The sequence below is a fragment of the Microtetraspora glauca genome, assembly GCF_040656155.1.
Taxonomy (GTDB): Bacteria; Actinomycetota; Actinomycetes; order Streptosporangiales; family Streptosporangiaceae; genus Microtetraspora; species Microtetraspora glauca.
In genome coordinates, this window is record NZ_JBFALK010000013.1 from 1 (window position 1) to 55,690 (window position 55,690).

The 55,690-nt window shown below is 69.8% G+C and carries 55 protein-coding genes, 2 tRNA genes and 1 other RNA gene (1 of these 58 cut by a window edge); 29 read left to right on the plus strand and 29 right to left on the minus strand.

Annotated features, from left to right (window positions below; all coding sequences use genetic code 11):
• The 3 genes from AB0I59_RS22915 to AB0I59_RS22925 all read right to left on the minus strand — a co-directional run.
• A partial coding sequence (locus AB0I59_RS22915) for a hypothetical protein (RefSeq protein WP_358135837.1) occupies positions 1-204 on the minus strand: 204 nt, incomplete at its 3' end.
• Positions 205-800: 596 nt separating this feature from the next.
• Positions 801-2,024: a tryptophan--tRNA ligase gene (gene trpS, locus AB0I59_RS22920; RefSeq protein WP_358135839.1), complete on the minus strand. Its 1,224-nt coding sequence runs from the start codon at positions 2,022-2,024 to the stop codon at positions 801-803.
• Positions 2,025-2,270: 246 nt separating this feature from the next.
• Positions 2,271-2,774: a hypothetical protein gene (locus tag AB0I59_RS22925; protein ID WP_061256247.1), complete on the minus strand. Its 504-nt coding sequence runs from the start codon at positions 2,772-2,774 to the stop codon at positions 2,271-2,273.
• Between the two features lie 190 nt (positions 2,775-2,964).
• On the opposite strand from AB0I59_RS22925, the gene AB0I59_RS22930 reads away from it, so the two are divergent.
• The 10 genes from AB0I59_RS22930 (at position 2,965) to AB0I59_RS22975 (ending at position 13,445) form a co-directional block, all read left to right on the plus strand.
• Positions 2,965-4,368, plus strand: a complete 1,404-nt coding sequence (locus AB0I59_RS22930; RefSeq protein ID WP_358135843.1) for an LCP family protein — start codon at positions 2,965-2,967, stop codon at positions 4,366-4,368.
• Positions 4,369-4,456: 88 nt separating this feature from the next.
• Positions 4,457-5,836: an LCP family protein gene (locus AB0I59_RS22935; protein WP_358135846.1), complete on the plus strand. Its 1,380-nt coding sequence runs from the start codon at positions 4,457-4,459 to the stop codon at positions 5,834-5,836.
• A gap of 110 nt (positions 5,837-5,946) precedes the next feature.
• Positions 5,947-6,954 carry a sulfate ABC transporter substrate-binding protein gene (locus AB0I59_RS22940; protein ID WP_061256242.1) on the plus strand — a complete coding sequence of 336 codons (1,008 nt, stop codon included), beginning with the start codon at positions 5,947-5,949 and terminating at the stop codon, positions 6,952-6,954.
• A gap of 156 nt (positions 6,955-7,110) precedes the next feature.
• Complete coding sequence (gene cysT, locus AB0I59_RS22945) at positions 7,111-7,956, plus strand: sulfate ABC transporter permease subunit CysT (protein WP_061256240.1); 846 nt, start codon at positions 7,111-7,113, stop codon at positions 7,954-7,956.
• Positions 7,949-8,731, plus strand: a complete 783-nt coding sequence (locus tag AB0I59_RS22950; RefSeq protein ID WP_228648705.1) for a sulfate ABC transporter permease subunit — start codon at positions 7,949-7,951, stop codon at positions 8,729-8,731. Before cysT ends, AB0I59_RS22950 begins: the two co-directional genes overlap by 8 nt.
• Position 8,732: 1 nt before the next feature.
• Entirely contained in the window at positions 8,733-9,698 is a 966-nt protein-coding gene (locus AB0I59_RS22955) for a sulfate/molybdate ABC transporter ATP-binding protein (protein WP_061256237.1), read from the plus strand.
• A 12-nt stretch (positions 9,699-9,710) separates the two neighbouring features.
• Complete coding sequence (locus AB0I59_RS22960) at positions 9,711-10,103, plus strand: RrF2 family transcriptional regulator (RefSeq protein WP_061256235.1); 393 nt, start codon at positions 9,711-9,713, stop codon at positions 10,101-10,103.
• Positions 10,104-10,223: 120 nt separating this feature from the next.
• Positions 10,224-11,810: a serine/threonine-protein kinase gene (locus AB0I59_RS22965; protein WP_358135852.1), complete on the plus strand. Its 1,587-nt coding sequence runs from the start codon at positions 10,224-10,226 to the stop codon at positions 11,808-11,810.
• 225 nt (positions 11,811-12,035) lie between these two features.
• The gene (locus tag AB0I59_RS22970; RefSeq protein ID WP_358135855.1) at positions 12,036-13,007 is read left to right on the plus strand and encodes an ATP-binding protein; all 972 of its coding nucleotides are present in this window, start codon (positions 12,036-12,038) and stop codon (positions 13,005-13,007) included.
• A gap of 51 nt (positions 13,008-13,058) precedes the next feature.
• Positions 13,059-13,445 (plus strand): SCO5389 family protein, encoded by a 387-nt coding sequence (locus tag AB0I59_RS22975; protein ID WP_061256229.1) that lies wholly within the window; start codon positions 13,059-13,061, stop codon positions 13,443-13,445.
• Positions 13,446-13,503: 58 nt separating this feature from the next.
• Here AB0I59_RS22975 and rnhB read toward each other — a convergent pair whose 3' ends face one another.
• Positions 13,504-14,172 (minus strand): ribonuclease HII, encoded by a 669-nt coding sequence (gene rnhB, locus AB0I59_RS22980; protein WP_061256227.1) that lies wholly within the window; start codon positions 14,170-14,172, stop codon positions 13,504-13,506.
• 1 nt (position 14,173) lies between these two features.
• Positions 14,174-15,127 carry a LysR family transcriptional regulator gene (locus AB0I59_RS22985; protein WP_358135859.1) on the minus strand — a complete coding sequence of 318 codons (954 nt, stop codon included), beginning with the start codon at positions 15,125-15,127 and terminating at the stop codon, positions 14,174-14,176.
• Positions 15,128-15,273: 146 nt separating this feature from the next.
• On the opposite strand from AB0I59_RS22985, the gene AB0I59_RS22990 reads away from it, so the two are divergent.
• Together AB0I59_RS22990 and AB0I59_RS22995 are read left to right on the plus strand one after the other, a co-directional pair.
• Positions 15,274-16,566 (plus strand): pyridoxal phosphate-dependent aminotransferase, encoded by a 1,293-nt coding sequence (locus AB0I59_RS22990; protein ID WP_358135862.1) that lies wholly within the window; start codon positions 15,274-15,276, stop codon positions 16,564-16,566.
• Between the two features lie 159 nt (positions 16,567-16,725).
• On the plus strand, positions 16,726-17,370 hold the full coding sequence (locus AB0I59_RS22995; protein WP_061256312.1) for a GNAT family N-acetyltransferase: 645 nt from the start codon (positions 16,726-16,728) through the stop codon (positions 17,368-17,370).
• 78 nt (positions 17,371-17,448) lie between these two features.
• Here the strand turns inward: AB0I59_RS22995 and AB0I59_RS23000 are convergent, their stop codons facing one another.
• A complete protein-coding gene (locus AB0I59_RS23000) occupies positions 17,449-17,988 on the minus strand; it encodes a hypothetical protein (protein ID WP_061256223.1) in 540 nt (179 codons plus the stop codon).
• Positions 17,989-18,505: 517 nt separating this feature from the next.
• Here AB0I59_RS23000 and AB0I59_RS23005 point away from each other — a divergent pair.
• Entirely contained in the window at positions 18,506-21,541 is a 3,036-nt protein-coding gene (locus tag AB0I59_RS23005) for an AfsR/SARP family transcriptional regulator (protein WP_061256221.1), read from the plus strand.
• A 265-nt stretch (positions 21,542-21,806) separates the two neighbouring features.
• Here AB0I59_RS23005 and AB0I59_RS23010 read toward each other — a convergent pair whose 3' ends face one another.
• Positions 21,807-23,288: a DUF7059 domain-containing protein gene (locus AB0I59_RS23010; protein WP_358135867.1), complete on the minus strand. Its 1,482-nt coding sequence runs from the start codon at positions 23,286-23,288 to the stop codon at positions 21,807-21,809.
• Between the two features lie 95 nt (positions 23,289-23,383).
• Here AB0I59_RS23010 and AB0I59_RS23015 point away from each other — a divergent pair, with 95 nt between their 5' ends.
• Complete coding sequence (locus tag AB0I59_RS23015) at positions 23,384-23,701, plus strand: hypothetical protein (protein WP_061256217.1); 318 nt, start codon at positions 23,384-23,386, stop codon at positions 23,699-23,701.
• Here AB0I59_RS23015 and AB0I59_RS23020 read toward each other — a convergent pair.
• The gene (locus tag AB0I59_RS23020) at positions 23,688-24,278 is read right to left on the minus strand and encodes a TetR/AcrR family transcriptional regulator (RefSeq protein ID WP_061256215.1); all 591 of its coding nucleotides are present in this window, start codon (positions 24,276-24,278) and stop codon (positions 23,688-23,690) included. The genes AB0I59_RS23015 and AB0I59_RS23020 overlap by 14 nt on opposite strands.
• A gap of 158 nt (positions 24,279-24,436) precedes the next feature.
• Between AB0I59_RS23020 and AB0I59_RS23025 the strand changes: the two genes are divergently transcribed.
• The 3 genes from AB0I59_RS23025 to AB0I59_RS23035 all read left to right on the plus strand — a co-directional run bounded on the left by AB0I59_RS23025 (position 24,437) and on the right by AB0I59_RS23035 (position 27,071).
• Positions 24,437-24,898: a winged helix-turn-helix transcriptional regulator gene (locus AB0I59_RS23025; protein WP_061256310.1), complete on the plus strand. Its 462-nt coding sequence runs from the start codon at positions 24,437-24,439 to the stop codon at positions 24,896-24,898.
• Positions 24,899-24,986: 88 nt separating this feature from the next.
• Positions 24,987-25,793, plus strand: coding sequence for an SURF1 family cytochrome oxidase biogenesis protein (locus tag AB0I59_RS23030; protein ID WP_358135871.1), 807 nt, complete (start codon positions 24,987-24,989; stop codon positions 25,791-25,793).
• A gap of 81 nt (positions 25,794-25,874) precedes the next feature.
• A complete protein-coding gene (locus AB0I59_RS23035; RefSeq protein ID WP_061256211.1) occupies positions 25,875-27,071 on the plus strand; it encodes an amidohydrolase family protein in 1,197 nt (398 codons plus the stop codon).
• Here AB0I59_RS23035 and AB0I59_RS23040 read toward each other — a convergent pair.
• From AB0I59_RS23040 to AB0I59_RS23050, 3 genes are all read right to left on the minus strand, one after another.
• A complete protein-coding gene (locus AB0I59_RS23040) occupies positions 27,039-27,389 on the minus strand; it encodes a YkvA family protein (protein ID WP_358135874.1) in 351 nt (116 codons plus the stop codon). The two genes, AB0I59_RS23035 and AB0I59_RS23040, sit on opposite strands and share 33 nt — an antisense overlap.
• Positions 27,390-27,468: 79 nt before the next feature.
• Positions 27,469-28,410: an LLM class F420-dependent oxidoreductase gene (locus tag AB0I59_RS23045; protein WP_358135877.1), complete on the minus strand. Its 942-nt coding sequence runs from the start codon at positions 28,408-28,410 to the stop codon at positions 27,469-27,471.
• A gap of 87 nt (positions 28,411-28,497) precedes the next feature.
• Positions 28,498-29,145: a TetR/AcrR family transcriptional regulator gene (locus AB0I59_RS23050; protein WP_358135880.1), complete on the minus strand. Its 648-nt coding sequence runs from the start codon at positions 29,143-29,145 to the stop codon at positions 28,498-28,500.
• Between the two features lie 172 nt (positions 29,146-29,317).
• On the opposite strand from AB0I59_RS23050, the gene AB0I59_RS23055 reads away from it, so the two are divergent.
• Complete coding sequence (locus AB0I59_RS23055) at positions 29,318-30,007, plus strand: hypothetical protein (RefSeq protein WP_358135883.1); 690 nt, start codon at positions 29,318-29,320, stop codon at positions 30,005-30,007.
• On the opposite strand, the gene AB0I59_RS23060 is transcribed toward AB0I59_RS23055, so the two are convergent.
• From AB0I59_RS23060 to ffs, 8 genes are all read right to left on the minus strand, one after another.
• Positions 30,004-31,431: an amidase gene (locus AB0I59_RS23060; protein WP_358135886.1), complete on the minus strand. Its 1,428-nt coding sequence runs from the start codon at positions 31,429-31,431 to the stop codon at positions 30,004-30,006. The genes AB0I59_RS23055 and AB0I59_RS23060 overlap by 4 nt on opposite strands.
• Positions 31,432-31,703: 272 nt before the next feature.
• Positions 31,704-32,774 (minus strand): aspartate-semialdehyde dehydrogenase, encoded by a 1,071-nt coding sequence (locus AB0I59_RS23065; RefSeq protein ID WP_061256203.1) that lies wholly within the window; start codon positions 32,772-32,774, stop codon positions 31,704-31,706.
• Positions 32,771-34,045: an aspartate kinase gene (locus AB0I59_RS23070; protein ID WP_061256201.1), complete on the minus strand. Its 1,275-nt coding sequence runs from the start codon at positions 34,043-34,045 to the stop codon at positions 32,771-32,773. Before AB0I59_RS23070 ends, AB0I59_RS23065 begins: the two co-directional genes overlap by 4 nt.
• A gap of 136 nt (positions 34,046-34,181) precedes the next feature.
• Positions 34,182-34,712: a DUF5063 domain-containing protein gene (locus AB0I59_RS23075; RefSeq protein WP_061256198.1), complete on the minus strand. Its 531-nt coding sequence runs from the start codon at positions 34,710-34,712 to the stop codon at positions 34,182-34,184.
• Positions 34,705-35,304 carry a recombination mediator RecR gene (gene recR / locus AB0I59_RS23080; RefSeq protein WP_061256196.1) on the minus strand — a complete coding sequence of 200 codons (600 nt, stop codon included), beginning with the start codon at positions 35,302-35,304 and terminating at the stop codon, positions 34,705-34,707. Before recR ends, AB0I59_RS23075 begins: the two co-directional genes overlap by 8 nt.
• Before the next feature lie 6 nt (positions 35,305-35,310).
• Positions 35,311-35,658: a YbaB/EbfC family nucleoid-associated protein gene (locus AB0I59_RS23085; RefSeq protein WP_228641799.1), complete on the minus strand. Its 348-nt coding sequence runs from the start codon at positions 35,656-35,658 to the stop codon at positions 35,311-35,313.
• 126 nt (positions 35,659-35,784) lie between these two features.
• Positions 35,785-38,064, minus strand: a complete 2,280-nt coding sequence (locus AB0I59_RS23090; RefSeq protein ID WP_358135893.1) for a DNA polymerase III subunit gamma and tau — start codon at positions 38,062-38,064, stop codon at positions 35,785-35,787.
• Between the two features lie 42 nt (positions 38,065-38,106).
• Positions 38,107-38,202: signal recognition particle sRNA small type (gene ffs / locus AB0I59_RS23095), an RNA gene on the minus strand.
• Between the two features lie 84 nt (positions 38,203-38,286).
• Here ffs and AB0I59_RS23100 point away from each other — a divergent pair.
• The 3 genes from AB0I59_RS23100 (at position 38,287) to AB0I59_RS23110 (ending at position 39,944) form a co-directional block, all read left to right on the plus strand.
• Positions 38,287-38,372 (plus strand) — tRNA-Ser (locus AB0I59_RS23100).
• A 369-nt stretch (positions 38,373-38,741) separates the two neighbouring features.
• Positions 38,742-39,599, plus strand: coding sequence for a KPN_02809 family neutral zinc metallopeptidase (gene ypfJ / locus AB0I59_RS23105; RefSeq protein WP_061256193.1), 858 nt, complete (start codon positions 38,742-38,744; stop codon positions 39,597-39,599).
• A 48-nt stretch (positions 39,600-39,647) separates the two neighbouring features.
• Complete coding sequence (locus AB0I59_RS23110; RefSeq protein ID WP_061256192.1) at positions 39,648-39,944, plus strand: type II toxin-antitoxin system VapB family antitoxin; 297 nt, start codon at positions 39,648-39,650, stop codon at positions 39,942-39,944.
• A 397-nt stretch (positions 39,945-40,341) separates the two neighbouring features.
• On the opposite strand, the gene AB0I59_RS23115 is transcribed toward AB0I59_RS23110, so the two are convergent.
• The 5 genes from AB0I59_RS23115 to AB0I59_RS23135 all read right to left on the minus strand — a co-directional run bounded on the left by AB0I59_RS23115 (position 40,342) and on the right by AB0I59_RS23135 (position 42,973).
• Entirely contained in the window at positions 40,342-40,638 is a 297-nt protein-coding gene (locus tag AB0I59_RS23115) for a hypothetical protein (protein WP_358135896.1), read from the minus strand.
• Positions 40,639-41,393: 755 nt separating this feature from the next.
• Positions 41,394-41,481 (minus strand) — tRNA-Ser (locus tag AB0I59_RS23120).
• Positions 41,482-41,525: 44 nt separating this feature from the next.
• Entirely contained in the window at positions 41,526-41,960 is a 435-nt protein-coding gene (gene tadA / locus AB0I59_RS23125; protein WP_061256302.1) for a tRNA adenosine(34) deaminase TadA, read from the minus strand.
• A 29-nt stretch (positions 41,961-41,989) separates the two neighbouring features.
• Positions 41,990-42,469 carry a tRNA adenosine deaminase-associated protein gene (locus tag AB0I59_RS23130; protein WP_061256188.1) on the minus strand — a complete coding sequence of 160 codons (480 nt, stop codon included), beginning with the start codon at positions 42,467-42,469 and terminating at the stop codon, positions 41,990-41,992.
• A 15-nt stretch (positions 42,470-42,484) separates the two neighbouring features.
• Positions 42,485-42,973, minus strand: coding sequence for a tRNA adenosine deaminase-associated protein (locus AB0I59_RS23135; RefSeq protein WP_374462274.1), 489 nt, complete (start codon positions 42,971-42,973; stop codon positions 42,485-42,487).
• Between the two features lie 139 nt (positions 42,974-43,112).
• Between AB0I59_RS23135 and upp the strand changes: the two genes are divergently transcribed.
• From upp to AB0I59_RS23165, 6 genes are all read left to right on the plus strand, one after another.
• Positions 43,113-43,751 (plus strand): uracil phosphoribosyltransferase, encoded by a 639-nt coding sequence (gene upp, locus AB0I59_RS23140; RefSeq protein ID WP_061256184.1) that lies wholly within the window; start codon positions 43,113-43,115, stop codon positions 43,749-43,751.
• Positions 43,752-43,864: 113 nt separating this feature from the next.
• Positions 43,865-44,083, plus strand: a complete 219-nt coding sequence (locus AB0I59_RS23145; protein ID WP_061256182.1) for a hypothetical protein — start codon at positions 43,865-43,867, stop codon at positions 44,081-44,083.
• A gap of 73 nt (positions 44,084-44,156) precedes the next feature.
• Complete coding sequence (locus AB0I59_RS23150; protein WP_228641787.1) at positions 44,157-44,333, plus strand: hypothetical protein; 177 nt, start codon at positions 44,157-44,159, stop codon at positions 44,331-44,333.
• Positions 44,330-44,860 carry a PH domain-containing protein gene (locus tag AB0I59_RS23155; RefSeq protein WP_061256180.1) on the plus strand — a complete coding sequence of 177 codons (531 nt, stop codon included), beginning with the start codon at positions 44,330-44,332 and terminating at the stop codon, positions 44,858-44,860. Before AB0I59_RS23150 ends, AB0I59_RS23155 begins: the two co-directional genes overlap by 4 nt.
• Positions 44,861-44,981: 121 nt before the next feature.
• Complete coding sequence (locus AB0I59_RS23160; RefSeq protein ID WP_061256178.1) at positions 44,982-46,310, plus strand: helix-turn-helix domain-containing protein; 1,329 nt, start codon at positions 44,982-44,984, stop codon at positions 46,308-46,310.
• A 96-nt stretch (positions 46,311-46,406) separates the two neighbouring features.
• Positions 46,407-47,096: a FadR/GntR family transcriptional regulator gene (locus tag AB0I59_RS23165; RefSeq protein ID WP_061256176.1), complete on the plus strand. Its 690-nt coding sequence runs from the start codon at positions 46,407-46,409 to the stop codon at positions 47,094-47,096.
• A 37-nt stretch (positions 47,097-47,133) separates the two neighbouring features.
• On the opposite strand, the gene dnaN is transcribed toward AB0I59_RS23165, so the two are convergent.
• The 3 genes from dnaN to AB0I59_RS23180 all read right to left on the minus strand — a co-directional run bounded on the left by dnaN (position 47,134) and on the right by AB0I59_RS23180 (position 50,926).
• Entirely contained in the window at positions 47,134-48,246 is a 1,113-nt protein-coding gene (dnaN, locus tag AB0I59_RS23170; RefSeq protein WP_061256174.1) for a DNA polymerase III subunit beta, read from the minus strand.
• Positions 48,247-48,518: 272 nt separating this feature from the next.
• Complete coding sequence (locus AB0I59_RS23175) at positions 48,519-49,178, minus strand: response regulator (protein WP_358135904.1); 660 nt, start codon at positions 49,176-49,178, stop codon at positions 48,519-48,521.
• Between the two features lie 377 nt (positions 49,179-49,555).
• On the minus strand, positions 49,556-50,926 hold the full coding sequence (locus AB0I59_RS23180; protein ID WP_358135907.1) for a histidine kinase: 1,371 nt from the start codon (positions 50,924-50,926) through the stop codon (positions 49,556-49,558).
• Between the two features lie 370 nt (positions 50,927-51,296).
• On the opposite strand from AB0I59_RS23180, the gene AB0I59_RS23185 reads away from it, so the two are divergent.
• Complete coding sequence (locus AB0I59_RS23185; RefSeq protein WP_358135910.1) at positions 51,297-52,787, plus strand: alpha/beta hydrolase family protein; 1,491 nt, start codon at positions 51,297-51,299, stop codon at positions 52,785-52,787.
• 22 nt (positions 52,788-52,809) lie between these two features.
• On the opposite strand, the gene AB0I59_RS23190 is transcribed toward AB0I59_RS23185, so the two are convergent.
• Together AB0I59_RS23190 and AB0I59_RS23195 are read right to left on the minus strand one after the other, a co-directional pair.
• On the minus strand, positions 52,810-53,466 hold the full coding sequence (locus AB0I59_RS23190; RefSeq protein WP_061256165.1) for a response regulator: 657 nt from the start codon (positions 53,464-53,466) through the stop codon (positions 52,810-52,812).
• Positions 53,451-54,950, minus strand: coding sequence for a sensor histidine kinase (locus AB0I59_RS23195; RefSeq protein ID WP_061256163.1), 1,500 nt, complete (start codon positions 54,948-54,950; stop codon positions 53,451-53,453). Before AB0I59_RS23195 ends, AB0I59_RS23190 begins: the two co-directional genes overlap by 16 nt.
• Before the next feature lie 156 nt (positions 54,951-55,106).
• Here AB0I59_RS23195 and AB0I59_RS23200 point away from each other — a divergent pair, with 156 nt between their 5' ends.
• Positions 55,107-55,690, plus strand: partial view of an ABC transporter ATP-binding protein gene (locus AB0I59_RS23200; protein ID WP_358135914.1) — the 5' portion only. Its footprint extends 289 nt past the window's final position; 584 of the gene's 873 nt are visible here — the first part of the coding sequence; its start codon is at positions 55,107-55,109; its stop codon lies beyond the right edge, outside the window.

Consider the following 55,690-nt stretch of genomic DNA (forward strand, 5'->3'; position numbering starts at 1 on the left):
CGGCAGCCCACATGACTCCTCTGAGCCCTCCGCGTGACGTGACAGCAGCACGCCACCCGAAACAATCATCCGATTACGCCTCCCTTCCCTCTCTCGCCGCTTAGCGGCAAATATATCGCTCACACGTTCTATAAACAACCCTCGGTAGTCACACATGTACTCTTTGTGCGCAAACTGCTGAATGTCGTTTTCGAGGTTGGGCATCCCGGTAAAGATGGGCGGGGAGCGCCCGTATTCAGGGCCACCTCGTTCAGGGCCACCTCGCGCCCTTGCATTGCGTCCCTTCGCTGTCGTCTTCCTCCATAGGGGGCAACCAACTACGGGCGCCCGCCAGTACACAGGCGCCACGCGACGGCTTCCGTACCCCTGTGGTCGGCTCCGGACAGCCCCATTCGGCTTCCGTACACCGCAATCGGCTTCCGGCAGCACGCGGGCGGATGGGAGAACACAGGATCGATGGGGCGGGCCTCACTCGCCGTTGGCCTTGAATACGGCAGGCGACCTCGAAGACGGCGGGTGACCTGACGACCGCGTGACGACCTGACGACGGCCCGTGACCTGAAGAGCGCAGGGCCTCGAAGGTGGGCGAGGTGCCACGAGGGCAGGTACGGGAAATCTACAACTGGTGGTGACGAGGCCCTGAACGGGATACAGGACCTCGTCAGCCGTCGGTTCCCGCGATCTCCGGCGCCTACGGAGGTCTCACCGTCGAGTGGAGACCTGTGGCCCGTGAACCACTGCTGGCTCTTGGGCCACTCCTGAACCTTGAAGCGCTCCTGACCCTTGAACCACTCGGCACTTCAGTAGACGGTCTTCATGGCGGCCCGAACCTCTCCGAGCGTGGTCTCCGCGACCTCGTTGGCGATCCGGGTGCCGTCGTGCAGGACCTGCCGCACGAAGCCCAGGTCCTGGGCGTAGTCGGCGCGGCGCTCGCGGATGGGGGCCAGGTACTCGTTGACGGCCTCGGTGACGGTCGCCTTCAGGGCGGCGGCCCCTCTGCCGCCGATCTCCGCGGCCACGTCGTGGGGGTCGCGGTCGAGGCACAGCGCGGCCAGGAGGACGAGGCTGGACACCTCGGGCCGGGCTTCCGGGTCGTAGGTGATGTGCCGGTCGACGTCGGTCTTCGCCCCCCGGATCAGGCGGGCGGTCTCGTCGGCGCTCGCCGCCAGGCCGACCGCGTTGCCCCGGCTCTTGCTCATCTTGGTGCCGTCGGTGCCCAGCAGCAGCGGCGCGGCCGACAGCAGGGCGTCCGGCTCCGGGAAGACAGGGGCCGCGCCCGTGCCGTACCGGTCGTTGAAGCGACGGGCGATGGTCCGGGTGAGCTCCAGGTGGGGAAGCTGGTCCTGCCCCACCGGAACCACGTCGGCCTTGCAGAACAGGATGTCGGCCGCCTGGTGGGCGGGGTAGGTGAACATCAGGCCGCTGACCGCCGACTGCCGGGAGTGCGCGATCTCGTCCTTGACGGTCGGGTTGCGGTTCAGCTCCGACACCGAGACCAGGCTGAGGAACGGCAGCAGGAGCTGGTTGAGCGCGGGGACGGCGCTGTGCGCGAAGATCGTGGTCCGCGTGGGATCGATGCCCACGGCGAGATAGTCCAGGACCAGGTCCTCCACCCGCTCGTTCAGGCGGTCGGCGACATCCCTGTCTGTCAGGACCTGGTAGTCGGCGATGATCAGGAAGGTCTCCACCCCGAGGTTCTGCAGCCGTACCCGGTTGTGGAGGGTGCCGAAGTAGTGGCCCAGGTGCAGCCGCCCCGTCGGGCGGTCACCGGTGAGCACGCGGAACCGCCCGGGTTCCCGGCGGATCAGCTCCTCCAGCTCGGCGCTGCGCCGCTGGGCCGCGCTCACACCGGCTCTCGTCTCGGCGATCGTCCCGCCGTTCTCCCCGTTCTCCCCGTTCTCCCCGTTGTTCCCGCTGTCCTGGGGGCTCGTGCCGCCGGGCGGGGACAGTACGGGGGCGGGTGCGCCGGTCGCCGCGCTGAGCGCGGCGTCGGTGGTCGTCGATCTTTCGGTGACGGTCGTCATGAGGTCCTCCTGGCGTGTGGATGGTTCGCCATCCAGAGGAGGCCCCCTTGACCGGGGAGAGCATCGAAAAGGGCCGTCCATCCGAACGGCCCGGGGTCGTGCGCGAAAAGTGGCCGCTCCTACGAGGAGCGCCACCAGCTCAGACACGACGAACGATGCATGGGGGAAGCATACTTCCGCTTTCGCAGCGGGAACACCATGCCGCCTGCACAATGAGGATCCGGTACGGCGCCGCCGTACCGGATCTCAGAGGTTCTGGGCCGGGAGGGCCGACCAGTCGATGGCCAGGCGCTGCGGGTCCGCGGGATCAGCCCAGATCTGGACGACCCTGCCAGGAAGGACGGCACCCATCAGGAGGCGCGGCAGGATCTGGCGGTGGTTCACGGGGTACGGCCGGCCGCCCGTGGGCTGGACCTGGAGATCGAAGGCGACGACCACCTGGTCGTTCACCATCGTCCCGGTGTCCCGCATCGCGGTGATCAGGGCACGGCACGGAACCCCGGTGCCGATCAGTTCCTGGTTGCCCGTGCCCATGAAGTCCTTCATGCGCCCGAGTACGCCGGTGGACGGCCCCTGGCCTCCCGCGAGCCTGGCGACGAACGCCGTCACACCGATGATCAGTAGGAACAGACCGATGACGAAGATCGGTACGCCCCAGGACATGGTGGAGAGGGAGCTCATGCCGAACACGCCGCCGATGAGGAGGACGAGTCCCGCGGCGGCGGCGACGAGCAGCGCGTTTCGCGCCATATTTCACAACCTTTCGCCTGCTTCATACGTCACAGGGATAGGGACGCCCGCTTGACCACCGCTTGCAGCCTGGTTGCCAACATGGCGATACGCGGCGTTCAAGGTAGATCGCTACACTTTCCGCGATTTGCCGGTATCGGGCTCTCTGACGCGGGTGACAGCCCTCGTCCGATTCTCAGGAGTTAAGAACGTGGGTCTTGTCGACGTGCGTCCTGCGCTTCCCGTGGAGGAGCCGCCCGCGCCGCTCGCCCCGCCCAAGTGGCGGGCCTGGTTGTGGGCGACGCTGGCGGGCGTCCTCGGCGTGGTGGTCGGCGGCGTGACCTTCCTCGTCGGCGGATACGTCAAGCTCACCGGTAACGTCAAGCACGAGGTCGTGGCCAAGCAGGATCTGGGTCCCCGACCCGTCAAGATCAGCAAGGCGATGAACGTGCTGATCGTCGGCTCCGACCAGCGCGACGGGGCCAACGCCAAGTACGGCAAGTTCGAGGGCGAGCGGACCGACACGATCATCCTCGCCCACATCTCCCCGAAGCGGGACGGCGCGATGCTGATCAGCTTCCCGAGGGACTCGCTCGTCCAGCTCCCCTCCTGCCCCGCGAAGAACGGCCTCCCCGGGCAGCGGGCGCACGTCGGCATGATCAACGAGTCGTTCAACTCCGGCGGCGTCGCGTGCACCTGGCGCACGATCGAGGCGCTGACCGACATCCACATCGACCATTTCGTGAAGGTGGACTTCACCGGGTTCAAGTCGATGGTCAACGCGCTGGGCGGCGTACCCGTCTGCGTACCCGAGGCGATCGACGACAGGAAGGCGCGGCTGACCCTGGCCGCCGGTCGGCAGGTGCTCCAGGGCGAGCAGGCGCTCGGATACGTACGGGCCCGCTACAGCCTCGGCGACGGCTCGGACATCGGCCGCATCCAGCGGCAGCAGATGTTCCTCGCCTCGATGGCCAAGAAGGCGATGAGCGGCGAGACGCTGACCGATCCGAAGACGCTCTTCGGCTTCCTCGACGCGGTGACCAAGTCGATCACCACTGACCCCGACCTCACCGTGGGGGTCATGAAGGATCTCGCGGTGAGCGCCGAGGGCCTGACCGCCGGGCAGATCCGGTTCGTGACCACGCCGTGGCGCTATTCCGTCACCAATCCCGGCCGGGTGGAGTGGGTCCAGCCGCAGGCGGGCCGCCTGTTCAAGATGGTCGCCGCCGACCAGATCAGCAAGGGCGTCAAGAGCGGCGAGCAGAAGATCCCGAAGTCCCAGATCCACATCATCGTGGAGAACGGCAGCGGCAGGCAGGGCACCGGCGCCGCGGTGGCCGCCGAGCTGGAGCAGCGCGGCTACCACATCCAGAAGATCGTCACCGCGCGGAAGCAGTACACCAAGACGTTCATCAAGTACTCCCCCAACGGCGCGAGCCGGGCTCCACGGCTCTACCGCGAGCTGGTGACGTCGAAGACCTACCTCGTGCAGAACGCGCAGACCCAGACGCTGGTCCTCGTCCTCGGCGCCGACTGGCGCGGCCTGAAGCCGCCCAAGACCCTGGACGACGTCGAGGGCTTCGACGCGACCCAGGACAGCTGCACGGCAAGCTGACCGCGATTCCACGGGTTCCGTTACTAATCTGTTATGACGCCTGCTCGGCGGGCAGTAGCGACGGATACCCGGACGTGGAGTGCTGCGGATGCGGACCGACTGGCGGAACCTCGGACAGGCGCTGGGGCTGACCCTCGCCTCGGCCATGGTCTGGGGGATCGCCCATCTGGTGGCGGGCCGGACCAGGACGGGGCTCGCGCTCGCGGGCGCGTACACCGTGCTGCTCGCGACCGTGGCCATGGCCGTCACGGCGCTTCGCCCCGCCCTGCTCGAACTGGCCGTACGGCCGAACTGGCTGACCGGTCTGATCATGACGGCGCTGGCGATCGGGTTCTGCTGGTCCGCCGTCATCGTCTCCTCGTACCGGCTGGTCCGCCCGCCGGATCTGGACAAGGTGGAGCGCGGCATCGCGAGGGGCGTGATCTCGCTGCTGTGCGTACTCGTGATCGCCCCCATGGCGTACGCGGGCCGGCTGGCCTACGTGTCCAGGGACGTCCTGCTCACAGTGTTCAACGGCGGGGTGCCGCTGCGGCAGGACCCATGGGCGAGGAAGCCACGGCTGAACATCCTGCTGGTCGGCGCGGACGCGGCGAAGAACCGTCCAGGGGCGCGCACCGACAGCATGACCGTCGCGAGCGTGGACACCCGTACGGGGGACACCGTGCTGTTCGGGCTGCCCCGCAACCTGGAACACGTGCCGATGCCCGCGGGCCCGGCCAGGGACGCCTTCCCGTGGGGGTTCTCCGGCGACGGCGACGAGACGACGCCCGGGCTGCTCAACGAGGTGTACCAGTGGGCCGAGGACCATCCGGCGATCGTCCCGGGAACGCATCGGGACCGCGGAATGCGGCTGCTCAGGGACACCGTGGGCGGGATACTCGGCGTCCACATCGACTACTACGCCATGCTCGACATGAAGGGCTTCGCCCAGGTCATCAACGCGATGGGCGGCGTCACGGTCACCATCAGGCAGGACATCCCGTACGGGCTGGAGGGCGGCGTGCTGGAGGCGGGCCGGCGCCGGCTCGACGGCCAGCAGGCGCTCTGGTACGGCCGGTCGCGCACCGACAGCGACGACTATGTGCGGATGGGACGGCAGAAGTGCCTGCTCAACGCCGTAGCCAAGCAGGCCGATCCGATGGCCGTGCTGCGCGGCTTCGAACGGATCGCGGACGCGACCAAGCGGTACGTGACGACGGACGTGCCGCAGAGCATGCTGCCCGCGATGCTCGACCTCTCCGAGAAGATCAAGAGCGCGCACATCCGGAGCCTGCAGTTCGTGCCGCCGCTGGTCAACACGGCCGATCCCGACTGGGACCTCATCCGGCGCGAGGTCGGCAAGGCCCTGCGCCCCCAGCATCCACGGGACAAGCATCCACGTCCCCGGCATGCTCCCCGGTGGTCGCCTCACACGCCGAAGGGCACGTCGTCGCCGGGCACCGCGCAGTCGCTGGACACCATCTGCTGACCGGCCGCCCACCCTTGGCACAAAAACCTACCGGGCTTGACGGGAATATCACCTTGGGCTTCAATATCTGCTAAGCCGACTCATTTAGTAGGAAAAGCAGGGAGAAGCCCATGAGCGTTCGCAGGCTACGGGGGATCACGGCCGCCGTCATCGCGACCACCGCCCTGGTCACGGCCTGCGGGGGAGGCAGCGGTTCCGGGGGGGACGGCAAGGTCAAACTGGCGCTCGTCGCCTACTCCACCCCGCAGGCGGCCTTCACGGACATCATCGCCGCCTTCCAGAAGACGCCCGAGGGGAAGAACATCACCTTCACCCAGTCGTACGGAGCCTCCGGCGACCAGAGCCGGGCCGTGGCGTCCGGGCTGAAGGCCGACATCGTCGAGTTCTCCCTCGAGACCGACATCACCCGCCTGGTCAAGGCCGGGCTCGTGGCCGAGGACTGGAACAGCGGCCCCACCAAGGGCATCCTGACCAAGTCGATCGTGGTCATCGGCACCCGCAAGGGCAACCCGAAGAGCCTCAAGACCTGGGACGACCTGATCAAACCCGGCGTCGAGGTGATCACGCCCAACCCCTTCACCTCGGGCGCCGCCCGCTGGAACCTGCTCGCCGGATACGGCGCGAAGTCGGACAAGGGCGCGAACCAGGACGCCGGGCTCGCCTACCTCGACTCACTCCTGCACAACGTCCCGGTCCAGGACGACAGCGGCCGCAAGGCCCTGCAGACCTTCACCGGCGGCAAGGGCGACGCGCTGCTGACCTACGAGAACGAGGCGATCTTCGCCCAGCAGAACAAGCAGGAGCTGGAGTACGTCGTCCCGGACGCCACGCTCCTGATCGAGAACCCGGTCGCGGTCACCAAGAACTCCGCCCACCCCAAGGAGGCCGCGGCCTTCCTGAAGTACCTCTACTCGGTCGAGGCACAGACGATCTTCGCCAAGAACGGCTACCGCCCGGTGACCGACGGCGTGAACGGCTTCACCTGGCCGAACCCGCCGCAGCTCTTCACCATCGAGGACATCGGCGGCTGGGACAAGATCACCAGCGAGTTCTTCGACGCCAAGACCGGCAAGGTCGCCGAGATCGAGCGCAAGCTCGGCGTGGCGACCGAGAAGTGACCGGCCCGAGCAATGACCGGCCCGAGCAATGACCGGCCCGAGAAGCGACCGGCTCCGAACGATCTCCCCAGAACGATCTCCCCGAAATGACCGACCCGGAATGACCGACCCGGAATGACCGACCCGGAATGACCGACGCGGAGTGATCGGCTCAAAGTGACTGCGGAAACCGCCACCCGCCCCGCTCCCCCGCCGCGCGCGGGGGCGCGGCGGCGCGCACGCATCTCCGGGGGCACCGCCCTCGGCCTCGGCTCGGCCGTGCTGTACCTGAGCCTCATCGTGTTGATCCCGCTCGCCCTCGTGGTGTGGCGGTCCACCGACGAGGGGCTCGGCTACTTCTGGAGGGCGGTCACCACGCCCGACGCCTGGGCCGCGCTCACCCTGACGATCGGCGCCTCGGCGATCGTCGCGCTCATCAACCTCGTGCTGGGCACGATCATCGCCTGGGTGCTGGTCCGCGACCGCTTCCCCGGCAAAGCGATCGTGGACACGCTCATCGACCTGCCGTTCGCGCTGCCGACGATCGTCGCCGGCCTGGTCCTCCTCGCGCTGTACGGCCCGGAGAGCCCGCTGGGGGTGAACCTCGCCTACAGCAGGGCCGGAGTCGGCCTCGCGCTGCTCTTCGTCACGCTGCCCTTCGTCGTCCGTACGGTCCAGCCGGTGCTGATCGAGCTGGACAAGGACATGGAGCAGGCCGCGGCCTCCCTCGGCGCGAGCCCGTTCCAGACGTTCCGGCGGATCATCCTGCCCAACCTGGTGCCCGCGATGTTGTCCGGCACCGCCCTGGCGTTCACCCGGGCGATCTCGGAGTTCGGCTCGACCGTCCTGATCTCGGGCAACCTCCCGTTCAAGACCCAGGTCGCGGCGGTCAACATCTTCAGCCAGATCGAGGGGGACAACACGACGGGCGCCGCGGCGATCTCGACCGTCCTGCTGATCGTGGCCCTGGTCGCGCTGGTCTCGCTCGACCTCCTGCAACGATGGGGGAGCCGCCGTGGCTAAGTACGGCCTGCGTACGATCGCCGTCGCCTACCTGCTCTTCCTCCTGGTCCTCCCCGTCGGGTTGATCGTCTGGAGGACGTTCGGCGACGGCCTCGCCCCGTTCGTCGAGGCGCTGACCTCGCCCTCGGCGCTGCACGCGTTCCGCGTCACCCTCGAAGTCGCGCTGTGGGCGGTCGTCGCCAACACCGTCTTCGGCGTCGGCGCGGCCCTCCTGCTGGTACGGCACGAGTTCCCCGGGAAGCGGCTGCTCAGCGCGTTCATCGACCTGCCGATGGCCGTGTCCCCCGTCGTCGTCGGGCTCGCGCTCATCCTGCTGTACGGCAGGTTCTCCCCCGTGGGCGGCCAGTTGGAGAGCTGGGGCATCCAGATCATCTTCTCCACGCCGGGCATGGTGCTCGCCACGGTGTTCGTGGCGTTGCCGCTCGTGGTCCGCGCCGTCGTCCCCGTCCTCGAGGAACTCGGCGACGAGCAGGAGCAGGCCGCCCACACCCTCGGTGCGAGCCGCTTCCAGACGTTCCTCCGCATCACGCTCCCCGGCATCCGGTCGGCCCTGGCGTACGGCGTGGTGCTGTGTCTGGCCCGGTCCCTCGGCGAGTACGGCGCGGTCGCCGTCGTCTCCGGGCGCCTGGTCGACCAGACCCAGACGCTCACGCTGTTCGTCGAGGAACGCTTCCAGAACTTCGACCAGCCAGCCGCGTTCGCGGCGGCCACGGCGCTCGCCCTGCTCGCCGTCGTCACCCTGCTGCTCACCAGGCTCCTGCGCCCAAAGGACTGAAATGGCCATCGAAGTACGCGACGTGAACAAGTCCTTCGGGACCACCCCGGTGCTGCGCGATGTCTCCATCGACGTCGCCTCGGGGTCGCTGACCGCGCTGCTCGGACCGAGCGGCGGCGGGAAGTCGACCCTGCTCCGCGTCATCGCCGGGCTGGAGCACCCCGACACCGGCACCGTACTGATCTCCGGTGTGGACGCGACCCGGCTGTCGCCGCAGCGGCGCAACGTGGGGTTCGTGTTCCAGCACTACGCCGCCTTCAAGCACATGACGGTCTACCGCAACGTGGCCTTCGGCCTGGAGATCCGCAAGCGGCCCAAGGCCGAGATCCGCAAGCGGGTCATGGAGCTGCTCGAACTCGTCCATCTGGAGCAGATGGCCGACCGGTACCCGTCCCAGCTCTCCGGTGGCCAGCGCCAGCGGATGGCCCTGGCCCGCGCCCTGGCCGTGGAGCCGGAGGTGCTGCTGCTCGACGAGCCGTTCGGCGCCCTCGACGCCCAGGTGCGCAAGGAGCTGCGGACCTGGCTGCGCCGTCTGCACGACGAGGTCCACGTCACGACCGTGTTCGTCACCCACGACCAGGAGGAGGCGATCGAGGTCGCCGACACCATCGTGGTCCTCGCCGACGGCGCGGTGGAGCAGGTCGGCAGCCCGGCGGACGTCTACGACAATCCGGCCAACCCGTTCGTCATGCGCTTCCTCGGCCCGGTCACGGAGATCGGCGGCAACCTCGTCCGCCCGCACGACATCGAGATCACCGCCGACCCCCGGCCGGGCAGCAGCGAGGCGACGGTCGCCCGCGTCGTCCGGCTCGGCTTCGAGGTCAGGGTGGAGCTCCAGATCGGCGACCGAGACGCCTGGGTGCAGGTGACGCGCGGCGTGGCCGAACAGCTCGCGCTGAACCCCGGCGACACCGTCAACGTGCGGCCCAATCCGGGCTCGCGGTCGCTGGCCCTCACCGGGGCGTGACCCCTACGGCGCATGCGGCTTTCCGCCCGTACCCAGTACGCCCTGCGCGCCGCCGCCGAACTCGCGGCGGCGCCACCCGGTCCCGTGCCCGCGGAGCGGATCGCGACGGCGCAGGACATTCCCCGCAGGTTCCTCGACAACATCCTGCTGCAGCTCCGCAGGGCCGGTCTGATCAACAGCCAGCGCGGCCCCGACGGTGGCTACTGGCTGGCCAGGCCCGCCGACGAGATCTCCCTGGCCGACATCATCGTGGTCATCGAAGGAGTGTGGCCGCAGAGCGAGCGGTTCCCCGGGGTCGCCGGGCCGCTCGCGGGCGTCTGGACCGCCCTGCGCGAGCACGAGCGGACCACGCTCACCGAGATCACTTTGGCCCATATAGCGAGCGGGTCCCTTCCGCCCCTTTGAGGCATGCCTCCGGGATCGCCGGCCCGCCGACGGCCACCACGGCAAAGATCCACAGAACGCTCCCTAGTTGTGCAAGACTCCCGATCCAGTGATATTTGCCCTTGTGCAGAGGCAGGCAGGATGGGAACTCCGGGGCAGCTGATCGTCCGGCGCTACCGGCTGGTGCGTGCTCTCGGCCAGGGCACGACCGGCGTCGTCTGGGAGGGACACGACAGCCTGCTCGACCGGCCCGTCGCCGTCCGCGAGGTGCTGCTCCCCGCGGGACTGCGCGAGAGCCGCCGCCTGGAGATCCTCCGCCGGCTGGCGGCGGAGGCGCGGCAGGCCGAACGGCTCCACCACCCGAACATCGCCGCCGTGCACGACTTCGCGGAGGAGGACGGCACCCCGTACATCGTCATGGAGCTGGTCCGCTCCCGCTCGCTCGACGGCGTGGTGGCCGGCGACGGGCCGCTCCCCGTCCCGCGAGCCGCCACGATCACGCGCCAGGTCCTCGCCGCGCTCTCCTACGCGCACGCGGCCGGGGTACGGCACGGCGACGTGCGACCGGCGAACGTGCTCCTCGGCCACGACGGCCGGATCCTGCTCGCCGACTTCGGCGTGAGCGTGCTCGCGGGCGACCCCGCGTTCGCGCGGGAGGTTCCCGGCCGATCCCCGGCCCACGGAGATCCGGTCAGCGCCGTCCGCGGCGCGGCCGCGTTCCTCGCGCCCGAACGTGTGGACGGCGGCGCCCCCACGAACGGCCCCACCCAGGCCCCCACCCGGGCCTCCGACCTGTGGGCGCTCGGCGCGACGCTGCACACGGCGGTCACCCACCGGCCTCCTCGCGCCGCCGATCGGATGGTCGACCTGGCACCGGTGCCCGAAGCGCTGCGGCCCGTCGTGGGCGGCCTGCTGGCGAGGGATCCGAGAAAGCGGCTTACCCCGGAGGACGCCGACCGGATGCTCGCCGACCTCGAACCCGCCCCCGAGCCGCAGGCCCGGCCGCGGGGCGGGAGCCGTACGAGGCTGGTCGCGGGGGTGGCGGCGGCGGTCGTCGTCGCGGGAGCGGTGGGCGGTTGGGCCATGTCGCGGCCCGGCGTCGCGGAGGGCATGGAGCGGATCCCCCTCGCCGGAACCGGGGGTCCCGCCGTTCCGGCGGCCCGGACGCCGGGGGCGGAGCCCGCCGCGACACCGGCCATGTCACCGGCCGCCGTCACACCGTCGCCCGGCCCCGTACGCGCCGCGAGGCTGAAGCTGAAGTGGTACCGGCCGAGCCCGCCCGACCACGGGTGGCGGGCGGCCGTCCCCCGTGACTGGGTGCGGTTCACCTCCGTCGGGCGTGAGGCCGTGTACCAGTGGCTCGATCCGTCGTCGCGGGCGCGGTTCGACATCGAGATCACCCGGCAGAGCGGAACCGACGCCCTGGGCTCGCTGCGCGAGGCCGAGGCGATCTTCTATCCCGAGGTGAAGGGCTACCAGCGGCTCCGCCTCGCCTCCGTGTCCAGCGAGCACGGCACCGCGGCGGACTGGGAGTTCACCTTCCGGCCGCGCGCGTCCTCCCCCAGGAACCACCTGGAGAAGGGGGTGACCTACCACCAGTTCCGCCGGGTGCTCTCCACCGGGGCCACCACCAGCGTGCTGACCTGGACGACCGTGGCCGAGGACTGGGACACGCTGCGCCCCACGCTGTCCAGGATCGTCGCGCTCTTCACCCCGCCCACCGCCTGACGCTCCCGGCGCCGCCTAAAGCTCCGCGCCGCCTGACCCTCCCCGCCGCCTGACGCTCCGCGCCGCCTGACCCTCCCCGCCGGCCGGCCCGCGCGCCCACGCCGTCCGTTTCACCGTTCGCCGCGCCGCCTTACCTCCGCGGTTCTCCTTCGCCCGCGCCCCTCGCTGTGGCATCATCACGGTGCCCACAGAAAATGATTTTCATAACCATGTTAGGAGGGCAGCATGCGTGTGGCGTTCGTCGGCAAGGGCGGGAGCGGCAAGACCACCCTGTCGTCGCTCTTCGCCAGGTACGCGGCGCAGTGCGGGACGGTCGTCGCGATCGACGCCGACATCAACCAGCACCTCGGCCTCGCGCTCGGCGCGACAGGCACCCCACGCCCGCTCGGCGGGATGATCGGCGAGATCAAGGACTACCTCCGGGGCGACAACCCCCGGATCCGCGACGCCGCGTCGATGGTGAAGACGACACCGCCCGGCCGGGGCTCCCGGCTGATCCGTCCGGACGATCCGTTCTTCCCGTCGGAGCGGGTCGAGGGCATCTCGCTGATGGTCACCGGCCCGTTCGGTGAGGACGACCTCGGCGTGGCCTGCTACCACTCCAAGGTGGGCGCGGTGGAGCTCTACCTCAACCACCTGGTCGACGGCCAGGGCGAGTACGTCGTCGTCGACATGACCGCCGGGGCCGACTCCTTCGCCTCCGGCCTGTTCACCCGGTTCGACGTCACGTTCCTGGTGGCCGAGCCGACCAGGCAGGGCGTGAGCGTCTACCGGCAGTACCGCGACCACGCCGCCGACTTCGGCGTCGCCGTTTCCGTCGTCGGCAACAAGGTCCAGGATCCGCGCGACGTCGACTTCCTCCGCGAGCACGTGGGAGACGACCTGCTCACCTGGTTCGGGCACTCACCCGCCGTACGGGCGATGGAGCAGGGGCAGGCGTTCACGCTGGACGCCCTGGAGGCCGACAACCACGACGCGCTCGCCGTTCTGCTCAAGCGCGTCGACGCGCAACCCAAGGACTGGGAGAGGTTCGGCGCGCAGGCGGCCGAGTTCCACCTGCGCAACGCCAGGGCGTGGGCCGACCGCGCCACCGGCGAGGACCTCTCCACCCAGATCGACCCCGAGTTCGTGTACGGCCCCGCCTCCATAAAGGTGTCGCCTCGGCGCCACATGGAGGCGTGCCCGAGCCCGGCCTAACGTCACATCCGAGACCACAGGCCTTTCCATCCCTTACAAGAGGAGAGATCCATGTCGCTGACCGTTCCCACCGACCTGCTCGACCAGGCCCGCACCGGCGAGGTCGAGGACGCGGCGTTCGTCGCCTGTGTGCGCGACTCGCTGCCGTACGCCTGGTCGCTGATCAGCGGGCTGGTCGAGCAGCGCGACCGGTCCGGCGCCGACTTCGCCGACAACGAGGTGCCGCCGCCGGACGAGGCCGCACGCGGCCAGCTGCTGCGCTGCCTCGCCAGCGATGCGATGCGCGGCGCGCTCGAACGTCACTTCGGCGTACGGCTGGCCTTCCAGAACTGCCATCGCGTCGCGGTGTTCCATCCCGCGGCCACCGACGCGTTCGAGGAGTTCGTCACGCCCCGGGCGCAGATCCTCAACCAGAAGCCCGAACTCGTCGACTGCTGACCACGCGGGAGCCGGCATCGGCTCTGTAGGCGGGGATCCGCGCCTACAGAGCCGACGGTCAGCCGAAGAGGGAGAGCTGGCCCTCTCCGGCGAGCGCGTTGCGGTGCCGCTTGAGGTGGCGCCACCGAGGCAGGTCGTCCATGTACGACCAGGACAGGCGATGGTGGGGCGTGGGACCGAGTTCCGCCAGCGCCTCCTGGTGAACCGGCGAGGGGTACCCCGCGTTGTCCGCGAAGCCGTACTCCTCGAAGCCGAGCGTGGCCATGAACGCGTCCCGCCGCACCTTGGCGATCACGGAGGCGGCGGCCACGGAGACGCAGGTGAGGTCGGCCTTCGTCTGGCACCGCACCGCCCAGGGCGAGCCCAGATAGTCGTGCTTGCCGTCCAGGATCACCGCGCCGGGCCGCTCGGGCAGTTCCGAGAGCGCCCGGCGCGCGGCGCGGCACAGCGCCTCGGTCATCCCCAGCGTGTCGATCTCCTCGACCGACGCCTCGCCGTACCCGATCCCGGCGGCCCACGACTCGATCTCGGCGGCCAGGGCCGTACGGCGGGCGGGGCTCAGCAGCTTGGAGTCGGTGAGGCCGTCGGGGGGCGGGGACATGTCGGTCACCACGGCGCAGACCGCGACCGGGCCGGCCCAGGAACCGCGCCCCACCTCGTCGACGCCGGCGACCGTGCGCGCTCCGGAGGAGCACAGAAGCCGCTCCAGATCATATGAAGGACTCACGTCAGGACAAGCTACTGTCCCTGTCGCGTACCCCGCTCAGGTAGCCCAGATCGGCGGCAAGATAGCGGGCGGCGACGTGGAGCGCGCGCAGCGTCGCCGCGATCGACGGCCGCTGGACGCTCGACTCCCTCGCCACCGCGTACACCCGGCGTTCGATCGGCTCGCCGGGGAACTCCCGTACGGCGACGCCCCGGACCCCGGCCGCCAGCGCCAGGGCGGGCACCGCGGCGATGCCGATGCCCTTGGCCACCAGGCTGAGGATCGTGCCGAGCCCCTCGAACTCCCAGGCGATCGGTGGCAGGCCGCCCACGTCGGCGAGCAACCGGTCGACGGCGGTGCGAGACGGCTCGCCGTCGGGCGTGGCCATCCACGACTCCTCGCGCAGTGCCGCCAGATCGACCGGCACGGACTGGTCGGCCATCGGGTGGCGGCGCGGCACGACGAGCACCAGCGGATCGGTGAGCAGCGGGAACGCCTTCAGCGTGGCGTGCCCGTGCACCCTCCCCCACCAGTCGTCGACCAGGGCGATGTCCACCTCACCCGACTCGACCTCGCGCAGGCCCCGCCCGGAACGGCTCTGCCGCAGCCGCAGTGACAGCTGCCTGTGCCGGCGCAGCGACCGGGTGAGCGCCGGCGCGAAGGCCACCCCGGCGGTCGCGAAGGCGGTGACCACGACCCGCCCGGACGGCGTCGACGCGTGGGCGGAAAGGTCGGATTCCGCGGTCTCCACCATGGCGAGGATGCGCTCCGCGTGAGTGACCAGGCGCCGCCCGGCGTCGGTGAGTTCCGCGCTCCGGGAGGTCCGGTCGATCAGTACGGCGCCGGCCTCCCGCTCCAGCGCGGCGAGTTGCTGTGAGACCGCCGACGCGCTGTAGCCCAGGGACGACGCGGTCGCCGCGATGCTTCCCCGCCGGGCAAACTCACAAATCAAGATCAATCGTCGTAGATCGAGCATCGGTTTTTCTTACTCCTACCACCGAAAAGCCTCGCTTGTGGTGATGCCTATACCCATCCACCCTGGGAACGTTCCGTACACACCGGGCCAGTCCGGCGATTTCCGAAACGAGGCGAAATCGACGGAATCCCAGGGAGGCAACCCCAATGAATGTGACCCTGTCGGCCACGCTGGCGGCGAACGAGGACATCGAGCGAAGACGCCGCGCTGGACAGCGGGTGCTTCACCTCGCCTTCGGCGAGGCCGGCCTGCCCGTCCACCCCGAGCTTCGCCGCAGGATGTCGGAGGCCAGCGGAAACAACGGCTACGGCCAGGTGGCGGGATCCGCCGAGCTGCGCGAGGCCGTCGCCGGGTACTGGTCGCGACGCGGCCTGCCGACCGACGCCGACCTCGTGGTCTGCGGCCCCGGCAGCAAGGCGCTCCTCTTCGGGCTCATGCTCGCGCTGGGAGGGGACATCGTGCTGCCCATGCCGAGCTGGGTCAGCTACGCCGCCCAGGCGGAGATCATCGGCGTCCGGCCGATCATGGTCCCGGCACCCCCCGGCGAGGGAGGGGTGCCCGATCCCGATCTGGTCGCCTCGGCCGTCCTGCACGCGCGGGCGCAGGGCCGCACCGTGACGGCCCTGCTGGTCACGCTGCCCGACAACCCGACCGGCCGGCTGGCCCGGCCGGAGACCGTACGGCGGCTGGCCGAGCTGGCCAGGAACCTCGATCTGACGATCATCTCGGACGAGATCTACCGCGATCTCGTGCACGATCCGGTCGCCGAGTACACCAGCCCGGCCGAGATCGCGCCCGAGCGCACGATCATCACGAGCGGGCTGAGCAAGAGCCTGGCCGTCGGCGGATGGCGCATCGGCGTGGCCAGGCTGGTCGATCACGACCTGCGCGACCGGCTGCTCGCGGTGGCCAGCGAGATCTGGTCCAGCGCGGCGGCCCCGGTGCAACACGCGGCCGCGTACGCCTTCACGGAGCCGGACGAGCTCGTCCGGCGCGTCGCGGAGAGCAGGAGGTTGCACGGGATCGTGGCCCGGGCGGTCACCGACCGGTTCGTCAAGGCCGGGGCCTCGGTCGCCCAGCCGCAGGGCGGGTTCTACCTCTATCCGGAGATCCCGGGTTTCGAGTCGTCGGCCGACCTGACCGCGGCCCTGATCGAGGAGCACGGCATCGGGGTGCTCCCGGGCACCGCGTTCGGCGATCTGCCCGGCGCGCCGCGCGTGCGCGTCGCCACCAGCCTGCTGTACGGCGAGACCTCCGAGCAGCGAATCGCCGCTCTGCGGGCCGATGACCCGCTCGCTCTGCCGTGGATCGCGGAGTCGTTGGATCACCTGGAGAAGGGGCTCGCGGCCCTGACCGGAACCCGGCGGATCCGGGTGGATCACGCCGCCTTCGGCGCCCCGGCTAACGTCATCGTGGGGGTCTCCACGCCCGCCTGGTGATCGTTGTTGAATCTTTACCCTCGACGGCCGGTCAGCGGGGTCGCGTTCACTGCCCTGACCTGCGGTTATGTGGCTAGCCTGGGTGCTTTACCGGAGGCTTCGAAAGATGTCTCCTACCATTTGGCACCGGGAGCGTGCTCGAGCCCCCATCATGTGCTCATGCCCGCTTTTGTCACCCTGTTCGGGCGCTCCGTGCGCCTGGAACCGCTCAGCCTCGCGGTCGTCGACGACCTCGTCGCCGCGGCGAGTGAGGACCGTTCTACCTACGCCTTCACTCGCGTTCCCGAAGGACGGGAAGAGATGGTCTCCTATGTGGAGGCCGCCCTGGCTGAGCAGGCGGAGGGCCGCACACTGCCCTTCGCCATCCGGTGGCTGCACACCGACCGCGTGGTCGGTGCCACCCGTCTGATGAACCTGGAGTACTGGCAGGGCCCCATGCCCTGGCCACCAGGCGCCAAAGGCGTGGTGGGCGAGGTCCCGTCGGTGGCGGACATCGGTTACACCTGGCTGGCGGCGTCAGCCCAGGGCACCGGCGTCAACAGGGAGAGCAAGTTCCTGATGCTCTCCCTCGCCTTCGAGACCTGGCAGGTTCACCGGATCACTCTCAAGGCAGACGTACGCAACACACGATCCCGGGCCGCCATCGAGGCCCTCGGCGCGCACCTGGACGGTGTGCGACGAGCGGACAGCCGAGGCGCCGACAACACGGTCCGAGATACCGCGTACTACTCGATCCTCAGCCCTGAATGGCCGACGGTTCGAGAACGGCTCCGCGCGAGGCTCGGCCTCGTCGTAGCCGCCTGACCTTCAACCTGGACCTCCACACAGAACGACGTGGCCCGTCCTCCTGACCGGAGGACGGGCCACGCTCGCGTTTCCGACTCAGAACTCGTAGTTGTAGTCCTCGTCGTACGCGTTGTAGAGGTCGTTCCAGTAGCCACAGCGGGTCGGGTAGTTGCTGTACAGCCCGATCTGGCAGACCTGCGCCTGGACCTGCGCCACGTCGTAGCGCCAGAAGCTGAACTGCTTGTAGCTGCCGCCACCGCAGTACTTGTACGACTTGAAGGTCGAGGACCAGTCGTTCTCCTCGTCCTCCCAGGACTGGACACGGAACCGGATGTACGCGCACTTGCCACCCTGCGCGTACGTACGACGGTCGAGGTCCCACAGCTTGCCGGTGATCCGGACGCGGTTGGACTCGTCGTCGGTGTAGTTGACGTCGATGTAGCCCTTGGCCCTGGCCAGCCGGTTGCTGGACCAGTACGAGCCCCAGTAGCCGTCGTAGTCGAAGGAGTGGGGCGAGGCGGTGGTGGAGGCGCCCAGGGTGGAGGCGCCGGCCGCGGTCGAGAAGGCCGGGATGCCGACGGCGATGGTGGCGGCGGCAGCGGCGAGACCGAGGATGTTGCGGACGGAGCGACGCATTTCTGTTCTCCCGTTTTCGAGGACGATCCCCGGGCGGGATGCTTCCGGGGGTGCACCCCTGTGATAGGCCGCCTCGCCTGCAGGGCGCTTTCAGGGCCCTGACGGCCATTTGCACCCGGCTTGAAAAGGAAGAGGTCCTCCACCGGGCACCCCAGGCCCGGGGGAGGACTCCGCGATATCTCCAGAGCATGGCCGCCCCCGCAGGGGCCATGCTCTCTGCCTCACAGCTTCCCGGATCGGACTTGTCACCCGATCAACGGACAATCAACGCTTCGATTAACGAGTCCGACGCTCCCTATTGACCAGGTCGTGCCGCATCTATCATTTGATCGGGAAACTTCCTGACATGTCGGGCGAGGAGTGCGGGCGTTTTTCGGCGGAGAGATCACCTCCCTGTTATGGTTCCTTGGTTCGAACCGGTCAGGGCTTGGCCGTCGCCCACCTCATCCGAGGGAAGCGAGAAGCCGCTCTCTTCAGAGAGCGGAGGAGTCACTGAATATGCGTATCGGAGACGCACATGGCAGGTCGCGCCACCGCGGACGGGCTGCGCTTCGCGGTACTCGGACCTGTCCTCGCCTGGCGTGACGGGATCGAGCTCGACCTCGGCACCCCTCTGCAACGTTCCATCCTCGCCATGCTGCTGCTCAGGGAGGGCCGCCCGGTCACGCCGGACGAGATGATCGACGGCATCTGGGGCGCGGACGCCCCGCCCCGGGCGCTCGGCGCGCTGCGCACCTACGTGTCGCGGCTGCGCACGGTGCTGGAGCCGGACCGCTCACCGCGGACCCGCCCCGAGCTGCTCACCTCGGTGGGCCGCGGCTACGCGCTGGTCATCGGCACGAGCGGCCTGGACCTCGCCGACTTCGAGCGCGGCTGCGCGTCCGCCGAGGCCGCCCGCCAGGCGGGCCATACGCGGAACGCGGCCGAGACGCTGCGCGAGGCGCTCGCCCTCTGGTCGGGAGAGCCGCTGGCCGGCGCGGTCGGCCCGTACGCGGAGCGACAGCGGGACCGGCTGGCCGAGCGGCGGATGGGCGCGGTCGAGACCCTCATGGACCTGGACCTGGCGCTCGGGCGGCACGCCGACGCCGTCTCCGAGCTGGTCGCGCTCACCGCCGACCATCCCCTGCGCGAACGGCTGCGCGCCCAGCTCATGCTGGCGTACTACCGCTGCGGCCGGCAGGCCGACGCCCTGTCGGTGTTCACCGAGACCAGGCAGGCGCTGATCGACGAGCTCGGCATCGAACCCGGCGCCGACCTCGCCGCCCTGCACCGGCGCATCCTCGCGGCCGACCCCACGCTGTCCCTCACCGGTGACACGGGCGCGGGGACGACCGGAACCACAGGAACCACCGGTATCACCGGGACGACGGGAGTGACCGGGACGACAGCGGGAACGGCGCCGGGAACCGCGATGACGGACTCCGGACCCGCCGTCGACATGCCGAGGCCCGCCCAGCTCCCCGCCGCGGTGACCGACTTCACCGGGCGGAGGACGCTGGTCAACCGCCTGCTCGCGCTGCTCGCCGAGAGCGAGGGCGTGCCGGTCGCCGCCATGTCCGGCATCGGCGGCGTGGGCAAGACCGCGCTCGCCGTCCACGTCGCCCACCTCGCCCACGACCTGTTCCCCGACGGGCAGCTCTACGCCGACCTGCGCGGCTACGGCACGGAGCCGACACCTCCGGAGACGGCTCTGGTCGCGTTCCTGCGCGCGCTCGGCATCCCCGTCGACGTCATCCCGGACGGCCTGGCCGAGCGGTCCGCGCTGTTCCGCTCGCTGCTGGCCGACCGGCGCATGCTGGTGTTGCTGGACAACGCGCGCGACGCCGAGCAGGTCGAGCATCTGCTGCCGGGTTCGGCCGGATGCGCGGCGATCATCACCAGCCGCGGTAAGCTCGCCGACCTGCCGTCGGCCCGGCTCGTCGACCTCGACGTGATGGAGCCCGACGAGGCGCTGTCGCTGTTCTCCGCGGTCGCCGGCCGCGACCGGGTGCGGGCGGAGCGGGCCGCGGCCATGGACGTGGTCGCCGCCTGCGGCTTCCTCCCGCTGGCCGTACGCATCGTGGCGGCCAGGCTCGCCGCCCGGCCCTCCTGGACGGTCGCCTCGCTCGTCCCCCGGTTGGCCGACGAGCGCCGCCGCCTCGACGAGCTGAAGATCGGCAACCTCGCCGTCTCCGCGACCTTCGCCCTGGGGTACGGCCAGCTCGATCCCGAGCAGGCGCGGGCGTTCCGGTTGCTCTCGCTGCCCACGGGGTCGGACATCTCGACCCTCGCGGCGGCCGCCGTACTGGACATGCGCCCGGGTCCCGCGGAGGACCTGCTGGAGTCGCTGGTCGACGCGAGCCTGCTCGAAGCCCCCGCGCCGGGACGGTACCGCTTCCACGACCTGCTCAAGCTCTTCGCCCGCAGGCAGGCCGAGGACACCGAGGAACCCACGGAGCGGATGGCCGCCCTGCGCCGCCTTCTCGGCTTCTACCTCGCCTCGGCCAGGTCCGCCCACCGGCTGGCCTACGAGGGCAGCGCGATCGCCGACGCGCTCACGGACATCGGCACACCCGGCCACACCTTCTCCTCGGCCGACGAGTCGGTCGCCTGGCTCTCTGTGGAGGCCGAGGACCTGTTCGCCTCCATCGGGCAGGCCGCCGGCACCGCGAGCCTGCTGCTGCCCGCGGCCGACCTGCTGCTCGCGATGGAGCCGCTGCTGGAGTCCGGCACCAGCGGCCGGGAGTTCGAGCAGCGCACGGGGGCCGTCCTCGCGGCCGCCCAGCGGGCCGGAGACCGGCACAGCGAGACGCGCTGCCGCTACGTGCTCGGCCGCGTCCTGTTCGGGATGAACCGGCTGGACGCGGCGGAGGGGCAGTTCCAGCGGGCGCGGGAGCTCTCCCTGGAGACCGGTGACACCATCGTGCTCGGCGAGACGTACAACGCGCTCGCCGTCGTGGCCGGCCGCCTGCGCCGGCACACCGAGGCGCTCGAATGGTTCGGCCACGCGACCGACGTCTACCGCGAGGTCGGCAACCCCGCGGGCGAGGCCCTCGTACTGAGCTACTCCGCCCGCGACCATCTCGGCCTCGGGCGGGTCGACGAGGCCATCGCCGCGTCCGAGCGCGGCCTGGCCATCTTCACCGAGATCGGCAGCGGCGCCGGTGTGGCCAGGGCGCGCTACCACCTCGGTATCGTCCTGTCCTACGTCGGCAGGCTCAACGAGGCCGTCGTCCACCACGCCGAGTGCCTGAACTTCTTCCGGGCCAGCAACCAGCGGGTGTGGGAGCAGCGGGTCTGCTACCGGCTCGCCGCGACGTTCATCGCCGCCGGGCGTTTCGCCGAGGCGTCCCGCCACGCCGAGCAGGCGCTGACCGTGAGCCGCGAGATCACCCATCCGTACGGCGAGGCCCAGTCCCTGACCGCGCTCGGCAAGGCGTTGCGCGGCATGGGCGAGGGTCCGCGAGGCAGGGAGGCACTAGAGAAGGCCCTCGGGCTCTTCACCCGGCTCGGCTCTCCCGAGGCCGACGACGTCCGCGCCCTCCTCCTGGAACCCGACCGGATCGACGTGTAGGTCGACGCGCAGGTCGTCGTCCAGACGCGTCATGCGGACGTGATTAATCACACTCGATCACTTCCATCACCGGACCCGCGCGGAGGACATATGACCCGGCCGGCCGTCCGACCGCCACCCTGTGCATAGGGGGCCCGGTGTATTCCGGAGCACCTGGTGGCGGCTCGCCGCCTCGTGACGACGGCCGGCCGGGTGTGGCCCGGATCTCGAACCCCCCAGATCCGTGCCGACGTGCCAAGGGTGGCGACCCCGGTTCAACGTCCGATCAACGCGTGTTTGCAGCCGCCCGCGCGATCCTGAAGAAGCCCTCGGCGACCAGCGGGCGCAGTGCCGCCGGAGCACGGTCCAGCAGTTCCCGCTCGTCGTCCCCGGTGAGCTCGGCGATGGCGGCGAGCAGCGGGCGGAGCGGCAGCTCGCCGTCGCACACCCCGGCGAGCGCCGCCTCCACGGTGCCCACGCTCGCGGCACGGCACAGGCCGCCCGTCTGGCGCAGGACGATCCGGGACGGGTCGTCGGCGCCCGGAGGGCCGACCCGTTCCTCGACGACGCCGTCCGCGACCGCCAGGCAGGCGTTCAGCAACTCCTCGTCGCCGATCCGGTGCGCGGTCGTGACGGCGTCCAGCACGTCCGGGACGTACGCGCCGACCGGGAGCTCGACCCGCTGGGACAGCTCCTCCACCCGGACGACCGAGTCCATCGCGCCCGAGTTGTGGAGCGAGATCCAGCCGAACCCGACGCCGACGACGCCGAGCGACTCGAACCACGCCAGCCACTCGTCGTAGTGCTGCCGGTAGGCCGTCGTCCCCTGCTCGGCCGCGTCGCGCAGCCACAGCTCGACGTACTCCGCGGGGTCCTGCACATCACGTTGTACGGCCCAGCCGTCGCAGCCGGTGCCGGTGAGCCAGCCGCCCACCCGGTCCTGCCAGTCCTCGCCCTTGACGTGCAGCCAGTTGGCCAGGAACCGGCCATGGCCGTCGGGGTTGAGGTGGCGCGGCGCGCGACGCAGCATCTCGCGGCAGAAACCGTCGGCGGGGAACCCCGACTCGCGGTAGGTGAACCGGCCCTCCGGGGAGATCACGAACGGCGGGTTGGAGACGACCAGGTCGAACCGCTCGCCCTCGACCGGCTCGAACATGGAGCCCGTACGCGCGTCGACGTCCCGGACGCCGGACAGCCGCCAGCTCAGGTCGGCCAGCTCGATCGCCCTCGGGTTCACGTCCGTGGCGACGATCCGCGCGGCCCGGCCGGCCAGGTGCAGGACCTGGACGCCACAGCCGGTGCCGAGGTCGAGCGCGCTCTCCACGGGCGGGGTCCAGGCGAGCTGGGCGAGGTTCGCCGACGCCCCGCCCGCGCCGACGACGTGGTCCCTGCGGAGCGCGGGGTCGCCGGGCCGTACCTTCCGGTCGGAGACCACCCAGGCGGGGGTCTCGCCGCCGATGTCCCAGGGCTGGAGGTGGACGGTCGCCTGGACGGCGTCCCCCACCCTGACGGCCAGCCCGGCCTCGATCAGGTCGGCGAGCGGCAGGTCGGCGGCGGCCGTGCTCACCGGCACGCCGAGCCACCACAGGCGGATCAGCGTGCCGAGCGGATCGTTGTCGCGGGTCGCCCGGAGCGCGGGAACGAGCTCCTCGCGCGCCAGCGCGGCGGCGGCCACGCCGCCCAGCCGCTCTCGAACGCCGTCGATGGTGTAGCCGGACTCGGCGAAGCGGTCGCGAAGCCGGTGGACCAGATCGGATGGCACGTGCACGAGAGGAAATCTATCCCTGTAAGTCCAATGCAAGTCGCCTTCAAGCAGCCACGCGTATCTGTTAGGGCAGTCCGCCGTCCACGAGGAACCCTACGATGATGCTTCCCTGCCTGGCCTGTGAGTCGCGTTTCGTCCCCGACGACTACTTCGGAGCCTGCCACGACTACAACCGGGGCAGGGATCTGGTCGCGTGGACCTGCCCGCGTTGCGGGAACACGGACGAGATCAGAGTGCTGCCCGGAGAGCTCGGCTTCGGATATCGCCGCCGGGGCCGCTATGACGTCATGGACCGGATCCGGGTGCCCGGGATGAGCCGCCGCAGGCACGACCTGAGGCTCGACATCTCGCTGGACAAGCGGGTGTGGCGGGTCCCCACCCGCGTCCTGTCCATGAGAACCGTCACCCCTGTCTGAGGCTGTTCCACGCGGCCTCGCACAGGCCCTTGATCTCCTCGTCGGTGGGCTGGTGCGCGCCGGCGAACCACAGGCGGCACATCTCCTGGGCGGGGCCGAGCCAGAGCACGTAGCACATGGTCGCGGGCACCGGCTGCAGCAGCCGGGCCTTCATGTGCGGCTTCCACCAGTCGGAGACCTGCCGGAAGAACGCGCGCCTGGCCTCGGAGACCTCCGGGCCGCCCGGCTCCTCACGCCGCGGCGGGCGCTCACTGATCAGCAGCCGCGCCCGCTCCGGATGCTCCCCGCACCACGCCATGTGCAGAGCCACGATGGCCTCGATGCCTCCACGGGCCTCCTCGTGGCGGACGAGCTCGGCGACGAACGCGTCCTGGTACATCTGCAGCGTCTCGGCGTACAGGACGCCGAAAACGTGTTCCTTGCTGGCGAAGTGGTGATAGAAACTACCCACGCTGACGCCGCTCTCCTCGCGGAGGCTGGCGAGCGTCGTGGCGGAGACACCGTCCTGACTGAAGCGGCGTAGGGCGCCTTCGATGATCCGGCTTCTGCCGTCACGCCCGTTCTTTCCGGTTCTCACCCCTCAATGGTGGACTAACAGAACCTTGTTCTGCAAATGCGAGATCCGTTCCCACCTCGATCGATCCGGATCTTGCATGCCTCGGGGTCTCGGCCACCGGCTGAGTATGCCATCTAGACTGAGATGGGATGCGAGGGGAATGACCTACGATGCGTGACATGCGGCCCTCCCGGGTGGACAACTGCTCCATCGAGCGGACCCTCGCCGTGGTCGGCGAGAAATGGACCTTCCTCGTGCTCCGTGAAGCGTTCATGGGGGTCCGCCGGTTCGGCGACCTCCAGGCCGCGACCGGCGCGCCCAGGCAGGTGCTCAGCGCGCGGCTGACCCGCCTGGTCGAGGAGGGCATGCTGCGCAAGGCGCCCTACCAGGAGCCGGGACAGCGCCAACGCGACGAGTACCGGCTGACGGCGAAGGGGATGGACCTCTATCCGATCCTGGTCGCGCTGATGCACTGGGGCGACCAGTACCTCGCCGACGCGGGCGGGCCGCCCGTCCTGCTGACCCACCGCGACTGCGGCGCCCCCGTGACGCTGCGCCTGCGCTGTGACGACGACCACGAGGTCCCCGACCCGCGTTCCGTCACCCCGATCCCCGGCCCCGGCGCCCGCACGGTCGTCTGAACGGACCAGCAGAACGGCCCGGCAGAACGGCACCCACCGGTAGGGACCGATAGCGGGACCACTCGGTGCCGTGCCTACGCTGGATGGCGTGTACCGGTTCCTGCTGACCCGCCGCTGGCTGGCCTTCCACCTGCTGGTGCTGCTCCTCATCCCCGCGTTCTTCTTCCTGGGGAAGTGGCAGTTCGGGCGGTTCGAAGAGCGGTCGGCGTCCAGCGAGCGCACCACCGCCAACCTGAACAGCGCGCCCGTGCCTCTCGACCGGCTGGACACCGTCGGCGGAACCGTGTCATCCGACGTGAAGTTCCGGCCGGTGACCGTGACCGGGAAGTACGACGCGTCCCACGAGCTGCTCGTACGGCGGCGCCCGCAGAACAGCCGGGTCGGCTTCTACGTGGTCACCCCGCTGGTCACGCCCCAGGGCGCGGTCCTGGTCAACCGGGGCTGGGTGCCCGCGGGCGCCACGGCGGAGACCCGGCCGGAGGTGCCCCCGCCGCCGTCAGGCGAGGTGACCGTCACCGGACGGCTCAAGCCCTCCGAGACCGAGGACACGACCGGCATCAGGAACCGGTCCGCCGGACTTCCCGCCGGCCAGGTCCTGCTCGTCAACACGACCGACATCGGCGCCACCCTGCCGTACCGGCTGTACGGGGGATTCGTGGAGCTGACCGGGCAGCGGCCGACCGCCGATCGCGCGCCCGAACCGGTACCCGCGCCCGACCTGGGCGGCGGCGGAGGGCTCAACCTGGCGTACTCCGTGCAATGGTGGTTGTTCATCGGCGTGGCGGTCGGCGGCTGGTTCCTGCTCATCCGCCGCGAGGCCCGCGATCTGTCGGCCGCGGACGCGGAGGGCGACGGGGCCGGGAAGGATCAGCAAGAGGTTCGCGCCCAGTCGTGAAGCGCCTGGTGAACGAACGGATACCAACCGGAGACCTCGCAGCTTGTTAGGTGTTATTCCTTGGCTCTACGGTTTACTCCTGTGACTACGCCGCTGCATCCCGACCCAGAGCCGAGGCGGCGGGACTATGTGATCATCTCCGCCGACGATCATCTGATCGAGCCGCCGGATCTCTTCGAGGATCGCCTCCCCGAAAAGTACAAGGACCTGGCGCCCAAGATCGTGGAGACGGACGCGGGCCACCAGGTCTGGCGGTACGGCGGGGCGACCTACCCCTGCGCGGGGCTCGACGTGGGCGCCGGCCTGCCGAAGGAGCAGTGGACGCTCGACCCGGTCCGCTTCGAGGACATGCGGCCAGGCTGCCACGACATCGAGGCCCGCATCGAGGACATGGACCGAGCCGGGATCTGGGCCGCCCTCTGCTTCCCCGGCATGCTGGCCAGCCAGTCCGGCATGCTCTTCGCCAAGACGCGCGACCAGGAGCTCGGCCTGGCGCTGGTCAAGGCGTGGAACGACTGGCACGTCGACGTGTGGGCCGGCACCTACCCCGAGCGGATGATCGCGCTACAGCTCCCCTGGCTGCTCGACCCGGACGTGGCCGCCAAGGAGATCAGGGCCAACGCCGCCCGAGGCTTCAAGGCCGTGGTGTTCCCCGAGTTCCCCACCCGGCTGCGGCTGCCGTCGATCCACAGCGGCCACTGGGACCCGTTCTTCGCCGCCTGCGAGGAGACCGGCACCGTCGTCTGCCTGCACACCGGCGCGTCCTCCTGGGCCCCTGTCCCCTCGCCGGACACCCCCATCGAGGCGATCACCACGCTGATCCCGGCGAGCGCGATGTTCGCGTGCGCCGACTGGCTGTGGTCGGGCGTCCCGCTGCGCTTCCCCTCGCTGCGGATCCTGATCGTCGAGGGCGGCGTCGGCTGGCTGCCGATGCTGGCCGAGCGTGCCGACTACGCGCTGGACCACCCGGTCGCCGGTGAGGCGAGCTGGGAGGGCGGGCTCAAGCCGAGCGAGGTGCTGCGGCGCAACTTCTTCTTCGGCACACTCGACGACAGCGCGCTCGGCGGGGTCCGGCTCGCGGTCGGCATGGAGCACGTCCTGCTGGAGAGCGGTTACCCGCGGGCCGAGTCCTCCTGGCCCGACACCCAGCGGGCGGTCACGCGCAACCTCGGCACCCTGCCTCCGGCCGACATCGCCCGGGTCGCGTACGGCAACGCCGCGCGGCTGTTCGGGCACCCGCTGCCGTCACGGGCGTGGCTTCTGATGGAGGAGCTCTAGGTCCTCACGCTCCCACTCGACGTACCGGCCGCTCGCGCCGAGCAGCGAGGACATCAGCCAGACGAAGACGCCGAAGTCGTCGACGATGCCGATCCCGAGCAGGAAGTCGGGGATGGCGTCGACGGGCGAGATGATGTAGGCGAGGCCGGCCGCGAACATCGCGAGCTGGCCTTTGCCGAGGTGCGGATAGTCGCCCTTGACCGCTCCGCGGAGCATTCTCGGCATCGCCTTGAGCCGGGTGAACAGGCCGGGCGAACCCGGCTTGGACACCTCCCGGTAGGCTCGCCAGGTCGCCGCCGCACGTCCTGCCTTCGCCATGAGGCCACCTCCAGCGGGCATTGTGCCCTTTTTGTCGTCTCATTAACGTTCGGCGGCCCTCCGGCGGTTCCAGCGCCCGTTAGGCGTGCGGAGCCAGCTCCCGTACGGCCTGGGCGATGGGCACGTCGCCCCCGGGCAGCGGGGACAGGACGGGCGTGGTGAGCCCGTTCGCGACGTACTCGCGGATCCGCGCCCGGCAGGTCGCGGCGTCACCGTGCACGATCAGGTCGTCCACCACCTCGTCGGGGATGGCCTTCACCGCCCCCGTACGATCTCCCGCGGCCCATGCCTCCTGCATGGGCCGCAGCACCTCACCGCGCCCCAGCCACTCGTGGAAGGCCGCGTAGACGGGCACGGTCAGATAGGCCGCCAGCATCCGCCTGCCGAGCTCCCTGGCCCTGGCCGCGTCCTCGGTGACGACGACGAAGAGCCGGGCGATGAGCTCGGTCTCGGAGGCGAGCTCCGCGCGTACGCTGTGCACGTCCTGAGGCGACAACCAGTTGGTGATCGCGCCGTCGGCCTCGTCTCGGGCCAGGTGGAGCATCCGCGGGCGGAGCGCGGCCAGCACGATCTTCGGCGGGGTCTTCGGAGCGTGCTCCAGCCGGAACCCCTTGATCTCGAAGGTCTCGTACCGCTCGGTGACCTTCTCGCCCGCGAGCGCCCGGCGCAGGAACCGGAGGGTGTCCCGGGTCCGCGCGTACGGCTTGGCGAACACCCCCGCGTTCCAGCGCTCGACGATGACGGGCGACGAGGAGCCGATGCCGAGCACGAACCGTCCCGGCGCCAGGTCCGCCAGCGTCGCGGCCGACATGGCGAGCAGGCCAGGACCACGGGTGGAGACCGGCACGATGGCGCTGCCGAGGCGCAGGGACGGCGCCCATTCTGCGGCCATGGCCAGCGGCGTGAAGCCGTCGGCGCCGTTGACCTCGGCGGACCAGGCGTCGGTGTATCCCAGCGACGGGAGTTCGGCGACGAGTTCTCTGGACGCGGCGAGCGTCCGGTCATGGAACGGGATCGTCATGCCCCAGCGGTCCACGGGCACCCCTCTCGACAGAACTTCATTCTGGAGAGACGTTACCAACCAACCGGACGGTATGTCCCGCTTTTCTCAGCCGCGCAGTTCCCGTACGACGTCGATGAAATCCCGCGCCACACCGCGCAGGCCGGGCAGGTTCGACAGGGCGACCAGCCGGTCGACCAGCGGGACGACCCGGTCGATCAGCCGGTAGGTCCGCTCACAGCCCGGCGAGGTGTCGTGCACCCAGAACAGCACCACGCCCATCGACAGCAGCCAGAGCAGCTCGGGCAGCTCGGCGCGCAGCTCGGAGTCCATCCGGTCGGCGGAGCCCTCGACCACCTCGCGGTAGATGGCGATCGACGACTCGCGCGCGGGCGCGGACTCCGCGCTGAAGGGGCTGAGCGGGTTGCTCGGCTCCGCCGCGTGCTTGAAGAACTTGGCCGCGAACTCGTGGTACGGCTCGGACACCCGGACCCAGGCCCGCAGCGCGCCGCCCAGCCTGCCCGCGAAGGACCTCTCGACCGCCAGCAGCTCCCGGCACGCGGCCTCGTGCTCGTCCTGGGCCCGGTCGTAGTACGCCTGGATCAGTTGTTCCTTGGACGAGAAGTAGTAGTAGGCGTTCCCCACCGAGACACCGGCCTCCGCGGCGATCGCCCGCATCGTCGTCGCCTCGAACCCCCGTTCCTTGAACAACCGAAGGGCGGTCGCGACGATGCGCTCCCGTGTCTTCTCGGCCACGGTGGTCACTGTACGACCCTGGCACCCGCTGGGTCATATACGCGCCAGATGATCCATAGGAGGCGGCAAATTCCCAGCCGTCCGCGAATGGGCGATCATCCGACGTGGGCATTGATCATCCTGGCGCGCTCCCCCGCCACTCCAATCGAGGACTGAGCATCGGGGAAGATCCATGGCCTTACGTCCCTCGTGGTGGGGACTCGCGGGAACGATCATGATCGTCCTGCTGTCCCAGCCAGCGACCGCAATGAAACCGACGGCCGTCGCGAACGCGCAGCGGATCTCGTACGCCGCCGTCCTTCCCGTACGGCTGCCGCCGGCGCGCACGCTCGCGTCCGCGCCCAGCGGGAAAGCGATGTCGGCGATGAGCGCGACCGCCCGGCTCGCACACGTGGGGGCCATGCGTCAGTTCCGCGGGGCCGGACTGCGCTGGAAGTCCTCCGGCGGCTGCACCGACCGTACCCAGCCGACCTGCACGTCCCTGGAAGGCCTCCGGTACGGCACGCTCGTCCAGGCGATCGAACTGAAACGGGCCAGCGACTGCAGGATCGTCATCACCGGCGGTACCGAGGTCGGCCACAGCAAGGGCCGCTTCAGCCACGAGAACGGCTTCAAGCTCGACATCGCCCACAACCCGTGCATCGACGCGTACGTGACCCGGACGTTCGGCTACTGGACGACCAGAGGAGACGGAGCGCGGATGTACCGCCCGAAGGCCACCGAGAGCGCCGCAGGAAGCACCGGGGAAAACACCGCGGGAGACACCGCGGGAGCCACCGCTGAGGCCGCCCTCGGGGACGCCGTCGGGGGCGCGGCCGTCTACGCGGACGAGGACAACCACTGGGACATCCTCTTCCGCTAGCGGCGCTCCTGGATCGCGGAGTGCTCGAAGGGCCGGACGGCCTCGATCTGGGCGGCGATCCGGACCAGCAGGTCCTCGCGTCCCGCCGCGGCGACGAACTGGACGCCGACCGGCAACCCCTCCGCCGTACGGTGCAAGGGAAGCGACAGCGCCGGCTGGCCGGTCGCGTTGAACGGCGAGGTGAAGGCCGCGCCCTGCCCGGACCGGTCCAGGGCCGTGTGCAGGTCGTCGTCCGAGATCCAGCCGATCGGGAACGGCGTGACGCCCATCGTGGGCGTCACCAGCAGGTCGAAGCCCGAGGTCCACCACGCGGCCATCCGCCGGCGGTACCCGTCGAGCCACCGCAGCGCGGCCAGATAGTCGGTCGCGCTGATGCCCCGGGCGGCGGTCACCATGAGCCGGTTGCGGGGTTCGAGCTCCTCGACGTCCACGGGCCTGCCCCGCCACGCGCCGAGGACGTCCAGCTCCGCGGCCACGTTCGTGCCGATGAGCGCGCCGAAGTTCATGCCGAAGTCGTGCTCACCCAGGGCCTCGGGGTGATCCTGGACGACCTCGTGGCCGAGCGCCTCCAGCAGGGCCGCGGTCGCCGTCACGGCGGCGGTCAGCTCGGGATCCTCGGGGACGTCGCCCCGGGGGTGGACGGTGAGGAAGCCGACACGCAGCCGTCCGGGGTCCGCGCCGACCTCCTCGGCCAGCGGGCGCGCCAGCGCGGGGGCGTCGTACCGGTCGCCGGGCATCATCCCGGCGATCAGGTCGAGCAGCGCGGCGCTGTCCCGCACGCTCCTGGTGAGCATTCCCTGCACTGAGAGGCCGCCCCACGACTCCGCGAGGTCGGGGCCGTGGCTGCTGCGGCCGCGTGCGGGCTTGAGGCCGACCAGGCCGCACATGCTCGCGGGGATCCGGATCGAGCCGCCACCGTCGCTCGCGGTGGCCACCGGGACCATGCCCGCCGCCACGGCCGCGGCGGAGCCGCCGCTGGACCCTCCGGTGGAGTACGCCGGATCGTAGGGGTTGCGGGTCGGTCCGAAGGCCGCGGGCTCCGTCGTGATCGTCGTGGCGAGCTCCGGCGTGCTGGTCCGGCCGAGGATCACGAACCCGGCCCGGCGCAGCTTCGCGACACTGTAGGAGTCGTCTCTGGCCACCACGCCGTCGAGCACCTTGGAGCCCGCGCCGTACGGGTCGCCGCCCGAGGCCCAGCCGATGTCCTTGAGCAGGATCGGCACCCCGCGGAACGGGGCGTCCGCCGGGATCGCGTCGATCTCCTCGAGCGCCCGCTCGAATCGCCGGTGGACCACCGCGTTGAGCTCGCCGTCCACGGCCTCGATCCGGGCGATCGCCGCCTCGGCCGGCTCGCGGGGCGAGACCTGCCCGTTCCGTACGGCTTCCGCCTGCCCGACCGCGTCCAACGTCAGCAACTCGTCCACTGGCGCCCTTTCCGAGGGGATGAACCCGGCCGTCCCGGCAGGCGCGGCCGTAGGGGAAACCCTGCCTCCGGGCGGCACGGACGGGGGGAGGGCGTCCCGGTGAGCGGGAAAGCCCCGGATATCACCCGGCCCGGCACAGGAGCTCCTGTGCCGGGCCGGGAACGGCCAGCCGGCGCGGTCGCCGGATCAGCCGGTGAGTTCGGCTCTCGCGAACTCGGTTCTCATGAGTTCGGTTCTCGCGAACTCTTCTCGCGAACTCGGTTCTCGCGGACTCAGCCGGTGAACTCGGCCGCGATCAGTTCGGCGATCTCGGCGGCGTTCAGCGCCGCCCCCTTGCGCAGGTTGTCGCCGCAGACGAACAGGTCCAGCGTGTTGGGGAAGTCAAGCGCCTGCCGGATCCGGCCGACATAGGTCGGGTCGGTGCCGACGACGTCCACCGGGGTGGGCCAGACGCCGTTCTCCGGGTCGTCCATCAGGACGACCGTCGGCGCGGCGGCCAGGACGCGGTGCGCGTCAGCCACGGTGATCTCGCGCTCGAAGGTCGCGTGCACGGCCAGCGAGTGCGTGGTGACCACGGGGACGCGGACGCAGGTGGCCGACACCTTGAGGTCCGGGATGCCGAGGATCTTGCGGGACTCGTTGCGGAGCTTGATCTCCTCCGACGCCCAGCCGCCGTCCTTCAGCGACCCGGCCCACGGCACGACGTTGAACGCGATGGGCGCGGGGAACGGGGACTCCGCGTCGCCCAGCTTGTTCTGCAGGGTCTTGCGCACGTCACCGGCGGTCTGCCCGGCGGTGCGGTCGCCCGCCAGCGCCTCGACCTCGTCGTACAGGCGGGCGGGGCCGGCCACACCGGCTCCGGAGACCGCCTGGTAGGACGCCACGACCAGCTCGCGCAGGCCGTACTCACTGTGCAGGGCGCCCATGGCGGCCATCATCGACAGGGTCGTGCAGTTCGGGGTGGAGACGATCCCGAGCGGCCGGTTCCGCGCGTCGGCGGGGTTGACCTCGGGCACCACCAGCGGCACCTCGGGGTTCATCCGGAACGTGCCCGACTTGTCGATCGCGATCGCGCCGCGCTCGGCCGCCACCGGCACCCACTCGGCCGACACCTCGTCGGGCACGTCGAAGATGGCGATGTCGACACCGTCGAACACCTCGGGGGTCAGGGCCTGGACGACGATGTCCTCCCCGCGAACCGGCAGGATCTTGCCGGCCGACCGGGCGGACGCGACGAGACGGATCTCGCCGTAGATGTCCTCCCGGCCCGAGATGATGTCCCGCATCACGGTGCCCACGGCACCGGTCGCGCCCACGAGCGCGAGGGTGGGCTTACGACTCATCGACCGGTACCTCCGTAAACGACTGCCTCGACCTCGTCGGCGTCCAGATCGAACGCCGAGTGCGCGGCGTTGACGGCCGCGTCCACCTCGTTCTGTCCCACGATCACCGAGATCCGGATCTCGGACGTCGAGATCATCTCGATGTTGACCCCGGCGTCGGCCAGGGCGCTGAAGAACTTCGCCGTGACGCCGGGGTGCGACCGCATCCCCGCGCCGATCAGCGAGACCTTGCCGATCTGGTCGTCGAACAGCAGCGACTCGAACACCACCTGGCTCTGGATCTTCTTGAGCGCGGTGAGCGCGGTCTGCGCGTCATTCGTCGGAAGCGTGAAGGAGATGTCCGTACGCCCCGTCGCGGCGGCCGACACGTTCTGCACGATCATGTCGATGTTGACCTCGGCGTCGGCCAGCGTTTTGAAGATGGCGGCAGCCTCTCCGATCTTGTCGGGCACCCCGACAACGGTGATCTTGGCCTCGCTCCGGTCGTGCGCGACGCCGGAGATGATCGGCTGCTCCATCTCGGTTCCTTCGGTCTTGGGGCCTGAGTAGACCCACGTGCCTTCCTTGGCGCTGAACGAGCTTCTGACATGGATCGGGACGTTGAACCTGCGCGCGTACTCCACGCAGCGCAGGTGCAGGATCTTGGCGCCGCAGGCAGCCATCTCCAGCGTCTCCTCGTAGGAGAGCCGCGGGATCTGCCGGGCCGTAGGGACGATGCGCGGGTCCGCCGTGAAGATGCCGTCCACGTCTGTGTAGATCTCACAGACGTCGGCCTCGAGCGCGGCGGCGAGGGCGACCGCCGTGGTGTCGGAACCACCGCGGCCGAGCGTCGTTATGTCCTTGGTGTCCTGCGAGACCCCCTGGAACCCGGCCACGATCGCGATCCGGCCGAGGTCGAGCGCCTCCCGAATACGGCCGGGCGTCACGTCGATGATGCGCGCCCTGCCGTGCGTGGAGTCGGTGATCACCCCGGCCTGGGAGCCGGTGAAGCTCCGCGCCTCGTGACCCAGGTTGGCGATCGCCATCGCCAGCAGGGCCATCGAGATGCGCTCGCCAGAGGTCAGCAGCATGTCCAGCTCGCGGGCCGGAGGCAGCGGCGACACCTGCTTGGCCAGGTCCAGCAGCTCGTCGGTGGTGTCACCCATGGCGGAAACGATCACGACGACGTCGTTGCCGGCTTTTTTCGTCGCGACGATCCGCTGGGCGACCCGCTTGATGCAGGACGCGTCGGCGACGGACGAACCACCGTACTTTTGGACAACGAGCGCCACTGGAACTCTCCGAACGAATCAGGACGTGGAGCTCACAGTCTACTGGCGGGTCTCACCAGCCCGATGGAACATGCTCACCATGTGGATGATCATCGTGTGGACCGCTGTGCGGGTCGCTCTGTGAACGCTGCGACGTTCAGACGACGGTGCTCTCCTCGACCACGTCGAGCCGGGTGTGCGCGACCAGCGCGTGCAGCGCGCGAAGCGCCGCGCCCGCGTGGTTGCCCCACGTGTTGAAGTAGGAGTACTGCCACCACCACAGCGCCTCGAGTGGGCGCCCGGCGCGGTAGTGCCGCAGCCCGTGCACCAGGTCGGCCGCCACCGCGGCCAGGTCGTCCGACAGCCGGTACGGCGTGACCACCGTGTCCTTGTACGGGTCGAACACCTCGGCGTAGTCGTCCACCGGGCCGAGCCGGGCGGCGAGAGCCGTACGAAGAGGATCGACGTCGGGGTCCTCGCTCAACGCCGGCTCGAAGTTGCCCTGCAGGATCACGTCCTGCATCGCGCCGAGCTGGGTGCCGGCCAGGCTGACCTGCGCCACCTCGACGAGCAGCAGCGGGAGGATGGCGTCGCCGCCCTCACCGCTCGCCAGCCGGGTCAGGCCGTCGAGATAGTTCTGCGCGTGCCCCGCGATCCGTTCCGCCAAGGCGCCCCACTCATCAGACATCCAGCAGCCTCCGTCCTTCGAAAGCGCGGCCCAAGGTGACCTCGTCGGCGTACTCGAGATCACCGCCCACCGGCAGACCGCTGGCCAGTCGTGTCACTTTCAGCCCCATGGGCTTGACGAGCCTGGCCAGGTAGGTGGCCGTGGCCTCGCCCTCGAGGTTCGGGTCGGTCGCCAGGATCAGCTCGGTGACCTGGCCGTCGGCCAGGCGAGTCATCAACTCGCGGATCCGCAGGTCGTCGGGACCGACGCCGTCGATCGGGCTGATGGCACCGCCGAGCACGTGGTAACGACCGCGGAACTCGCGGGTCTTCTCGATCGCGACGACGTCCTTCGACTCTTCGACGACGCAAATCACATGCGGGTCGCGGCGCTGGTCGCGGCAGATCCGGCACTCCTCCTCGGCCGCGACGTTGCCGCAGACACGGCAGAACCGGACCCGCTCCTTGACCTCCAGAAGCGCGTGCGCCAGCCGCTTCACGTCCGCCGGATCCGCCGCCAGCAGGTGGAAGGCGATGCGCTGCGCGCTCTTGGGACCGACACCGGGCAGCAGCCCCAGCTCGTCGATCAGATTCTGGACGACCCCTTCGTACATGATCTTCTAGAACCCGGGCAGCTGGCCGAGCCCGCCTCCGAGTCCCTGTGCCAGCGGGCCGAGCTTCTCCTGCTGCAGCTCGGCCGCGGCCCGGACCGCGTCGCGTACGGCGGCCAGGACCAGGTCGGCGATCGTCTCCACCGTCTCCTCCGGGTCGCCCGCGTCGACGGCCTTGGGACTGATCTTCAGTTCGAGCAGCTCACCGCTGCCGTTGACCGTCGCGACCACGAGCCCGCCACCCGCGGTCCCCTCGACCTCGGCGTCGCTGAGCTCCTGCTGGGCCGTGACGAGCTGCTGCTGCATCAGCTGGGCCTGCTCCAGCAACTGCTGCAGGTTGACATCTCCAGGGTTCACGTTCGTGCGCTCCTCGGCATCCAGCGACTTGTCGTCGCGACGAGCCTACGGCGTTTGCCGCGGATCTGATACCGGAGCATGTGCGTGTTCCGGGTAAACGCACCCCAGCATGGCGGCGTGCGCCTCTCAGGAGTGGTCGATTTCCTCAATGACACGGCCACCGAGTTCGCGCTGGATGAGCGCCATGCCTCTGAGCTCGTCACCGTCGGCGTCCGCGTCGCCCCGTGGATCGACGTCGTCCGACTCCTGGCCCGGCTTCGCCCGGCTGGGAACCGACTCGGGCCACGCCTGGCGCGGGCCCGCCTGAGCGGCCGCCCTGGCAGCCGACCGGGCCGCCGCCAGGCCCGGGCCGGTGGCCGTGGCCCGGGGAGCCCCCGATCCACCTGATCCACCTGGTCCGCCCGTCGGGCCGTCGAAGTCGTCCGAGGGTGCGTCCGGCCACGACTCGTCCGTGGTCGGAGCCGCGCCTCCGGCGTCGCCCGCGTCGCCCGCGTCGCCGGTTCTGGCTGCGCCCGCTGGACTGGCCGCACTGGCTGGACTGCCGGTGTTGCCGGCGATACCGGTGGCGCCCGCGTCGCTGGTGCCCGCCGCGTTCCACGCGCCCTCTCCCGGACCCGCCGAAGGCGTACGCGCCGGGGTGTCGGCCGGACCGGAACCGGAGGGCCGGGACGGAGCCCGCGAGCCGGTGTCGGCGGGGCCCGGCGCGCCCGAGGGGCCGCCGGAGCCACGCGGGGCCGCACCACCGGCCGGGCCGGTACCGCCGACGACCACGTCGACCCGCCAGGTGCCGCCCATGACGTCGCCGAGCGCGGCGGCGACCACCTCGTCGCGTTTGCCCTTGAGGAATCCCTGCACGTCACCGGGCTTCTCGAATCCCACGGTCACGAGGTTGCCGTCGACGCCGAGAAGGCGGCCCTGGGCGTTGAGGATCATCCAGGCGACCCGCTGCCTGTTCTTGATCGCGTCGAGCACCCTGGGCCAGGACTGCTGGACCGGGCCGCCCACCGCCGCCGGAGCGGCGGAGGGGGCCTCCTCCTGCGAGGGCGCGCTCGGCGCGCCTGGCCGTGCCGCGGCCGGCCAGTCGTCCTGGGGCTCGGGCGCGGAGGCCGTACCGCCGGGAGTTCCGGACGCCACAGGGGCCGGAGCCGCGGGAGCGACCGGAGCGGCGGCCGCAGGAGCCGCGGGAGCGGCTGCGGGCGGTGCGTACGCCGGGGCCGGTGCTCCCGGCACCGGAGCGGCCTGCTGGAACACACCGCCGCGTTCGAGGCGCTCGAGCCGCGCGAGCAGGGCGGCCTCGCCCTGCGCCGCGGCGGGCAGCAGCACCCGGGCACACATCAGCTCGAGGAGCAACCGCGGCGAGGTCGCGCCGCGCATCTCGGTCAGCCCCGTGTTGAAGACCTCGGCGGCGCGGGTCAGTTCGGCGGGGCCCATGGAGGACGCCTGCACCTGCAGGCGCTCCAACTCGTCGGCGGGCCGGTCGAGCAGGCCGTTGCCCGCCGCCTCCGGCACGTTGGCGAGGATCACGAGGTCACGGAAGCGCTCCAGCAGGTCCATCGCGAACCGCCGGGGATCGTGGCCGCCCTCGATGACCCGGTTGACGGTCTGGAACACCGCCGCGCCGTCCCGCTTGGCGAACGCCTCGATCACCTCGTCGAGCAGGTCGCCGTCGGTGTAGCCGAGCAGGGACACCGCGCGCTGGTAGGTGATGCCGGCGTCGTCGGCGCCGGCCAGGAGCTGGTCGAGGATCGACAGCGAGTCACGGGCCGACCCGGCGCCCGCCCGCACCACGAGCGGCAGCGCCGCCGGTTCGTACGGCACGGACTCGGAGCCGAGGATCTCCTCCATGAGCTGGCGCAGCGTCGCCGGCGGCATCAGCCGGAAGGGATAGTGGTGGGTCCGGGACTTGATCGTCCCGATGACCTTCTCCGGTTCGGTCGTGGCGAAGACGAACTTGAGGTGTGGCGGCGGCTCCTCGACGAGCTTGAGCAGCGCGTTGAACCCCTCGCGGGTCACCATGTGCGCCTCGTCGATGATGTAGATCTTGTAGCGCGCCGAGACCGGGGCGAAGAAGGCTCGCTCCCTCAGGTCACGGGCGTCGTCCACACCACCGTGGGACGCGGCGTCGATCTCGATGACGTCGAGGTGGCCGGGACCCGTCGGAGCCAGGGCCACGCAGGACTCGCACTCACCGCAGGGGTCGGGCGTCGGGCCCTTCTCGCAGTTCAGGGAGCGGGCGAGGATGCGGGCGCTGGAGGTCTTGCCACAACCGCGGGGACCGCTGAAAAGGTAGGCGTGGTTGATCCGCCCGCTCCGCAACGCCTGGCGCAGCGGCTCAGTGACGTGCTCCTGCCCCTTGACCTCGGCGAACGTCCCGGGCCTGTACTTGCGGTACAGCGCAAGACTCATGCCGTCTCCTCGGGGGGTCGACCCGGCCGGCGGTTTCCCAAACTCAGAGACCCCCCGCACACCCGCCAGAGCCCGCTTATCCTTGCTGCCTTCCGGCCCTGGGGAGGTTCACAGGATGACGCCGCGCGAGGGGTCCGCAGACAGTCTAACCACTCCCAGGGGATGCCGACGCCCGGAAAACTGTGGTCACCACATGTCGGAAAGTCCGCTAAGCTTTTCGGCGGAGGATTCGCCTAGTTGGCCTAGGGCGCACGCTTGGAAAGCGTGTTGGGGGCAACCCCTCACGAGTTCGAATCTCGTATCCTCCGCGCTTGGTTGAGCAGCAAGAACACGAAGGGCCCGGACCGATACAGCCGGGCCCTTCGTGCTGTCCGGACCAGTTTCGGGTCTCGCTTCGCTCGCCATGACCTTCAATCGCCGCGACCTTCGCTCCCCGCACGCCTGGCGGCTCACGTGACGCGTCTCGGATCAGGAGCTGCTCGTACCGCACCCCAAGAAGCCTGCGGGTGATGACGGCGAGGCCCGGGAAGCCCACCCGCCGGCGAATTCCGCGATGATCGCCAGTCCGCCGAGGACAACCGACAAGTAGTAATGATCTCGTACATGCGGGGCATCACGGCTGTGGCTAACATCGGCATGCGCATGAGGACCACGCGCACACTGGGGAGCGTCGCGGAATGGATTTCGATGACCGGGCCGAACTCGACGCGTCACAGGTGGACGATGTCGGCTCGAGCGGCATGTCACGCGGTGGCGGGCTCGCGATCGGCGGCGGAGCGGTGGGCATCGTCGTGCTCGTCCTCGCCCTGGTCTTCGGCGTCGACCCGTCAAAGCTCCTGAGCGACGACAGCCCACCCGCGCAGACCGGGCGGTCCGGCGATCTGTCCGCCCAGTGCAAGACCGGCGCGGATGCCGACCAGTCCGAGAAGTGCCGGGTCGTCGGAGTCGTCAACAGCCTCCAGAAGTACTGGAAGGGCCAGGTCGACGGTTACCAGCAGGCCAAGACGACGTTGTTCAACGGCGCCATCCGGACCGGCTGCGGCGCCGCCGACTCCTCGGTCGGGCCCTTCTACTGCTCCGCCGACCGGCGGGTCTACCTCGACCTCGGCTTCTTCGACGAGCTGCACAGCCAGTTCGGCGCCGAGGGCGGCCCGTTCGCCCAGGCGTACGTGATCGCCCACGAGTACGGCCACCATGTGCAGAACCTTCTCGGCGACATCGCAAAAGGCACCGGCCAGGGAGCATCGAGCGGGTCCGTACGGCTTGAGCTCCAGGCCGACTGCTACGCCGGTGTCTGGGCGAAGAACGCCGTGAGCACCGGCTTCTACGCCAAGCCCTTCGACGACACCGACATCCGGCAGGCGCTCGACGCCGCCGCCGCCGTCGGGGACGACCGCATCCAGGAGAAGGCGCGGGGTCGAGTCAGCCCGGAGAACTTCACGCACGGCACGTCCGCCCAACGAATGAAATGGTTCAAGAAGGGCTACAGCACCGGCGATCCGCGCCGCTGCGACACCTTCTCCGGAGCCGTCTGACGAGATCCCGGAGGTCGAGGCGCGGCTTTCTCTCCTAGACTACGTACCGTGATCTTTAAGTTGGTCGGCGACGGACGCCCTTACCCCGAGCACGGCCTGTCGAATCGCGAATGGGCCCAGATCCCTCCGCGTCAGGTCAGGCTGGACACGCTGATCACCACGAAGGCGGTTCTGGATCTACACTCGCTCCTCGCCAAGGACTCCACGTTCTACGGCGACCTGTTCCCCCACGTGGTCCAGTGGAACGGCGACCTCTACCTTGAGGACGGCCTGCACCGGGCACTGCGCGCCGCGCTCCACCAGCGTTCCGTGCTGCACGCCCGGGTGCTCGAACTCGCACACTGACCGGCGGCCGCCGGAACCGGCACCCGCGAATACCGAACACGAAACAACCCGAAACAGCGCGATAAAGAGAGCCGCCGACCTGCTGCTGGGCTGGAAGTCCCAGCCGACCTACACCGCGGCGAGGAGTGCCGGGATCCGGCGCGTCCAGTAGGCCGCGCCCTCGAGGAGCCCCCCCTGCTCACCCTTCACAGGTGGGCAGAGGCGGTTCCGTCGTGCTTGGAAGCGCGTACCCGGCAGCAACCGCACGCCTCAGGGGTGTGGACGGTATGGCACTGACGGGTACCCCTGCGTATCTCTTCAGATGCCCTGACGCGCGCCCGCGCGTAGCGTGGGCTTGGGATCTGCCGGTCCTGGCAAGAGCACCCCGCCTTCGGGCGGGGGTGCCTTCGCGTTGTGCTCAGCGGCTACACGAGATGGTGATCGTGGCCACGTAGACGATCCCGTCGAAGTCGAGGGTCGAGCTGACCCCCTGGCATTGGATGCTGGTGAACCCTGCGGCGGCGGCCTGCGCGTAGGCGTCGGCCCGGGCCATCGTGATCGCTGGGGGCGGCTTGAGGCCGGCCCCGTTCCCCTCGAACTCCTGGGTCTCTTGGGCGCCGGCGATGGACTGGACGGCGGCCGAGGCCGGGGCGGTGGCACCGGCCAGTGCCACGATGGCCAGGACCACCCCGATCATGACTCTTCTGAGTGACATGTGCTGTCCCCTTTTTGGAGGTGTCTCTCAAAAGAGGCGTTCCATGGCGTTCCTGGCGTTCCATGGCGTTCCATGAGGGGCGGGATCTTCGTCGTATCTGGCTACTCGCCGAGCGCGATTTCCTCTGCCCGCCGCTGTGCGCGGCGGAGCGCGTCCAGTCTCAGGGATAGGGCGGCCTCCGTGCGCGTCCCGCACCTGGCAGGCGCGGAGGCCGCCCGCCCCGCCTGGTCGATGACGGCCAACCAGACCAAGCGGGGAGCCTTTCTATGTGCTCTCGTCGTCGCCGTCCGCAGATGGGGCGGCACCGTCGCCCGTGTCGGGCGGGATGCTCGCCGCGGCCGCCGGCCCGCCGGCTCGCTTTGGCCGAGTTCTGACCCGCTACGTCGTATTCGTCCCCGTCGTCCCGGAGCCGGGTCGGGTGTCTCGGCCTCCTGGGCGACGCGGTCGCCCGTGCCCATGCCGTGGCAGCCCTTCGGGGTAGCCCTCGGGTCGTCGGTCGCCGTGTGCCTCGACGAGGCCCTTGCAGATCCTGGCCGTACGCCGGTCGTAGCAGGTTTCGCCGTCGCGGGCCCCAGCGCGGGTGCCGCCTTCGCGCCAGGCGACGCGCCAGCTCTTGATACCCGCCTTGCTGATCCGTTCCTCGATGGATGCCATCGGCGTCCCGTCGGCGGAGGGGATGTCACCGCTGTGCCCCTATGGGGGTAAAAGCAAAAGAGCCGCTGACCTGTACACGCAGGTCAGCGGCTCTTTCTTGCTGGCGGTGGCGGTGGGATTTGAACCCACGGTAGGTTGCCCTACACACGCTTTCGAGGCGTGCGCCCTCGGCCACTAGGCGACGCCACCGCGGATCAGCTTACCGGACAAACACCCATGCCCGCGCATCGGTTTCAGAGCCGGCGCTCGGCGAAGAAGTCCGTCAGCACGGCGGCACACTCCGCGGCCAGGATCCCGCGCACGACCTCGGGCCGGTGGTTGAGCCGACGATCCCGCACGACGTCCCAGAGCGAACCCACGGCCCCCGCCTTGTCGTCGTCCGCGCCGTACACGATGCGATCGACACGGGACAGTACGGCGGCGCCCGCGCACATCGTGCAGGGTTCGAGGGTGACGACCAGCGTGCACCCGCTGAGCCGCCACTCGCCGCGCGCCGCGGCGGCGGAGCGAAGCGCCAGGATCTCCGCGTGGGCGGTGGGATCCCCGGCGGCCTCCCGGTCGTTGCCCGCCTCTGCCAGGATCGCGCCGTCGGCGTCCAGCACGATGGCGCCGACGGGGACATCGCCCCGCTCCCCAGCGCGTACGGCCTGCGCGAGCGCGAGCCGCATGGCCGCCTCGAACTCCGAGGACGGTCCGGTCACCGCAAGCGGTCGAGCTCGTCGGCGAAGGCCAGTCGCTCGGCGATCACGGAGAGGACGTCGGCGGGCAGGCCCTCTTCCATGCTCAGCTCGAGAAGCTCGTCGGAGCTCACCCCGAGGTCCGCGAGCAGCTCGAAGTCGCCGGCGGGCCGCACACCGAGATCGGAGGCCTCCTTGTCGACCGCGACACCGGCGAGCTCGGTGAAGATCTCGCCGAGCGGATCGGTCAGTCCGGCCTGCGCATCGGAGAGGAACACCCGCAGGTCCAGGTCGTTCTCATAGCGGACGATGGCGAACCACTCGTCCTCGACCTCGACACAGAGCAGAACGAGTTCGTCGCCTTCGAGGGCGAGCGCCTCCTGCACGGCGTCGCCCAGGTCGTCGGCGATCTCGGCGGCGCCGAGATCGACCTCGGCACCGGTCCAGCCGCCGTCGACCTTCACGAAGGCGGCGGAGAAGAGGTTGGATCTCGAGGGCATGGCCGGGCTCCGAGGTCAGCCGATGGCGGCGTCGACGGCACGTTCAAACGGCTGGGAGAAGCCCAGCCGCGCGGCGATGCTGGACAGCACCTCATCGGGAAGCAGGTCGAGGTCTCCGGAGAGCGCGCCGAGCTCCATCTCGTCGAGCCCCAGGTCGGCGAAGATCGACAGATCGCCGGCGGGTAGCACGCTGTCCAGCTCTTCCTCTTCTGGGACGGGGACATCGAGGTATTCAAGGACCTGCTGCGCGAGCGGCCAGTCCCAGGAAGCAGTGATATCTGACAGGAAAACGCTCACACGCTCACCAAAGACACGTAGCGCCACGAAGAAGTCATCCCCCACGGCGACAAGGCCAATCGTGGTGCCCATACTCGGCGTCTGGCGAAGCGCATGGATCAGCCCGTGCAGATCAGAGGTCAGTCCCACCGGCAGCATCTCGGCTTCCCAGCGGTCATCCTCGCGATAGACCACGATGGCGAAGTCCAGCGCGTCCTCGTCTGTCATCGTCATCCCCACCGATGCGGTCCCAACGTCAGGCAATCGTCCCAGAATCCGGTCCCCACCGTACGGCTTCCGCGCCAAATTGTGATCAAAACCGGCGGTGACGTTCGTCCCTATTGCGAAGGACGGTACCTTCTGTGGCATGGAAAGCCTCGTCGTTGACCATCCCCTCGTCGCCCACAAGCTGACCACGCTGCGTGACGTCCGTACGGACTCGCCGACGTTCCGCCGCCTGGCCGACGAACTGGTGACGCTCCTCGCGTACGAGGCGACCCGAGACGTCCGCATCACGGACGTGACCGTGCAGACCCCCCTCGCCCCCGCCCACGGCGTGCGGCTGGCGCGCCCGGCTCCCCTCGTCGTGCCGATCCTGCGGGCCGGCCTGGGCATGCTCGACGGCATGATGCGCCTGCTCCCCACGGCCGAGGTCGGCTTCCTCGGCATGATCCGCGACGAGTCCACGCTCCAGGCGCAGACCTACGCCACCCGCCTTCCCGAGGACCTCTCCGGCCGTCAGTGCTACGTGCTCGACCCGATGCTGGCCACGGGCGGCACGCTCGGCGCGGCGATCCAGTTCCTCTTCGACCGCGGCGCCGAGGACGTCACCGCGCTCTGCCTGCTCGCGGCGCCCGAAGGGGTGGCGTACCTGGACGAGATGTTCCAGGGCTCGGGCAAGCCGATCCGCGTGGTGACGGCGGGCATGGACGAGCGCCTCAACGAGAACGGGTACATCGTCCCGGGCCTCGGCGACGCCGGAGACCGCCTCTACGGCGTCGTCTGATTTTTCGCAGACTTTCCCGCGTCTAGTTACGTCATGTACCCGGTTGGGTACGTAGAGTAATGACGACGTGTCTTTGCGTTCCCGTTCGCCGGGACCGCTCATCAGGGGGAGTCATGAGTCAGCTTCCGCATGGCGGACGCTACGAGCTGGTCGAGGCCGCGCTCAGGGACGAGTTCGCGGGGGTTCACCCGGCCGCCACCGTGACGCGGTGTATCGAGGTCGCCCATCACGGGGCCGTCGAGGTCACCGGCCACGCATATCCCGCACTGGTGGAGCGGATCGCGCGCAAGCACCTTCAGGTTCTCGCCGTGGCCGCCGAAGGGCGCGGATAGACCGTCGACACAGAAGCCGGTTCTTCCGGTTTTACCGCTTTACCGAAGTAGGCGCCTGGGTAATCTATTGGTCATGGGAGTGGTGACGGCGGTGCAGGGCAAGAAGATTCTCAAGTGGAGCGCGATCGGGCTGGTGGCCTTCTACCTGTTGTCGAGGCCGACTGACGCAGCGCAAACCGTACAGGGAGCTGTGAACGGCGTCGTGAAGGCGGCAGACTCGATGGCACAGTTCTTCGCTCGGCTGACATGAGACTAGTGACCCACGGGGACTCCGCCCCGTCGTCGGTCAACCGTTACCTCCTCCCCCACGAACACCAGGTCATCATGGTGCGGCGCCACCCCGCCGTGCTCCTCAGGCCGGTCGCCGAGATCTTCGGCGGCCTCATCCTGGCGGGTCTGCTCAGCAAATGGCTGAGCGACGCCGGAGGCGGCGAGGCGCTCGTCATCGTCTGGTGGGCCTGGCTGTTGCTCCTCATCCGCTTCGTCTGGAAGGTCGCGGAGTGGTCGGTCGACTACTTCGTGGTCACGTCCCAGCGCATGCTCCTCACCACGGGCCTGATCACTCGCAAGGTCGCGATGATGCCACTGGCGAAAGTCACCGACATGAGCTTCCAGCGCTCACTGCTGGGCCGGATGCTCGGTTACGGAGAATTCGTCATGGAGTCGGCCGGCCAGGATCAGGCCCTCCGGTCGGTTCCCTACATCCCCTACCCGGAGACCTTGTATCTCGAGGTCTGTCAGATGATCTTCCCGAGCAAGGACGACGGGGACGACTGATGAGTCGTGAAGCTGTGATCGAACCTTCACCGCGGCGATTCCTGACCGAGGGTTACACGATTCGCTAGCTTCATGCCATTATGACGTGACCATTGACCATTTTCCCGCCCTGAGAGATCAGATGCCGAGTCAGGGAACCATCGGTGACCGCGTCCGCGGACTGCGGTTGAGCAGGCGCATGTCTCAGGCCCAGCTGGCCGGACCCGACCTTTCCGACAGTTATGTGTCGCTCATCGAGTCCGGAAAGCGGACGCCGACGCCAGTCGTGGCGCGGCTGCTCGCCGAACGGCTCGGGTGCACCACCGAGTTCCTCCTGCACGGGATCGAACCACGGCAACGCATCGACACCGAGCTGGGGCTTCGCCACGCCCAGCTCGAGCTCTTCCACGGCGATCCGGCAATTGCGGCCGACCGTTTCGGCGACATTGTCAAGGCAGCCGGCGAGGAGAACGCCATGCTCGCCGCGCACGCCCAGCTCGGTCTGGCGCGCGCGCTGGAGGCCCAGGGCCTCACCGGATCCGCGGTGGAGGCATACGAGCGGCTGCGCCGGGAGGCGACCGCGCACCCTGAGCGCCTCGCCGATCTCCCCATCACCGTGGCGCTGTGCCGCTGCTACCAGAGGGCGGGCGACATGCTGCGCGCTCAGGATCTGGGCGCGCTGGCGCTGTCGCAGGTGGAACCACTCGGCATCAACCAGGGCGATCTGGCGATGGAGCTCGCCGACGCGCTCGCCGAGACGGAGACCGGCCTTCCCTATGTCGAGCGCGTCCTGGCCGCGCATGAGACCCACGAGTGCGCCGACCGCAGCGACGAGGTGATGGCTCTCTGGCAGGCCAGCGTCACCGCCTCCGAGGGTGAGGACTCGGCCCTCGCCGTACAGCTCGCGGAGGACGCGATCGCGACCGGAAGGTCCGGACGGCTGGCGCTCCGCTTCGCCCGTATCGCGATGAACTGGGCGAGGGCCACCACGGCGGGCCCAGTGGACGCCGATTTGGACCGAGCCAACGAGTTCGCCACGTCCGCGACGACGATCTTCGCCGGTTTCCCCGGCCGGGTGCTGGAGCACGCACGCAGCCTTATCGTGTTGTCCCATGTGCGCTTCCGCTCGGGTGACACGGAGACGGCGTCGGATTTCGCGGCCCGCGCGCTCAACCTTCTGAGCGGGGTACGGGGGACGGTGCCGGCCACGGCCCATCTGGTGCTGGCCGAGATCGCATTGGCACGCTCCCAGGACGCCCTTCCTGCCCTCCGGCAGGCTCAGGAGTTGCTGGAGTCCGTGAGTGCGGGCATCGACCGGGAGACCGCTCGCGCCTGGCGCCAGCTGGGCGACCTCTGGGGCCAGGCCGGTTCTGGCGACGAGCAGGCCAGGGCGTATCGTAGAGCCCTTGAAGCCGTCGGAGTCCGCGCCAACATGCCCGGATCAACCGCATCGGCGGCACTCGTTCGATAAGTCTCCCCTGAGCTCGCGACTCGTTCGGGGGCTCTGGAATAATTAGGGTCGACCGGTCATTGACTCATGGGATGACTGTCCCCCGAGGAGGCGGATGTGAGCCTGCGTACTGCGCAACGGGCATCACTGGTCGACCAGGTGATCGATCAGCTCAAGGAGCAGATCACCTCTGGGGCCTGGCAGATGAACGCCAAGATCCCCACCGAGACCGTACTGGCGGAGCACCTCGGCGTCGGACGGAACACGGTGCGCGAGGCGGTCAGAGCCCTTACCCATGCCGGGCTGCTCGAGTGCCGTCAGGGCGACGGCACCTACGTCCGGGCCACGAGCGAGCTGTCCGGCGCCATGGCCCGGCGGCTGCGTGCCGCCGAGCAGCTGGAGATCCTGGAAGTGCGGCGGGCGTTCGAGGTGGAGGCCGCCCGCCTCGCGGCGACCAGGCGCACGGCCGCGGACATCGAGGCGATCGAGAAGGCCCTCGCCAAGCGTGAGGAGACCTGGGCCGGCGGGCACGTCGACGCGTTCGTGGAGGCCGACCTGGCCTTCCACATCGCGGTCGTCCAGGCGACGCACAACCAGGTGCTGATGGACCTGTACGGCGACTTCGCGGCGGCGCTGCGCGCCAGCATCGCGGCGGCGGGCGGCTCGCTCAAGCAGAACTACATCCCTCACGACGCCATCGTCCGCGCGATCGCGGCCGGAGACGCCGCGGCGGCCGAGCGGGCGGGTCACGCCTGTATCGAGCACATCCTGATCGCGCTCACCGACTCACAGGACCTCGCGGGCTGACGCCCGGACCTCGCGGGATGCCCCCGGGCCGGGGGCATCAGCCCTGACGCAGCGACATCACCAGGTAGCGGAAGTCGGGATCGTCGCCCTCGTTGGAGATGAGCGCCGGCCGGGTGGGCGAGTCCATGCTGATGCGGGCGTGCTCCGTCTCCACCCCGGCCAGGCCGTCGAGCAGGAAGTGCGGCTGGAACGCGATCTGGATGTCGTCTCCCGTGAACTGGGCGTCCACGACCTCCGCACCACGGCCGATGTCACCCCCACCCGCCTGGATGAGGCACCTGCCGTCGGCCGAACCTCCCTCGCCCGCGGAGAAGGAGAGCCGGATCGCCGTGTTCCGCTCGGCCACCAGGGCCACCCGCTTGATCGCCTCGATGAAGGGCGCGACCCGCACCTCCGCGTGCATGGTCCAGTCGCTGGTGAGCCGGGAGCGGTAGTCGATGAACTGCTCGTCGAGCAGCCGGACCGTGGTCGTGCGCCCCTGACTCTCGAACCCCGCGACGCTGTCGCCCAGACCGATGGACACCTCGCCGCCCCGCAGCGAGCGGGCGACGTCGACCAGCACCCTGGCGGGCACCACCGCGGCGTGTTGTTCTCCGTCCCGGGCGGGATGCCAGAGGAAGTCGCGCCCCGCGATGCGATAGCGGTCGGTGGCGGCCATGGACACCGTGACACCGTCGACGTCGATGCGGATGCCGGTGAGCATGGGGAGCGTCTCGTCCCGGCTCGACGCGGCGGCGACCTGGCCGATCGCGGTGGCGAACACACCCCCGCCGACCGCCCCGATCTTCGGCGGCATCACGGGCAGAGACGGGAAATCCTCGGCAGGCATGGTGATCAGGCCGAACTCGGCGCTGCCACAGGTCAGCAGGGCCTCGGCGCCGTCGAGGGCGATCTGCACGGGCTCGTTGGGCAGGCTCCTGGTGATCTCCGCGAGCACCTTGCCCGGGATCAGCGCTCGGCCGGGCTCGGCCACGTCGGCCTCGATCACCGCTTGGGCCGAGACCTCATAGTCGAACGCGGAGATCCGCAGGCCGTCCCCCGCCTCCAGCAGCAGACCCGAGAGCACCGGCACGGCCGGGCGCCCGGGCAGGACACGGGCCGCCCACGCCACCGCGTCGGCGAGGACATCACGGTTCACCTGAAACTTCACGGGACCTCCTGTGCACGCCGTACCTGCCTGGTAAAGGTACCGGGCGGCACCGACAGAACGCCTCCCACTGATGCTTTCCGGTGATGCTTTCCAGCAAGGGCGGATCCTGCGGATCTCCGCCGCGGCGTCGGCACCGGCTGGGCGATCACGCCAGGCCGGGCGACCGTGGCAAGCCGGGCCACCGTGGCAAGCCGAGCCGATCTCCTCATCGTCTTCCAGATGCTCGGCGCGAAGCTGCCGCCGAAACCTATGGCAGGCGGGGCGATACGCCCCTAGCGGTTTCCCGGCTGCAGAAGGCCGGACTCGTACGCGACGACGACGGCCTGGACCCGGTCGCGCAGACCCAGTTTCGTGAGCACGTTGCTGACGTGTGTCTTGACCGTGTGCTCGCTGACCACCAGTTCGGCGGCGATCTCGGCGTTGGAGAGGCCGCGCCCGAGGAGGAGCAGCGTCTCCCGCTCACGCTCGGTGAGAACGTCGAGTCCCACCGGTGACACCGCGGGACGTCTCCTGCTGCGCACCATGTCGTCGATCAGCCTGCGGGTCACCGCCGGGGCCAGAAGGGAATCGCCCGCCGCCACCACGCGTACCGCGTGCACGAGGTCGTCCCTGCGGACGTCCTTGAGGAGGAAGCCGCTCGCCCCCGCGTGCAGGGCGTCGTAGACATAGTCGTCCTGGTCGAAGGTGGTCAGCATGAGGACCTTCGTGCCGGTCTCGCCGCAGACCACGCGGGCGGCCTCGATGCCGTCCATGCGGGGCATGCGGATGTCGAGCAGCAGTACATCGGGCCGGTGACGGCGGACCGCCTCGATCGCCTCGGCTCCGTCACCCGCCTCCGCGACCACGGACATGTCTGGTTGGGAGTCGAGGATCATGGCGAAGCCGCTGCGAACCAGTTCCTGGTCGTCGGCCACCACAAGGTTGATGGTCACGTGGTCACCTTGCCAGAATCCCACCCAAACCGGGCAACACGGGAACTACCCGGACGGGCTCCCTCCTGCCCGTTCATTCCGCCCATCTGCCCGACCGCCTGCTTCCTCTGGCCCGTTCCTTCCGCCATCTGCTCTCTCCTGCCCACTTCCTCCTCCCCTCTGCTTCTTCTTTGTGTGCTCCTGCCGCGCTCACTTCTTACGTGTTACGTGTCTGCTTCTTCTGAGCGCCCGTTTCCTCCGTGGCCGCTACCTCCGCCCGCCTCTTCCGTGACCGTTTGCTCCGCCCGCCTGCCGCCGCTTCCGTGGGCACTTCCCCAGGCTGGTTTCAGGGCTGCGGGCTCCTGCGTGGCGCCTACTCGAGCTTCTACGCGGGAGTCTTACGCGCTTGCGAGGGGAAGCCGTACGGACACCTGGAAGCCGCGTTCGCGGCCGGGTGGGGTACCGAAAGTGGCGATGCCGCCGCAGGCCGCAGCCCGCTCCCTGATCCCGATCAGCCCGTTACCACCGGAGAATCCCGGCCCGCGCAGATCAGTGCCCCGCTGAACGTCGGACCCGCCCGAGAGGTCGGTGCCGCGCGGGTCGGTGCCGCGCGGATCCGTGCCCCGCTGGACGCCGAATTCACCCGAGAGGTCGGTGTCGCGTTGATCTGCGCGGCGCAGGTCAGTGCCGCGTAGACGCGTGCGGCGTAGGAAGTCGGCGCCGCGCGACTCGGGGCTGCCCGGCCCGCCGCGGCCACGCTCGCGGGTGCTCGGAGCGGCGCCTCTACCGTCGTCGGTGACGGTGATGACCAGGGCGTCCTCCGACCAGTCGAGCCTGACCTCCGCCTCGGTGGCGGCGGCGTGCTTGACCATGTTGGTGAGGCATTCCTGGACGATCCGATAGGCGGCGATCTCCGCGTCCGGAGACAGGGCGAGCGGCTCCCCCGCGGTCGTCAGCGACACCCGTGGCCCCGTCTCGCCAACTCTGCCGACCAGCTCGGGAATCCGGTCGAGCGTCGGCTGGGGGTCCCTGGGTCCCTCGGTCTCCTTCAACAGGCCGAGCATCCGGCGGAGCTGCGCCATCGCCTCCCTGCCCGCCGCGCCGATCGCGTCGAAGGCGGCCTCCGCCCGGTCCGGATTGGTCCGTACGGCGACCGGGCCGGCCTCGGCCTGTACGACCATGATGCTGACCGCGTGGGCGAGGATGTCGTGCATGTCCCGGGCGATCCTGGCCCGCTCACGTTCGGCGGCGCGCTCCGCCTCGATCTCGCGCTCGCGTTCCAGCTGGGCGGCCCGGTCCTCCAAGACTTTCGTGTACGTCTGGTGCACGGCTACCGCCCGGCCGAGGGCGTAGGCGGCGGCCCATGTCAGCAGGCCGCGGACCAGGGTGGGGACCGAGCCGACCGTGACGGCCACACCCGGCACCATGGCCAGGATGATCAACAGGCGCTGCCAGCGCGGCGCGAGTTGGGCGACCGTGTACGTGGCGACGAGCTGGCCGTACCAGAGAGGCTGCGCGGGGATGTCCGGATCGTTGAGCGAGTACGCGGCGGTCGCCATGAGGATCGCCAGAAGCACGGCGAAGGGGTATCTACGGCGCACGATCAGCGGCAGCGCGGTGCCTACTACCGGGAGGTACTCGAGGACCGTCCACGGCTCCGGGCCGGCCATCCGCCTCGTGTAGAAGAACGGGACCGACTGGGCGGCGAGCACCACAGCCGTCAGTACGGCGTCGACCCCGAGTGGAGGAAGCGCCCGAAGTCGCACCATAAGTGACATAGCGCCCAAGTATTGCGGGCGTACCACGCGGATCCCTCCCTCGCGCGAGGGATCTCCTTCCGGGAGGCATCCGTCACGTTACGGAGCGGGAAGACCGCTCGCACCGGCGATCTCACGGAGTGCCTCGCCGGGAAACCATGAGGACATCGCGTTCCGCAACGCGACGGGCGACGCCATGAACGACGCGACGGGCGATGTGATGGACGACTCCTCCATGTCGCCCTCTGTCGCCCGAAGTCCCCGAAGTCCCCGAAGTCGCTTCACCTTGCCCTAAGACACCCGATGTCACCCGATGTCACCCGATGTCACTTCACGTCGCGCACATGGCCTTTCCCGATGTCTCGCATCCCCGGAGCAGCCCTTGAAGATCACACTTGGCGCCGCGTACCTCACGCTGGCCCTCGCCGCCGCTGCGCCCGCCGTGATGGTCCCCGCCACCGCCGCACAGGCCGCCGCCGCGAAGATCTCGAACACGGCCGCCACAAAGACCGCCGTCGCGGACGCCGGCGCCACCACGACGGCCACGACAACCACGAGGGCCACGACAACCACGAGGGCCACGACAACAGGCGCGGCCGGGCTCAAGACCGCTGACGTGAGCTTCCGCACGAGCGACGGGCAGACGCTCGGCGGGCGGATCTTCGAACCCGCGCACGCCACCGGCAGGCTGCCCGGCCTGCTCCTCGTCCACGGGTCGGGCCAGGGCAACCGGTGGAGCGAGCTCCAGAAGGAGGCCGAGGAGTTCGCCAAGCAGGGCATGGTGGTGCTGGCGCCGGACAAGCGGAGCGTCGGCTACTCCAAGATGAAGCGGGACTACTCCCAGCTCGCCGACGACGCGCTGAAGGCCTTCGCCGTCCTACGGGACCGTCCCGAGGTGGACCCGGCGAAGGCCGGCATCTGGGGCCTCAGCGAAGGCGGTTGGGTGGCGCCGCTCGCCGTCACCCGTGCCTCGGACATCAAGTTCATGATCACGGTGGGCGGGCCCGGCTTGGAGCCGCTGCGCACTCAGGCGTGGAACATGACCAACAAGGTGGACAGGGCCGGTATCCGGGGCTCGGTCCAGGACCTGCTCAACAGGAACTTCTACCGTTTCGGTGCGGATGCCGGGCTGTTCCCCGAGGCTCACTACGACCCCATACCGACGCTGAAGAAGATCCGACAGCCGGTGCTCGCCCTGTGGGGAGCCGAGGACGACCAGGTCCCCCCGGCGGAGAGTGCGGAGATCTTTCGCGCGACGATTCCGGGAAGTGTGACGATCAGGTTCTTCCCCGGCGCCCCGCACGCGCTGTGGGCCGGGGGACGTGAGGGGGCCGACGAGCTGGTGCCCGGCTACGCCGAGACCGTGGGGTCCTGGGTCCGCGACGTCACCGGCGGACACCTCCCGGCGTCGAGCGCCGACCCGCTGCCCGCGCAGCCGGCCAGGAGCGTGCCGCTCCCGGAGTCGGCGTGGTGGGAGGGCTGGCAGGCCCAGCTCCTCGTGCTGGTGCTGCTGGTCGCGGCGTTCATGACCTATCCGGTGGCCGCTCTGGTCCGTCGCCGCCGGGGTGGCGCCGGCGGTTCCTGGCCCGCCCGGATCCTCGCGGCGTCCGGTCTCGTCGGCGTACCCCTCTTCATTTACTCGGTCGTGTCGATGTTCGGTTCCGCCAACGGCCACGGCATCGACCTCGGCCCGCTGCTCGCCGGTCGGCCGATCCTGTGGCTGGTCGTGCAGTTCCTGGCCTTCACGACCCTCGTCACGACCGCGGTCGCGGCCACGCAGTGGCGTACGGCGCGGCTCCGCGAGCGGGTACTGATCGCCGGGGGCGTCCTGTTCGTCCCCTGGGCGCTCTACTGGGGCCTGCTGCTCCCCTGACCCATCTTTGCGAACAGGCTCCTCAGGGGGCCTGTTTGCCGTTCAGGAAGGTGAGTACGGCGAGCACGCGACGGTTGTCGTCATCGGAGGGCGCCAGTTCCAGCTTGGTGAAGATGTTCGCGGTGTGCTTGCCCACCGCGCTGTCGCTGAGGAACAACCGCTGCCCGATGGCGGCGTTGGACCGGCCTTCGGCCATCAGTTCCAGGACCTCGCGCTCGCGGGGGGTGAGCCGGCCGACGGGCTCGCTCCGCGCGTTGCTGGCCAGCAGCTTGGCGATCACCTCTGGGTCCATGGCCGTGCCCCCGTCGGCCACCCGGCGCACCGCGTCGATGAACTGGCCCGCGTTGAAGACCCGGTCCTTGAGGAGATAGCCGACGCCGCCGGAGCCGTCGGCCAGCAGCTCCCTGGCGTACAGCTGCTCGACGTGCTGGGAGAGGACGAGCACGGGCAGGCCGGGGATCTCGCGGCGCGCGGCCAGCGCGGCCTGCAACCCCTCGTCGGTGAAGGTCGGCGGGAGCCGCACGTCCACGACGGCCACATCGGGGCGCTCCCGCAGCATGGCGGTCAGCAGCTCCGGGCCGGACTCGACGGCCGCGACCACCTCGAACCCATGGGCATGGAGCAGGGCGACCAGCCCTTCCCTGAGGAGATGGAGATCTTCGGCTATGACGACGCGCACGCGTCCACCTTGGCACGCTTGGCCTGGTTTGCGAGAGTCACCCCGGTCGCCAGCATGACGCCGCCCAGGCAGATCATCCCGATGATCACCGGCCACTGGAGCGGCTCGGGCAGGTAGAGCGCGAGGAACCAGGACCTTTCCGGGCTGCCGACCAGCTTCATGACCATCGCGACGAGTCCCTGCGGGAACAGCGGCAGCCAGCACAACCCCCAGCACAGCCCGAGGATCGTCCGCTTCCACCTCGGAAGCGACGGGATCGTCTCCTCCAGCGCGCGGGTCAGCTCGAAGGCCGCCGTGGTCGGGCCGCCGACCGGGCTGTTCACCGCCAGCACGCCGTCGAACGCCGCGAGTCTGCGCTCGATCCCCCGCAGCCCGGTTCCCCGCTCGGGGTCGGCCCCGCCCCTGCCGTCGTCCGTCACGGTGACGCGCAGGGCCGTTCCCTGGTGGCTGATGTCGATCCACACCTCGGTCGCGTCGCCGTGCCGTACGGCGTTGGTGAGCAGCTCACTGACCGCGAAGTACGCGGCGGACTCCACCGGAGCGTCCGGACGGTTGGGCAGATCGACGGTCACATGTGACGTGAGCGGGGTGTCCAGGGCGAGCGCGCGTACGGCGTCGCCCAGCCCACGCTCGGCGAGAACCGGAGGGTGGATGCCCCGCACGACCTGGCGGAGCTCACGCAACGCGGTGGCCGACGCCTCGCTCGCCTTGGCGAGCAGCGCCTTGGCGGCGGCGGGATCGGAATCGATGAGCTGCTCGGCTGCGCCGATCGTCATGCCGATCGCGACCAGCCGCGCCTGTGCGCCGTCGTGGAGGTCGCGCTCGATCCTGCGCAGCTCGGCCGCCTGCGAGTCGACCGCGTCGATCCGTGTCCTGGCGAGGTGGCTGACCCGCTGGGCGAGCCTGGCCTTCTCGGTCGGCGCGAGCAGGGCGTGCGCGATCTGCCCGTGGACGTGCACGCTCCAGGGGGCGACCGCAGGGGCGGTGACCAGCGCGACGACGAGAGGAAGGAGACCGGCCAGGTTGCCGTCCACCAACTGGGGGACCCCGGTCACGGCCAGCAGCAAAGGGATGCCCACGATCAGGCCGGAGCTCCACGGACTCACCATGAGGTAGGCGAAGTCGCGCCAGGTCGCGGGATCGTTCACGAGCCAGCTGAGCCGCCGGTTGAACGCCGGCACGCGGGGGGTCTTGTACAGGTTGCGACCTTCGCGGTACCAGCCGTCCCGCTGCCGCTGCGGGGGCGGCGGCGCCGGCCGGTAGGGCTCGTCGATCGTCACGCCCGACCACTCGGCGGCGAGCCGTCGCTGGAGTCGCGTCGTCGCTCGCGTCAGCCGCACCGCCGGGGAGAACACGAACACCAAGCCGATCAGGAAGCTGAGCGCGATGGCCACCAGCATCACGAGACCCACGAGCTGTCCGAGGACTGCCATGCCCAGGAGCCCCGCTCCGCGGGCCAGCGCCGTCAAAGTGCGTCGGTTCATGCACTTCAGTGTGTACGCAGGACACGGACGCCGGGAGTGGTCCGAGACGCCTTGTCAGGGTGGGCCTAGGTACACCCTCCCCCGGAGGGAAAGTCCATCCGGGTCGGGCACTTGGCCGCATTCCGCGCAGATCACGGCAGTTTTAGCTTGTTGTGCATGGCAATCATCTCCGTCCACAACCTCCGCAAGACGTACGGCGAGAAGGTCGCGGTCGACGACGTGTCGTTCTCGGTCGAGGAGGGCGAGATCTTCGGGATCGTCGGCCGGAACGGCGCGGGCAAGACGACCACCGTGGAATGCGTCGCCGGGCTGCGCACCCCCTCGGGCGGGACGATCGAGTACGGCACCGCCATCCGCGATCTCAAGGAGCAGATCGGTGTCCAGCTCCAGGACTGCTCGCTGCCGGACAAGCTGAAGGTCGGGGAGGCGCTGGCGCTGTACGCCTCGTTCTACTCCCGGCCCGCTGACTGGCGGGCACTGCTCGCCGAGGTCGGTCTCGATCCGGGTGCGGCCTTCGCCAAACTATCGGGCGGCCAGCGCCAGCGGCTGTCCATCGCGCTCGCCCTGGTCGGCAACCCGCGGGTCGCGATTCTCGACGAGCTCACCACCGGCCTGGACCCCCAGGCTCGCAGGGACACCTGGGAGCTGATCTCCCGCGTTCGTGAGATGGGCGTGACCGTGTTGCTGGTCACGCACTTCATGGAGGAGGTCGAGCGGCTGTGCGACCGCGTCGCGGTGAT

Bases quoted from the DNA above. Each gene is read 5' to 3' on its own strand.
- trpS (WP_358135839.1), bottom strand. From the start codon at position 2,024: ATGACGACCGTCACCGAAAGATCGACGACCACCGACGCCGCGCTCAGC.
- AB0I59_RS22925 (WP_061256247.1), bottom strand. From the start codon at position 2,774: ATGGCGCGAAACGCGCTGCTCGTCGCCGCCGCCGCGGGACTCGTCCTC.
- AB0I59_RS22935 (WP_358135846.1), top strand. From the start codon at position 4,457: ATGCGGACCGACTGGCGGAACCTCGGACAGGCGCTGGGGCTGACCCTC.
- AB0I59_RS22940 (WP_061256242.1), top strand. From the start codon at position 5,947: ATGAGCGTTCGCAGGCTACGGGGGATCACGGCCGCCGTCATCGCGACC.
- AB0I59_RS22955 (WP_061256237.1), top strand. From the start codon at position 8,733: ATGGCCATCGAAGTACGCGACGTGAACAAGTCCTTCGGGACCACCCCG.
- AB0I59_RS22960 (WP_061256235.1), top strand. From the start codon at position 9,711: ATGCGGCTTTCCGCCCGTACCCAGTACGCCCTGCGCGCCGCCGCCGAA.
- AB0I59_RS22965 (WP_358135852.1), top strand. From the start codon at position 10,224: ATGGGAACTCCGGGGCAGCTGATCGTCCGGCGCTACCGGCTGGTGCGT.
- AB0I59_RS22970 (WP_358135855.1), top strand. From the start codon at position 12,036: ATGCGTGTGGCGTTCGTCGGCAAGGGCGGGAGCGGCAAGACCACCCTG.
- AB0I59_RS22975 (WP_061256229.1), top strand. From the start codon at position 13,059: ATGTCGCTGACCGTTCCCACCGACCTGCTCGACCAGGCCCGCACCGGC.
- AB0I59_RS22985 (WP_358135859.1), bottom strand. From the start codon at position 15,127: ATGCTCGATCTACGACGATTGATCTTGATTTGTGAGTTTGCCCGGCGG.
- AB0I59_RS22990 (WP_358135862.1), top strand. From the start codon at position 15,274: ATGAATGTGACCCTGTCGGCCACGCTGGCGGCGAACGAGGACATCGAG.
- AB0I59_RS22995 (WP_061256312.1), top strand. From the start codon at position 16,726: ATGCCCGCTTTTGTCACCCTGTTCGGGCGCTCCGTGCGCCTGGAACCG.
- AB0I59_RS23000 (WP_061256223.1), bottom strand. From the start codon at position 17,988: ATGCGTCGCTCCGTCCGCAACATCCTCGGTCTCGCCGCTGCCGCCGCC.
- AB0I59_RS23005 (WP_061256221.1), top strand. From the start codon at position 18,506: ATGGCAGGTCGCGCCACCGCGGACGGGCTGCGCTTCGCGGTACTCGGA.
- AB0I59_RS23015 (WP_061256217.1), top strand. From the start codon at position 23,384: ATGATGCTTCCCTGCCTGGCCTGTGAGTCGCGTTTCGTCCCCGACGAC.
- AB0I59_RS23025 (WP_061256310.1), top strand. From the start codon at position 24,437: ATGCGGCCCTCCCGGGTGGACAACTGCTCCATCGAGCGGACCCTCGCC.
- AB0I59_RS23040 (WP_358135874.1), bottom strand. From the start codon at position 27,389: ATGGCGAAGGCAGGACGTGCGGCGGCGACCTGGCGAGCCTACCGGGAG.
- AB0I59_RS23045 (WP_358135877.1), bottom strand. From the start codon at position 28,410: ATGACGATCCCGTTCCATGACCGGACGCTCGCCGCGTCCAGAGAACTC.
- AB0I59_RS23055 (WP_358135883.1), top strand. From the start codon at position 29,318: ATGGCCTTACGTCCCTCGTGGTGGGGACTCGCGGGAACGATCATGATC.
- AB0I59_RS23065 (WP_061256203.1), bottom strand. From the start codon at position 32,774: ATGAGTCGTAAGCCCACCCTCGCGCTCGTGGGCGCGACCGGTGCCGTG.
- AB0I59_RS23075 (WP_061256198.1), bottom strand. From the start codon at position 34,712: ATGTCTGATGAGTGGGGCGCCTTGGCGGAACGGATCGCGGGGCACGCG.
- recR (WP_061256196.1), bottom strand. From the start codon at position 35,304: ATGTACGAAGGGGTCGTCCAGAATCTGATCGACGAGCTGGGGCTGCTG.
- AB0I59_RS23090 (WP_358135893.1), bottom strand. From the start codon at position 38,064: ATGAGTCTTGCGCTGTACCGCAAGTACAGGCCCGGGACGTTCGCCGAG.
- ypfJ (WP_061256193.1), top strand. From the start codon at position 38,742: ATGGATTTCGATGACCGGGCCGAACTCGACGCGTCACAGGTGGACGAT.
- AB0I59_RS23115 (WP_358135896.1), bottom strand. From the start codon at position 40,638: ATGTCACTCAGAAGAGTCATGATCGGGGTGGTCCTGGCCATCGTGGCA.
- tadA (WP_061256302.1), bottom strand. From the start codon at position 41,960: ATGCGGCTCGCGCTCGCGCAGGCCGTACGCGCTGGGGAGCGGGGCGAT.
- AB0I59_RS23130 (WP_061256188.1), bottom strand. From the start codon at position 42,469: ATGCCCTCGAGATCCAACCTCTTCTCCGCCGCCTTCGTGAAGGTCGAC.
- AB0I59_RS23135 (WP_374462274.1), bottom strand. From the start codon at position 42,973: ATGACAGACGAGGACGCGCTGGACTTCGCCATCGTGGTCTATCGCGAG.
- upp (WP_061256184.1), top strand. From the start codon at position 43,113: ATGGAAAGCCTCGTCGTTGACCATCCCCTCGTCGCCCACAAGCTGACC.
- AB0I59_RS23145 (WP_061256182.1), top strand. From the start codon at position 43,865: ATGAGTCAGCTTCCGCATGGCGGACGCTACGAGCTGGTCGAGGCCGCG.
- AB0I59_RS23150 (WP_228641787.1), top strand. From the start codon at position 44,157: ATGGGAGTGGTGACGGCGGTGCAGGGCAAGAAGATTCTCAAGTGGAGC.
- AB0I59_RS23155 (WP_061256180.1), top strand. From the start codon at position 44,330: ATGAGACTAGTGACCCACGGGGACTCCGCCCCGTCGTCGGTCAACCGT.
- AB0I59_RS23160 (WP_061256178.1), top strand. From the start codon at position 44,982: ATGCCGAGTCAGGGAACCATCGGTGACCGCGTCCGCGGACTGCGGTTG.
- AB0I59_RS23180 (WP_358135907.1), bottom strand. From the start codon at position 50,926: ATGGTGCGACTTCGGGCGCTTCCTCCACTCGGGGTCGACGCCGTACTG.
- AB0I59_RS23195 (WP_061256163.1), bottom strand. From the start codon at position 54,950: ATGAACCGACGCACTTTGACGGCGCTGGCCCGCGGAGCGGGGCTCCTG.